The following is a 57671-nucleotide window of genomic DNA, read 5'->3' as shown; positions in this document are numbered from 1 at the left end:
TTCGCGCGGTTCATCAGTGAGCGCGACCGTCCAGGGTTCGTCCAGGCACTCGATGGCTTGATCCGAAGTGCCGCAGGCCATGGGGCGATCCAACTCGATGGCCGCAGCCACCGGATCAATGCGCCGTTGTTTCGACATCTGCGCGAGGTTCGCGTGGACACTATGCTGGACGATGCAGCGCTTCTGGCTGTCCCTAGCGCGCAGGCGGCCAAGGCCGAACGCGAGCAGCGAATGTCCGAATACGCAAACGCAGGCCTGAACGTACTGGGGCTGGCTAGCCTGTTCGTGCCAGCCCTGGGCCTGCCCCTGTTGGGCATCGCGGCCCTGCAGATCGCCGATGCGGTCTTCGAAGGCTATGAGGATTGGCAATTGGGTGACCGGGAAGGGGCCTTGAAGCATGTGTGGGGTGTGGCCGAAAACGTAGCCGCAGGCATTACCCTGGCTGGCGCTGGACAGGTTGCGGCCAGGCTGATCGAGCGTTCTGCCCAGGTGGACAGGCTGGTTCCGGTGCTGACGGCTGGCGAGCAGGTCCGGCTGATCGACCCCAGCCTGCCGGGCTACGCAGTGCCTGATCAGGACGTGGCGGTCGGTGAACGCACCCAGGTGGCGGGCACGACGAGGGTGCGTACCCTGCAGGCGACTTATCAGGTACGTGAGGAGCACGGCGGTTTTCGCATCCAGCACCCTCGCAGGTCGTCTGCGTACTCGCCCTGGCTCGATGATAACGGTGAGGGCGGCTGGCGCCATCAGTTGGAAACGCCACGGGACTGGCAGGATCCGCACTACCTGATGCAGCGGTTGGGCAGTGAATGGGCCACACTCGACCGGCAGACAGCCGAACGGGTCATGCATATTGCCGGTTTCGACGAGGACCGGCTGCGCGAGTTGCACCTGGAGCATGCGCCTGCACCTGCGCGTTTGTGGGATGCCTTGCAGCGCTACCAGTTGCACGAGCGCCAGCCTGGCCTGATCGGCGAGGCGTTCGAGCAGCACCTCGCCGCGATGCAGGCCGCACCGACGCCAGCTGCCCAATTGTTGCGTAGGGATTTTCCGGGCTTGTCGGCGCGCGCCGCGCAGGAAATCGTCGAGCACGCCGGCACGCAGCAGATCGAAACCCTGGTCAACAGCGGCCGTGTTCCGTTGCCGCTGGCCACCCAGGCGCGTTGGGCGCTGCGCGACAGCCGCCTGGATCGGGCTTGTGTCGGTTTCTACCAGGCGGACGCGATCAACCCTGACAGCGAACGCTTGGCACTGGGTTTGATTGACCATTGGTCAGCCTGGCCGGACACGCTGCGCATCGAAATTCGCCTGGGCGGCGTCGCTGGAGAGCTTCGAGCGCGCAGCGCTGCCCAGGATGCCACGCAGGTGGGCTACATCATCAAACGTGGACAGGGCTACCAGGCGGTGGATGGCCATGGCACCGGGTTGCCTTCGGCGCAGGTGGACGACAGCTTATTCAAAGCGTTGTGGCTGCAGTTGGTCGATGCCCAGAAACATGACTTGGGGGAGGCGGGCCGCTCGCCCGAGTCCTTGAGCCAGGCCCTTGCCCTGAGGGCCTCTGACCAACGCGAGCGGGCCGCTCACCTGCTGGGCATGGCGCCGAGTGCTCTGGGAGTGCGTCCGCCGGTACGCCTGGGTGATGGCCGGCTGGGCTATCCGCTCAGTGGCGGGGAGATTGGCTGGCTGCCAAGGGGCGAGGCAGTCAATGCCGGCGCTGCCCAGGCGCGCCAGTCGATTCGTGCCGGCGTATGGCACCTGTTTCCGCACCGCTCTGCCGCGGACATCCACTGGCTGATTTTCCAGTTGGCGCGAAGGCCCGGGCAGTCGATCTGGGTTGCCTTCAGCGAACTGGCCAGGCAGGTGGATAGGCTGGAGTCGAGCCTCAGGGCCTGGCGAGGCGTGTACCTGGACCCTGCGTACCGCAGTCGGCAACAAGCGGGGCAGTTGATTCGCGAGGCTTGGGAACCGGAGTTTTTCGGGCCGCATGGTGTCAGCGAACTGGTGGTGCGCAACCTGCCCATGGGCACCTGGCCAGAGCTGCCAGCGGACCTCGCGTTCAAGCACATACACCGGTTGAGCTTGGTCAATGTGGCCCTGAAGTCGCTGGATGACGCATTTCTGAGTCGCTTCCCCAACCTGCGCCAGTTGCAACTGGGCGGCAACAAACTGGTCGGCGTGCCCCGGCTTGATGGCATGAGGCATCTGAACACGCTCGATTTGCAGTTCAACAAACTGACGGCCATCGACGGTGTGGGGCAACTTACCGGCCTGGCCGAGTTGATCGCCAACGACAACGAGCTGGTTGCATTACCGGAGTTGGGGGGCCTGCAGCGGTTGACGCGGCTGGATCTACAGCGCAACCGCTTGGCTGATGTCGAGGGTTTGCAACAGATGACCCTGTTGACTCGTCTGGACCTCAGCGACAACCGACTGATCCGGTTGCCTGATTCGATTCACAGACTCGTGCGCGTGCAGTACCTGAGCCTCAGTGGAAACCGATTCGAAAGTCTGCCTGCCGGGATCGAGCAGATGACAGGGCTGCTCGAGCTGGACCTTTCTTATAACCAGCTTGCCGGGCTGCCAAAAGGGCTGGGAGAGCTGAGCCGACTCAGGCAGTTGAATGTAGGCGACAACCGCTTGATCCGTGTGCCTGGGGACCTCGCCAAGCTAAGCCAGCTGAGCGTTCTGGACCTGCGTGACAACCAGCTGACCGCCATTCCCGAGGGTTTGGAGCGCTTGAGGAAACTGCAGGAGTTGTACCTGACAGGCAACCAGATCGTCATAGATGGGCCGGGTGCCCAGCGCCTGGAAGCGTTCAGTGCACTGCGAACCCTGCACCTGGGGGGCAACCCGATCGGCACTGTTCCCGCGCTGCGCAACCTGGATCACCTTAGCCACCTGTCGTTGCGCGCCACTGGCCTGACCGAGCTGCCGCTCGCTTTCCTCGAACGTCATCCTGACCTGTATGTCGACCTTGCCGAGAACCTGATCGTCGATCTGAGTCAGCAGGCGCTGCAGTGGATTCGAAATCACCCGACCCGACTGAATCTTTTTCGTAATCCGCTGGATGTTGAAGCCATGGCCCGGTTGCAAGCCGTCCAGTTGCAACTCGATACGCTCAGTCGACAAGGCCGCAGCCACGCTTGAAGAAGCGGCCTGCGGAAATGCAACAGCCCGCCAAGGAGGCGGGCCGTTGTGGCAAACACGGTCGAATCAGCGGCGGCGGAACAGCGGCAGCGGTTCGTCGGTGGCGGCCTGGTAGGTGACCGAGAAGTCCTTCAGGCTTTGCAACGCATCTTCCGGGTCTTTGTCGGCGCGGATGGCGAAGGCATCGAAGCCGCAGCGGGCCATGAAGAACAGCTGGTCGCGCAGCACGTCGCCTATGGCGCGCAGTTCGCCCTTGAACTTGTAGCGGTCTCGCAGCAGGCGCGCATTGGAGTAGCTGCGCCCGTCGGTGAAGGCCGGGAAATTCAGGGCGATGACCTGGAACTGGTCGACGTCGTCGCCAATCTCCTCGGCTTCTTCGTCGCTGTCCAGCCACACACCCAGGCCACCGTCGCGGGCCTTGAGCACGTGGGCATGGTCTCGCCACAGCTGCAGGGGGACGATGTAGTCGTCGCAGTTGGTCAGCTCGTCGAGGGTGGTTTCCTTGGGCAGCAGGTGCCAGGTTTCGTCGACGAGTTGGTTGTTCTTAATGATTCGCTGCATAGACGCGTTCCTTGAAGGGGTCGATGCCGATACGCTGGTAAGTGTCGATGAAGCGCTCTTCTTCGGTACGCTGTTCCACGTACACGGCAATCAGCTTCTCGATCACATCGGCCATGTCTTCCTGGGCGAAGGACGGGCCGAGGATCTTGCCCAGGCTCGCGCCGCGCGCGGCGTTGCCGCCCAGGGAAACCTGGTAGAACTCCTCACCCTTCTTGTCCACGCCGAGGATGCCGATATGGCCCACGTGGTGGTGGCCGCAGGCGTTCATGCAGCCGGAAATGTTCAGGTCGATTTCCCCGATGTCGAACAGGTAGTCCAGGTCGTCGAAGCGGCGCTGGATGGACTCGGCGATCGGGATCGACTTGGCGTTGGCCAGCGAGCAGAAGTCACCACCCGGGCAGCAGATGATGTCGGTCAGCAGGCCGATGTTCGGCGTAGCGAAGCCGTTCTCGCGCAGCTCCATCCACAGCGTGTGCAGCTGACGCTGCTCGACGTCGGCAAGGATGATGTTCTGCTCGTGGGAAGTACGCAGGAAACCGAAGCTGTAGCGCTCGGCAAGGTCCGCCACGGCGTCCAGCTGCTTGTCGGTCAGGTCGCCTGGTGCTACACCGGTCGGCTTGAGCGACAGGGTCACGGCCACGTAGCCGGGCTTCTTGTGGGCGCGGGTGTTGCGCGAGCGCCAGCGGGCGAAGCCTGGGTGCTCCTGGTCCAGTGCGCTGTAGTCGACGTTTTCCAGCGCCTTGTAGTCAGGGTCGACGAAGTGGCGCGACACACGGTCGACTTCCGCTTGGGTCAGGGTGGTGCTGCCGCCACGCAGGTGGACCATTTCGGCCTCGACCTTCTCGGCGAACACCTCAGGGGTCAGTGCCTTGACCAGGATCTTGATGCGCGCCTTGTACTTGTTGTCACGGCGACCGTAACGGTTGTACACGCGCAGGATCGCGTCCAGGTAGCTGATCAAGTCCTGCCATGGCAGGAATTCGTTGATGAACGAACCGACCACCGGGGTACGGCCCAGGCCACCGCCGACCAGCACGCGGAAGCCCAGCTCGCCGGCTTCGTTGCGCACCGGCTCCAGGCCGATATCGTGGACTTCGATGGCCGCGCGGTCTTCCTGCGAGCCGTTGACCGCAATCTTGAACTTGCGCGGCAGGTAGGCGAATTCCGGGTGGAAGGTGGTCCACTGGCGGATGATTTCGCACCAGGGGCGAGGGTCGACGACTTCGTCGGCAGCCACACCGGCGAATTGGTCGGTGGTGGTGTTGCGCAGGCAGTTGCCGCTGGTCTGGATCGCGTGCATCTGCACGGTGGCCAGCTCGGCCAGGATGTCTGGAACATCTTCCAGCGCAGGCCAGTTGAACTGCACGTTCTGCCGGGTGCTGATGTGCGCATAGCCCTTGTCGTAGTCGCGGGCGATCTTGGCCAGCAAGCGGACCTGGGTCGAGTTCAGCTGGCCGTACGGCACGGCGACGCGCAGCATCGGGGCAAAACGTTGGATATAAAGGCCGTTCTGCAGGCGCAGAGGGCGGAATTCTTCTTCGCTCAGCTCACCGGCCAGGTAGCGGCGGGTCTGATCACGGAACTGCTTGACGCGGTCCTCGATGATCCGCTGATCGTACTCGTCGTATACGTACATAAAAGTCCTGTCTCAGGCTGCATGCAGCTATTCGCGCGCACGGCCGCGCACTCCGGTTTCGGAGCCGGGGAACGATATCAGGTTGTAGTTATGCGCTAAAGTGATGTTTTTGCATATGAAAAGAACTAAACGGACTATGTGAGACTGACTGGCATTTGTTCGCCCGTGCGCCGACATGTTTATACTCGCGACTTTGTTTCGACGGGTGTAACCGCATGCTCAAGGCGTTGTGCCAAAGCCTGTGCCTGAGCCTGCCGCTGGTAGCCAGTGCGCAGGCTGCTTCGGTGGTATTTCTCAACCCAGGCCTGTCCAGCGAAGCGTTCTGGACCAGCTATTCGCGTTTCATGCAGGCGGCGGCCGACGACCTGGGCATGACCCTTCGGGTGGAGTACAGCGAGCGCAGTGCCGAGCGTGCGCTGGTTCAGGCCCGGACGATTCTCCAGGGGCCGCAACGACCCGACTACCTGGTGCTGGTCAACGAGCAGTACGTGGCGCCGGAAATCATCCGGCTGTCCCAGGGCACCGGGGTCAAGTTGTTCCTGGTCAACAATGGCCTGACCGCCAGCCAGGCCCAGAGTATCAAGGCGCAGCCGGAGAAATACGCACAGCTGTTGGGTACCCTAACCGCCAATGACGAACAGGCCGGTTACCAGATGCTGCACCAGATGGTCGCTTTGCTGCCCCGTAGCAACGAGCCCGTGGACCTGGTGGCATTCGCCGGGGTCAAGAGCACGCCAGCCTCGCAATTGCGCGAGCAGGGCATGCGCCGGGCGTTGGCGGACTTTCCCCAGGTGCGATTGCGTCAGGTCGTGTACGGTGGCTGGAACCGTCAGCGTGCCTTCGAACAGGCCCAGGTGCTGCTTGAGCGATATCCGGACATCAAGCTGGTCTGGTCAGCCAATGACGAAATGGCTTTTGGCGCCATGCAGGCGTTCGAAGCGGCTGGGCGCAAGCCGGGCCGGGACGTGGTGTTCAGCGCGATCAACAGCTCCCCCGAGGCACTGCGGGCACGAATCGATGGACGCCTGGGGGTATTGATGGGCGGGCACTTCACCTTGGGCGGCTGGGCCATGGTGATGCTGCATGATGATGCCCAAGGGGTGTCGATGGATCGTGATGGCCTGCATGAGTACCGGGCGCCGGCGCTGCAATCGATCGACGAGAACAAGGCCCGGCGTTGGCTGAAGCTGCTGGATCGGGACGACTACGGGATCGATTTCCAGCGTTACAGCGCCGAAGGGCGCCCGGCCGGTTTCCAGTATCCGTTTCTTGCGTCACCCGTCGACTATTGAAAAACCCTGCTTGAGAGAAGGGCATCGCTCGTCTTAACTGCTGGTTGTGAAGTGCATTCCCATAACCACTACAAGAGGCAATGCAATGGGAAACTCAACCAAGGTCCGCAAAGCTGACAGCAGCGTCGATGCCTGGGCGATCCTCTGCCTGATCGTCCTGGTGGTGGTCACTGCCGTATATTGGGTCAGCCACCAGTAGCCTTAGTCTTCAGACCGTGACTCAACCTGAGCCGCCCGTGGAAGGGATTTCCGCGGGCGGATTGCGTTTTAGCGGGCGGTGAGGTGCACGGCCAGTTGCACGAGGCCGATCAGCACCAGGATGAACACCAGCGTGAACAACGTGCCCAGCACGATGAAGTGGCTGGCTTTGCCGTGAGTGAAGTCGCGTGCCCGGTTCTTGCCGCTCTGCACGCCGAACGCTGCGGCCAGGATGCTGTGCAGCATCTGCCAGAAGGTGGGCGGCTTGCCTTGGCTGGAATCGTCCATGGGGGCTCCTGATCAATGCAGAGGCATACAAGGACAGTGTAGGTGATAGGTACTGGCCTCATCGCTGGCAAGTCGGCTCCTGCAGGCTCTGCGCCATCGTTGCAGGCGCCGGCGTGCCGGCGATGAACTGTCAGCTGTCGTAACCGAGGTTAGGTGCCAGCCAACGCTCACTTACGGTTACTTCCTGGCCCTTGCGCGCGCTGTAGCTGTCGATCTGGTCCTTGTCGACCTTGCCCACGGCAAAGTACTGCGCCTGCGGGTGGGCGAAATACCAGCCGCTGACCGCTGCCGCCGGGAACATCGCGAAGTGCTCGGTGAGGAATACGCCACTTGGGCCGGTTTCGCCGATGGCGCTGCCGTCGAGCAGGCGGAACAGCGTGGCCTTCTCGGTGTGATCCGGGCACGCGGGGTAGCCTGGGGCAGGGCGGATGCCGCTGTACTGCTCCTTGATCAGCGCTTCGTTGTCCAGGTGCTCGTCCTTGGCATAACCCCAGTGCTCTTTACGCACCTGCTCGTGCAGCCATTCGGCGCAGGCCTCGGCCAGGCGGTCGGCCAGGGCTTTGACCATGATCGAGCTGTAGTCGTCGCCCTTGTCCTGGTAGGCCTTGGCCACTTCCTCGGCACCGATGCCAGCGGTGGTGATGAAGCCGCCCATGTAGTCAGTGACGCCGCTGTCCTTTGGTGCGACGAAGTCGGCCAGGGAGAAGTTCGGCTTACCGTCCGGCTTGATGGTCTGCTGGCGCAGGTGGTGCAGGGTGGCCAGCGTCTGGCCGTTCTCGCCGTACACTTCGATGTCGTCGTCGGCCACCTGGTTGGCTGGCCAGAAACCGAAGACGGCACGGGCGCTGATCAGCTTTTCGTCGATCAGCTTGTCGAGCATCTCGCGGGCATCCTTGTACAGCGCGGTGGCGGCTTCCCCGACCACCTCGTCGGTGAGGATGCGCGGGAACTTGCCGGCCAGGTCCCAGGAGATGAAGAACGGGGTCCAGTCGATGTACTCGGCCAAGGTGCGCAGGTCGATGTCTTCCAGCACCTTGACGCCGGTGAAGGACGGGACGACCGGTTGGTAGCCGGCCCAGTCGTACTTCGGTTTGGCGGCCACTGCCTGGGCGTAGCTCAGGCGCTCGGTGCGGGCGCTGCGGTTGGCGGTGCGCTCGCGCACTTCTTCATAGTCCTGGCGAGTTTTCTCGACGAAGCCTGGCTTGAGCTCCTTGGACAGCAGCTGGGTGGCGACACCCACGGCGCGGGAGGCGTCGGTGACATAGACCACCGCATCGTTGCTGTACTTGGGTTCGATCTTCACCGCTGTGTGGGCCTTGGAGGTGGTGGCGCCACCGATCATCAGCGGCAGGTGGAAATCCTGGCGCTGCATTTCACGGGCGACGTGGACCATCTCGTCCAGCGACGGGGTGATCAGGCCGGATAGACCGATGATGTCGCAGTTCTGTTCACGGGCGGTCTGCAGGATCTTCTCCGCCGGCACCATCACGCCCAGGTCGACGATGTCGTAGCCGTTGCAGCCCAGCACCACGCCGACGATATTCTTGCCGATGTCGTGCACGTCGCCTTTGACCGTGGCCATCAGGATCTTGCCCTTGGCCTCTGGCTTGTCGCCTTTTTCCGCCTCGATGAAGGGGATCAGGTGGGCTACCGCCTGTTTCATCACGCGGGCTGACTTCACCACCTGGGGCAGGAACATCTTGCCAGCACCGAACAGGTCGCCGACCACGTTCATGCCGCTCATCAGCGGGCCTTCGATGACCTCGATAGGACGCGCGCACTGTTGACGGCACTCTTCGGTGTCTTCGACGATGAAGGCTGTGATGCCTTTGACCAGCGCGTGCTCCAGGCGTTTTTCCACCGGCAGCGAGCGCCACTCTTCGTTTTCCACTTCCTTGGCCGCGCCACCGCCCTTGTAGTCATCGGCAATGGCCAGCAATGCATCGGTGCCGTGCGGGGTGCGGTTGAGTACCACGTCCTCGACCTTCTCGCGCAGGACAGGCGGGATCTCGTCGTAGATCTCCAGCTGGCCAGCGTTGACGATACCCATGGTCAGGCCGTTCTGAATGGCGTGGTAGAGGAACACCGAGTGGATCGCCTCGCGCACCGGGTTGTTGCCGCGGAACGAGAACGATACGTTGGACACACCACCGCTCGACAGCGCGAAAGGCAGGTGGTCACGGATGTAGGCACAGGCCTCGATGAAGTCGACGGCGTAGTTGTTGTGCTCTTCGATGCCAGTGGCCACGGCGAAGATGTTGGGGTCGAAGATGATGTCTTCCGGTGGGAAGCCTACCTCGTTGACCAGGATGTCGTAGCTGCGCTGGCAGATCTCCTTCTTGCGTGCGGCAGTGTCGGCCTGGCCGACTTCGTCGAAGGCCATCACCACCACGGCGGCGCCATAGCGCTTGCACAGGCGTGCGTGGTGCTTGAACTGCTCGACGCCTTCCTTCATGGAGATCGAGTTGACGATGCCCTTGCCCTGGATGCACTTGAGGCCCGCTTCGATCACTTCCCATTTGGAGGAGTCGATCATGATCGGCACGCGGGAGATATCCGGCTCGCCAGCGATCAGGTTGAGGAAGCGGACCATGGCAGCCTGGGAGTCGAGCATCCCTTCGTCCATGTTGATGTCGATCACCTGGGCGCCGGCTTCTACCTGCTGCAGGGCGACTTCCAGCGCTTCGGTGTAGTTCTCTTCGCGGATCAGCCGGGCGAATTTGGCGGAACCGGTGATGTTGGTCCGCTCGCCGACGTTGACGAACAGCGACTGACGATCGATGGTGAACGGTTCCAGGCCCGACAGGCGGCAAGCCTTGGGTATATCGGGAATGGCCCGCGGCTTGTACTTGGCCACAGCTTCGGCGATGGCCTGGATATGCGGCGGGGTGGTGCCGCAGCAACCGCCAATGATGTTGAGGAAACCGCTGGCAGCGAACTCCTCGACCACGGCAGCCATTTCCGCCGGGGTTTCGTCGTATTCGCCGAACGCGTTGGGCAGGCCGGCATTGGGGTGCGCCGAAACATGGGTGTCGGCCTTGGTCGCCAGTTCTTCCAGGTACGGACGCAAGTCCTTGGCGCCCAGGGCGCAGTTCAGGCCGACGGAAATCGGCTTGGCGTGTCGCACCGAGTTCCAGAAGGCTTCGGTGGTCTGGCCGGACAAGGTTCGGCCGGAGGCATCGGTGATGGTGCCGGAGATCATGATCGGCAGTTCGACGCCGTCTTCTTCGAACACTTGCTGCACGGCAAAGATCGCGGCCTTGGCGTTGAGGGTGTCGAAGATGGTTTCGATCAGCAGCAGGTCGGCGCCGCCTTCGATCAAGCCACGGGTGGCCTCGATGTAGTTTTCCACCAGCTCGTCGAAGGTGACGTTGCGGTAGCCGGGGTCGTTGACGTCCGGGGAGATCGAGCAGGTACGGCTGGTAGGGCCGAGCACGCCGGCGACGAAACGCGGTTTGTCCGGGGTTTCCAGGGTCTTGGCGTCGGCCACCTGGCGGGCGATGCGGGCGCCTTCGACGTTCAGCTCGTACACCAGCGACTCCATGCCGTAGTCGGCCTGGGAGATTTGCGTGGCGTTGAACGTGTTGGTTTCAAGGATGTCGGCGCCAGCGTCCAGGTAGGCCTTCTCGATGGCGGCGATCACATCGGGGCGGCTGAGCAGCAGCAGATCGTTGTTTCCCTTGACGTCACTTGGCCAATCGGCAAAGCGCGTGCCACGATAGTCGTGTTCCTCGAGGCGGTAACTTTGGATCATAGTACCCATGCCACCGTCGAGGATCAGGATGCGCTCTTTGAGTGCGTTCTGGAGTGCTTGGAGACGAGCGCTGCGGTCGGACATAGGAACTACCTGGTCGGGCAAAAATCAGAAGGTGCCGAATCATAACAAAGCTGCGCGGTTTTTAGGCGCGCTGCCCATTTGCATGAATTCTGTTCATGTTGGGTCGATGAGCATCCAAGGACGACCAGGCTAACGTGATGGCTTTCTGTAACCAGGATTTCGCGCACATGGTGCATCGCTGTTTTATTGCCCTGGCTTGTGGCTTCGCGCTGCTCGTCAGTGGCGTGGCCTTTGGGCAGGGCCCCCAGTCGAGTCCGGGCATCTCCTACACCCGGGATATTCAACCGATCTTCACCGAGAAATGCGTGGCCTGCCATGCGTGCAACGACGCCGCGTGCCAGCTCAAGCTGGAAAGCCCCGAAGGTGCAGTGCGCGGTGCCTCCAAGGTGCCGGTGTACCAGGGCGACCGGAGCAAGGCGGTGCCCACCACACGGCTGTTCTACGACGCCCATAGCGAGGCCGAATGGCGTAAGAAGGGCTTTTATTCGGTGCTCGACAACCAGGGCAGCCAGGCCGCACTGATGGCTCGAATGCTCGAACTCGGTCACAAGACCCCGCTCACGCCCAATGCCAAATTGCCCGACGAGATCGTGCTTGGGCTCAACCGCAACAACATGTGCCCGTTGCCCCATGAGTTCGACGCTTATGCCGGCGCGCATCCCAAGGAAGGCATGCCGCTGGCCGTCACCGGTCTGACCGACCAGGAGTACCAGACCATGCGCGCCTGGCTGGCCGCCGGTGCGCCAGTCGAATACCAGCCGATCCAGCCCAGCCCGGTCGAAGCCAGGCAGATCGCCGAGTGGGAAGAACTGCTCAACCGTCCCGGTTCCACCGAAGCATTGGTGGGTCGTTGGCTGTACGAGCACCTGTTCCTCGCGCATATTTATTTCGTCGGCGGCGAACAAGGCCACTTCTTCCAATGGGTACGTTCGCGCACGCCGAGCGGCCAGCCGGTCGACCTGATCGCCACTCGCCGCCCCAACGACCCGCCGGGCACCGACTTCTACTACCGCCTGGTGCCGGTGCAGGGCGTGATCGTGCACAAGACCCACATCACGTACCCCATGGGTCCGCAGAAGCTCAAGCGGGTCAAGCAGTTGTTCTACGCGGGCGACTGGCATGCCACCGCGCTGCCGGGTTACGGCCCACGTCACCGGGCCAACCCGTTCGAGACCTTCGAGGCGATTCCGGCGGTGGCGCGCTATCAGTTCATGCTGGATAACGCCGAGTACTTCGTGCGGACCTTCATCCGCGGCCCAGTTTGCCGTGGGCAAATCGCCACCGACGTGATCCGCGACAACTTCTGGGCGCTGTTCCAGGAGCCAGCGCATGACCGCTACATCACCGATGCCAAGTACCGCAGCGAAGCCACGCCGCTGTTGGCGATGCCTGGGCAGATCGATGACGTGGGCAGCGTGCTCACCCTGTGGCACGCCTACCGGGACAAGCGCAATGAATATGAAAAGCTGCGCCGCGAGGCCTACGCCGAGATGGCGCCGCCGAGTTGGTCGACCCTGTGGGCGGGCAACGACAATGCCTTGCTGACCATCTTCCGCCACTTTGACAGTGCTTCGGTGACCAAGGGGTTGATCGGCGATGTGCCGCTGACCACCTGGCTGTTCGACTACCCGTTGTTCGAGCGCACTTATTATCAGTTGGCGGTCAACTTCGATGTGTTTGGCAACGTCTCGCACCAGTTGCAGACGCGCTTGTACTTCGACTTGATCCGCAACGGCGCCGAGGTCAACTTCCTGCGCCTGATGCCGGCCGATCAGCGTGGCAAGGTGCTCAGCAACTGGTACCAGAACAGCGGCAAGGTGAAGATGTGGATGGACTACGAGGACATCGACACCGACACCCCAAGCGGGCTGAAACTCGACCCTCGCGACCCGACGCGCGACTTTGGCCTGAAACTGCTGCAGCGCACCGGCAGCCTCAACGCAGCGCCAGACCCGATCAACCGCTGCAAGGGCGCTTATTGTTCACGGCCGGAGATGGATGCCGAGTTCCGCGATGTAGAGCAGTCGCTCAGCCGACTGGTGTCGCGTCCGGCGGCGGGGCTGAAGGTGATCAACCAACTGCCCGAGGCGACCATGCTGCGCATCGAAGGCGAGGGCGGCCGCCGTCAGGTCTACAGCCTGTTGCGCAACAGGGCCCACAGCAATGTGGCCTTCTTGCTGGGCGAGGCGTACCGCTACCAGCCAGGTCTGGATACCCTGACCCTGTACCCGGGGGTGCTCAGTAGCTACCCGAACTTCATCTTCAACATCCCGGCGTCGAACGTGCCGGAGTTCGTCGAGGACATGGAGGCGGCACGCGACGACCCGGCCAAGTTCGAACGCATCGTCATGCGCTGGGGCGTGCGGCGTAGCCATCCGCGGTTCTGGTTCTACTTCCATGACCTGAACACCTTCATCGAACAGACCGATCCGGTCGAGGCGGGCGTACTGGACATGAACCGCTACGAGAACCTCTGATCGGCCGGACTGACCTTTGCGGACTCACTGCGGTCCCAAAGGTCGGGTGGCCAGGGGCTGGTTTGCAGCCCCATCGCCGACAAGCCGGCTCCTGCAGGTGCTGTGGGAGCCGGGCGGGCGAGGCCTCAATGCACCGGCTGATCGCAGGTATTTCATGCTGTATTCGCTTCAGGCACTGCGGGCGCTCGCCGCCTGGGTGGTGGTCTGCCACCACTTCATGCAAATTTTCTTCGACTTCCATGCCACCGGCCCTGTCGGCCGCCTGCTCAGCGAGCGAGGCGCCGTGGGGGTCGACATCTTCTTCGTGATCAGCGGCCTGGTGATCTACCTCTCAACCCGAGACAAAGCCATCACCCCTGGGCAGTTCCTGCTCAACCGACTGCTGCGCATCGTCCCGGCGTACTGGTTCTACACGGCGCTGATGGCCACGCTGCTACTCGTCGCCAGCCAATGGATGCCCCACCAGGTGTTCCAATGGCAACACTTGCTGTTGTCGCTGTTGTTCATTCCGGCCGAAAACCCGGGAGGTTATGGGCTGTATCCGACCCTGAACGTTGGCTGGACGCTGAATTACGAAATGTTCTTCTACGCGTTGTTCGGCCTCGCGTTTATGGCCCGCCAGCGTCACCACCTGTTGCTGGTGGCCGCCGCGCTGCTGGTGGTGAGTGAGTTGCTGGGCCGATTGGGTGTCGTCAGCCGTTTCTACAACAACGACATCATCTACGAGTTCCTGCTCGGTATTGGCCTGGGTGTGCTGTACCGCCGCGGACTCATTCGCGAGGGGCGATGGCTGCCGCTGGTAGTACTGGCGGTGGCGGGGTATGCGCTGTTTCACCTGGACGCTTCCCAGCGCCTGCTGCACTGGGGGCTGCCGAGCGCGCTGGTGGTGCTGGCATTCGTTGCGTTAGAGCCCTGGTTCAAAGGCAATCGACTGCTCAAGATGCTGGGCGACTGCTCCTATTCGGTGTACCTGATCCATGTGCTGGTGCTTTACGGCGGCTGGTTCGTCAGCCAGCGGCTGAAGCTGAACCCTTACCTGGTCTTCGCCTTCTGCGTGCCGTCCATTGGACTAATGTCTTGGTTCAGCTACCAGTGGCTTGAGCGAGGCCTGTACCGACGGATGCACGCCTGGCTGGCGGCGCCACGGGAGCAAAGCCAGGCATATGCGCTTTCCCGAGTCAATTACTAGGACTTTGTTCGAAGGCCAGGTTGGCGTACACTTGGCCGCAAGTCTGTGAGGAACTTCCATGAGCGCTATAACCATTACCGACGCCGCCCATGATTACCTGGCCGATCTGCTGTCCAAGCAGAACACGCCTGGCATCGGCATCCGCATTTTCATCACCCAGCCGGGCACCCAGTACGCCGAGACCTGCATCGCCTACTGCAAGCCGGGCGAAGAGAAGCCTGACGACACCGCGCTGGGGCTCAAGAGCTTCACCGCGTACATCGATTCGGTCAGCGAACCGTTCCTCGAGGACGCGCTGGTCGACTACGCCACCGATCGCATGGGTGGCCAACTGACCATCAAGGCGCCGAATGCCAAGGTGCCGATGGTCAACGAAGACAGCCCGATCAACGAACGCATCAACTACTACCTGCAGACCGAGATCAACCCGGGGCTGGCCAGCCACGGTGGTCAGGTCAGCCTGGTGGACGTGGTCGACGACGGTATCGCCGTGCTGCAGTTCGGCGGCGGTTGCCAGGGTTGCGGCCAGGCGGACGTCACCCTCAAGGACGGCATCGAGCGTACCCTGCTCGAGCGCATTCCTGAGCTCAAGGGTGTACGTGACGTGACCGACCACAGCCAGAAAGAAAACGCGTACTACTGAGACGTCTCGGGCGATTCAGGTTGGCGCTGCCAGAACCTTGATCCCTAGCAACAAACTGTTACGGATTCAACCCCTGCGACAACAGGCCGCAGCCCGTATTTAAAGGGCTGCAGGCCTGCACCTCCAACGTCGGGTAGATGCCCTGGGGGTGTCATGCCAGAATGCCCCGGTTTTTCGGCCGGCCTGTCCCTAGGGCCGGCACCTTCCCTGTAAAGGATGGTTCCATGAATGATCTGTTTACCCGGCGCGCGGTCGTCGCCGGGATGGGCGTTCTCGGGCTCGGCCTGCTGGCAGGCTGCAGCCCGGCCCGGGGGCTCGAGTTCAAGTACGGCAAGAACATGAGCAACGAAATCCTCGGGCGCAAGTTCCGCCTCAAGGATACCCGTGGCAACGACGTCACCTTGTCGAGCTTCTACGGCAGCATGCCGATGATCTTCTTCGGCTTTACCCAGTGCCCGGCGGTCTGTCCGACTACGCTGGCGCGCGCCGCACAAATCCGCAAGCTGCTCAAAGGCCGCGATCGCGACCTGTTCCAGGTGGTGCTGATTACCCTGGATCCGGAGCGCGACACGCCGGAAGTGCTCGATGCCTACGTCAAGGCGTTCGACCCGTCGTTCACCGCGCTTACCGGCACCCCCGAGGAAATCGCCGCGGTAGCGAAGGAATTCAAGGTGTTCTACGAGAAGGTCCCGGCCGGGGATACCTATACCGTCTCCCACTCGTCCACCAGCTATGTCTACGATACGCGCGGCACGCTGCGCCTGAGCCTGGGCCATTCCCTGACCGCCCGGGAATGCGCCGAAGACCTGGTTACCCTGATGGAGATTTGCTAATGGCTATTTCACTGCAACCGTTCAAGCGCGGCCTGGCCACGCTGGCATTGATGGGCCTCGCCTTGCCGGCTCTGGCTCAGACCACGGTGAGTGATGCGTGGGTACGCGCCAGTGTGCCGCACCAGCAGTCCACCGGTGCCTTCATGACCCTGACCGCCAGCAGCGACAGCAAGTTGGTGGGCGTGGCATCCAAGTTGGCCAAGACCGTTCAGGTGCACGAGATGACCATGAACGGCGACGTGATGGGCATGCGTGAGGTGAAAACCGTCGAGTTGCCAGCCGGCAAAGCCGTGACGCTGGATCCGAATGGCCTGCACGTGATGCTGATGGGGCTGAGCAATCAGGTGAAGGAGGGTGAGAAAGTGCCGCTGACCCTGACCATCGAAGATGCCAAAGGCGCCAGGGAAACCTTGGACGTGCAGGCTGAAGTGCGGGCGCTCACAGCCGAGGTGGGCGCAGGGCATGACCACATGCACATGAACCACTGACACACTTGAAACAGGGCCGCACAGCGGCCCTGATCTTTTCAGCTGCGAAACTTGGGCAGCGGCCTGTCGAGCGTCAGCGAGGTCAGGGTCTTGCGTACCTGGGCCTCGTCAGCCTCCAGGGCCTTGAGGCTCGCGCGGATCTTGCCGGCGGCGGGCACATCGCCCTGCCGGTCGATCCAGTCGGCAATCTCCTTGCAGGCGCTGCTCAGGCAGGCTTGGCGCTGGTTCATCAGCGACAGCAGGGTGGTGAGCTCTCTTTCGGACATGGCAGGATCCTCCGTTCAGCTCTGTCAGTGTAGCAGAGGCTTGACGGGGCTCTGCTGCCTGTGCGTGAGGCGCCGAACCGGCAGAAAACGGCGGCGGTGGCGGCCGGTAACAACTCGTTACGTATAAACAACATGTTTAAATTTGATGCCATTGCTCCTTGTGGGGACGAGGAGTGTGCGCATTTTAGTAAGCGCCATTGAAGTGCTCTATCCCACCGTGGGTGAATATTGGGTAGTGCGCTTATCAAGCATGTAAGCAGTGTAGGAATATTCTGCTTGCTTGGTCAGTGCATGTCGTTGGTCGTGTTCTTGTTACAACTTGGTTGTTGAGTGTGGCCCCAAAGAAGTCTTAGGTTGGAGTTGCCCTGCAGATACACGGGCGACCTCAATAATCTGAAAGGAGTTCACATATGAAATCTGCAATCGAACTGTTCAAGACCGATGTGGCTGGCGTTGACACGAAAGGTGTTTGCATGTGGTAAGTAAGGGGGCGGCTTCGTGCCGCCCCTTCATTTTCCTGAAGGAGCACGCTTTATGAACGATCGTGGATACCACACCATCTGGGATATAACCGGTGCCAATGCGCAGTTGCTGAGCAATGATAAAGCATTGCATTGCTTCTTTTTATCTGCTCTGCAGGCATCCGGGTTTACCGTGATAAGCGATATGATTCACAAGTTTTCCTCAGGCGGGGAGGGAGTTACCGGGCTTTTTCTTTTGTCCGAGTCTCACCTTTCTTACCATACTTATCCTGAGCGCGGCTACATTAGTATTGACGTGTATACGTGTGGGAAGAGTAATCAATCGATCAATGAAGGGATTTCAGAATTTTTTGGTACGGATGTACAAATCAATCGAAGAACGTTGTTGCGTGGAAGTGCAGTGAACGATCCAGGGGGGGTTAGGCATGCAGTTGCTCGATAGAGGAATGTTAAAGTTTGACTATCAGTTCCCGCTCTACAATTTTTTCTTTCCAACGCAAGCACTCAATGTTTACCAGCCGGGACGAAATCAGTTTGCTGAGATGATGGTCACTGCGAATAAGAGTGCGCGTTCACGGGCGTTGTACTTCCACATCCCCTTCTGTGAGTCCATTTGTTCGTTTTGCCCGTTTACCCGAGGGCTGTACAAGCGAGCCGAGGACATCGACCGATATACGCAGGCTCTGATCGGCGAAATAGAGTACAAGGCACAAGTAATGGACTTGAAGGCGGTCCCGGTCAGAGCCATATTTTTTGGTGGTGGAACACCATCACTGCTATCGCCGCGAAACATTTACGACATTGGCGAGGCGCTGCATCGTCATTTCGATATGCGCGATGTACAGGAGTTCTCATTCGAGTTCAATGTCACCAGTGTCACCGAAGAGCGTATTCGCGCACTCGCTGCCATTGGTATCACTCATGCACGATTTGGCCTGCAAACGACTGATCGTGAATGGCGGCACCTGTTCAATCTCGACCCGGACATTGGCAAGATCGAGCGTGCTGCCGAACTGCTGCGCGGCCATTTTGGGCATGTGCTCTGCGACATCCTGTATGGCATGAACGGAAGCCATGAGCAGCAGACACTTGCCGACATTGATAAAGCGGTTGAGATGGGCGTCAGTAATGTGGATATCTACCCTATTAATAACGCTGCCACATCCGTCAAACTACATAAGCAGATCAAGGCTCGCTTCGCGGACGTAATGCCTGCGATGCGCAAGCTCAACATGAAATTTATGCTCGATGAGCATCTGCGCCAGTATGGTTATGTTCCCTATAATGGCCATGGCTATGTGCACAGGCCCGGCGCCGATAGCTTGCTATTCGCTAACGATTACTCATTTGTCTACCACGAACATGTCTACGGCTATGCCGACCATGACCTGCTGGGCTTTGGCGTGGGCGCCATCTCGTCGGTGGCGGGGCACGTCATTACCAACATTTCATTGCGCGAAAAATATACCCAACGCATGGCGGTAGGGGAGCACGTGTGCCAGGTGAGTGGGCATGATTCGCTGCTGGATGTGGTCAAGCCGCTGGTCGTTCGCCTGGCGTATCACGGCGTGGTCGACAAACGCCAGGTTGAAATGTGCCGTGTGCCGGAGGCGCTGATACATCGGCTTGATGCTTTGATCCAGGCAGGCCTGGTCCTGGAGGACACAAACCATTATCGGCTGACGCGGCTTGGCTGGCTTTGGTACAGCAACATCATGTTTTACCTGATGCCGGCAGGTGAGCAGGACATTCTAAAGAAGCTGGTATTCGAGCGGCTTGATGTACCAGGGCGCGACATCACCGAGCGTGAATTGATTTATGCAGCTGGCTAAGGAGCACCGGATATGCAGGCGTTGACTGTTAATTACGGAACGCGTTCGCTGGCGTTGGGGTACTGCTTTTCCAAATGCGGTGAGTTTGCCTTCGAAGCTGCATTTGCCGTGGCAATCGTGTCCATGGCCGATGCCGACCTGCTTTTGATCGGCATTGCCTATTTCTTCCGCTACTTGCCGAGTGTGGTATTTTCGCCCCTGGGCGGCTGGCTGGCAGATAACGGCGACAAGAAACGAACGCTGTTGGCGGTCGAGGTGAGCAAAGGTGTTTTGGCTCTTGCCTTCTTTTCCTTGTTCAGTCTGCACACGTCTGTATTGCCGGTGCTGGTTGGGTTGGCGATGGTCATGACGGCACTGGAATGCCTTTATGCGCCGACCTTTCGAGCATACTTTCCCGATCTTGTCGAAAAGCATCTGTTGGCCTCGGTGAACAGTGGGGTTCAGGTGATCGAAGATGTCGCCTCGATTGTCGGTCCGCTGGTTTTTTCGGCATGTGTGCTGCTGCTGACGCGCGAAGCGACTTTCCTGTTTTTTGTGCTGTGCCTAGTGTTGTCGGCCATTTCCATCACCGCCCTCAGACCTGGCAGGCGAGGCAAGCATCAGGTGTTTGATGGGCGTGCCATAATTCGCGATGCCGCACGCAATGTGAGCAAGCTCAGGAGCAACAACGCCCCATTATTTGCCGTTATTGGCTGCACCACGCTCTGTGCACTTTTTGCAACGTCGGTCATTCGCTTCATCCTTCCGGCTGCGGTGCTGGAACATTTTGCCTCCGAAGCGGCGGTTGGTTACGTAATTTCGTTGCTTGCTGCAGGTACTGTGCTGGGGGGTGTGCTTTACACACGTTTGAACCCGCGCACTACCACTCGGACGGTATTGCGGTATTGGCTGCTGTATGGCGCATTGTTTTTGGCTGCCGCAATCGCACTGCAAGTCAACAGCTGGATATTCCTGCTGGCCCTATTTCTGGTCGGCTTCATTGGAGCATTTGTCGATATCGCTATCGTGACCAATATCCAGTGCTTGTCGGGTGAGCAGGAAGTTGGCAGGAATTTCTCTCTCTACTATTTCACGGCCGTCATGGGTGATGCCGTTTCAGGGCTGGTTGCCAGTTTGGTGTTTGTACTTGCAGGGCCGGCGACCTTCATCTGGATGACGCTGATGTTGTTTATTGCTCCAGTGCGCTGGAACCTGAAAGGAAAAAACCATGACACCGACAATCGTCTATAGCGTGGCGCTCGATGTAGACATGTGGGAGGGCGTGCAAACCATACCTTTGGATTCGTCGGTAAATCTTGCACTCGCTTCGGCTTTGTATATGACACCTGAGGACGCGCTGCAAGCGACCGTGCGTGAAGCGGTGGAGCGTTGGCGTTTACCACTGTTCATTAGTTCGAACGCTGCGAGTGGTCCGGCAGAGGGGGGGGACGAGCGGCAGCTGAAATTGCCATTATCTGAGCATGACAAGGCCAGGCTGATAGCTGCTGCACTCGCCTTTGAACAGCAGGTTTTACCACCCTTCACCCGTGCGCTTGCATCATTTGTCGACAAACGCCGACCCACGTTTGCCTGCCCTGGTCACCAAGGGGGAGCCTGTTTACAGCAGCACCCGGCCGGTGCCCGTTTCCGGCAATTGCTGGGGCCGGAAGTGTTTCATGTGGATATCCCCCATGCAGCACCGGAGCTGGGTGACGTGCTCGGTCATGAAGGCCCGGTACAAGAGGCCGAACAACTGGCGGCAAGGGTTTTTGGTGCCGACGATACTTGGTTCGTGCTCAATGGCACGTCTACTGCGAACAAGGTGGTTGCCAGCGCTCTGCTGGCGGCAGGCGACTTGGTGTTGATGGATCGAAACAACCACAAGTCGGTGTTTCTCGGTGCCTTGATCCAGTGCGGTGCATTGCCGGTGTACTTGGACAATGTACGAGATGAGCGGGGGGTGCTGGGCGGCTACCGATTGGGTGCCCTGGATGAGGGGCACTTGCGCAGCCGGGTGGGTCAGATCTGTGAGCGGCGGTCGCACGAACCCAGGCCTTTTCGTCTGGCGATAATCCAGCAGGCGACCTGCGATGGAGTTGTGGTCGACGCAGCGGCAATGTTGGCGCGCATTGGCCATCTTTGTGAATACGTACTGTTCGACGGCGCCTGGGCTGGGTATGAGCCTTTCATTCCGGCATTGGCCACACTGTCGCCGCTGAACGTGCAGTTGATCGATACCTCCCCCGGTATTGTCGTGACCCAGTCGGTGCACAAGCAGATGTCCGGGCTCTCCCAGGCGTCGCAGATTCACAAGAAAGACCGGCATATCGGCCATCTGCCAAGTTACTGCCCGCGGCCAGTGTTCAATGCCGCCTTCATGCAACACGCCTCGACCAGCCCTTCCTACCCTTTGTTCATGTCGCTGGAGGTAAATGCCGCCATGCTTGCCGACGGCGAAGGCGAGCGGCATTGGCGGCAGGCGTTGGCCGCTGCGCAGACATTGCGGGACCAAGTGGCACGCCGCTGCCGGTTCATCCGGCCACTGATGCCGCCTGTTTCCGAAACCCCGCTCGAATACCAGGCGCAGGGCGCGTTACCTATCGAGCCTGGTCTGCACTACATCGACCCATGCAAAGCCATTTTCACTACTCGAGGACAGCTCGACATCCCGGCATGCCTGGTCACCCAGTACCTGCGAGATTGCGGCTTTACCCCGGAAAAAACGGATTTCTACACCTTCACCCTGCTAATGACGCCATCCAGCAACAATGCCGCCTTGAATGGGTTGGTGCATGTTCTGGAGTTTTTCGAAGTGCACTTGCTCGAGGGGGCTGCGGTGCTGCAACTGCTGCCTTCGCTGCGTTTAGCTCCAGCGCCTTATCAGGGGCTATCCCTTGCTATGCTCGGTGAGCGCATCAATACGCTCTATCGCGCACATCAGGTAGAACAGAGGCAAAGTGAGATCTTCAGTGCCATTGGTGCGGCACAGGTGGATTGCCCCCCGTATCAGGCCAACCAGCGGTTTGTGCGTGGCGAAGCCCGCCTTCAGAGCATTGGAGAGGTTACGGGCAGGGTTGCGGCCGAGGGGGTTATTCCATACCCGCCAGGGATCATGTGTATCGCCCCCGGCGAGCGCTGGACTGCGGCTTTGGTTGGCTACCTGCAGGCAGTCGAGGCGTTGTCTGTGCAATACCCCGAATTTGCCCCGCATATTCAGGGTGTGCACAAGGTTCGTAATACCGATGGATCGGTCTCGCTGGGGGTATTCGTGCTTGACTGAAAACGCTCAATCGCATGACAGCGCGGGGCAGCAACCGAACGGTCACGGGCGCAAATTCATTCACATCGACATGGACTCATACTTCGTTGCCGTCGAGCTGCTGGATGCCCCATGGTTGTGTGAACGACCTGTCGCTGTCGGCGGAAAGGCGACTGACCGGGGTGTGATCAGTACATCCAACTACATCGCCAGGCGATTTGGCGTCAGGAGCGGCATGGCAACCGCAACAGCGCAACGCTTATGTCCGGGGTTGGTCCTGTTGCCTGTGCGCTTCGAGCGTTACGAGGCAGTGACTCGCAGGCTGGACATCATTTTCCGGCGTTATACCTCGAGCGTCGAGTTTCTCTCGCTGGATGAGGCAACGCTGGATGTGACAGGGCAGACGCACTGCAGCGGATCGGCGACTTACATGGCAAGCCGGATCCGGGCGACCATTGAACAAGAGCTGCAGTTGACAGCTTCTGCGGGTATCGCTCCTTTGAAGTACCTGGCGAAAATGGCTTCGGAGGTGAACAAGCCTGACGGCCAGTTCGTTATCGCGCCGGATCAGGTGCAGGCCTTTCTTGCGAGCCTGGACATTCGCAAGATTCCAGGGGTGGGTCCCAAGACCTGGGCGGTATTGCAAGCATTGGGGTGTACAAAATGTGCTGATGTCACAGACGAGATGATATCGGCCCTGCTGCGTCACCTTGGCGCTCACGGTTTCTATGTGTGGGAGCGTTGCCGGGGCCGGGAAGGTTACGAAGGCAAGCCCAGTGGTATGCAGTCGTTCGGTGTTGAGCATACGTTGCCCAGCGATTGTGATGATTTTGCTTGCTGTATCCGAGAGCTGGATGAACTACTGGCGAGTTTAGCGACCCGCTTGCAAGCGCTAGGCAACGCACCGCCTATTATCAAGAATCAAGTCAAACTCAAGTTTTCCGATTTTTCTGTTGCCACTGCCGAAGCGCCCGCCCTGGCGTTACAACCGCAGGTCATGCGGGGGCTGTGTCGAATGCTTTGGGAAAGCAAGCGGCAGGGGCGAGCCGTGCGCCTGGTTGGTGTTGCCGTCAGGATTCGACGGGACCTGCTGCATCCATTGCAACTTGAGTTGGCATTGTGAGCGATCGGGCAGGCATGTTTGAGCTGATGCACGCCTGCCGGTAGGCCCCAGGGGGCACTCCATAGGCCTGCTTGAACTGCCGGCTCAGATGACTCTGGTCGGCATAACCCAGGTCGAACGCTACCTCCGAGGCTGCCCAGCCACGCTTGAGCATTTCCCGTGCCCGGGCCAGGCGGCGCTGCTTCAGCCAGGCATGTGGCGGCAGGCCGGTGGCCTGGCGGAATACCCGGGCAAAATGGAACGGCGACAGGTTGACCGCCGCCGCCAGCGCTTCAAGCGAGGGCGGGTCGGCCAGCTGGCTTTCCAGCAGTTCGCGGGCGCGGGCCACTGCCAGCGGTTCCTGGCCGGGCGCCGCAGGTTCGGCGCATTGCCCGTGGCGCTGCACCAGGGCCAGTACCGCCTGGCGCCAGGCGGTTTGCTGCTCGAGGGCACTGGCGCCGGATTCGGACAGCTGGTGCAGTTGGCTGAACGCCAAGGCCAGGGCCGGGTCCTGAATCACACTTTCCTTGAAATGCGGCATGCCATGGCGGCCAAGCTCTAGCTCGTCCAGCACGCCGGTGACCCGCTCGTGCTCCGGATAGAAACCGCGATAGCGCCAACCGGCTTCATGGGCGGTGGCCCCGGTGTGCAGCTCATCGGGATTGATCAGTACCATGCTGCCGACCGGTGCCAGATGCTCGCTGCCTCGATGCCAGAAGCGCTGGGCCCCGGACTCGATCACGGTAAATACGTAGCCCTCATGCACGTGCGGGGCAAAGCGTTGCTGGAAATACCGCGCATGCAGCATCTCCACATCGCCCAGGGCAGGCGCTTGCCAGAGGTGGGTCTGTTCGCGCAGGGGTCTGCTCATGCCAGCCAGCTACGCAGAAGAAAGAAGATCAACATGCTCACCAGCATGCTCAACAATACGCTGCGCGTCCAGAGCACCAGTGCGATGGCCACCAGCGAGCCAAGCAGGTAAGGATTGAGCGGGCTCAGGTCCAGTTGGTGGTCGGGCAGGAAGATGATCGGCCCGCAGATGGCCGTGAGCATGCCGGGCACGGCGAAGCCCAGGAACTGCCGGGCATTGGAGCTCAGGCGCAGGGGCAGGCGAGGTTCCAGGAAGGCATAGCGGTTGAGGAATACCACCGCGCCCATGGTGAATATCAGCAACCAGATCATGCGCGGCCTCCGGAAAACTTCTGACAAATAAAGCCCGCCGCCATGCCTAGCAGGCCTGCAGCCACCAGCGCAGTTTCCCACTGCCAGTAGCTGAACAGCACCGAGCAGAACAGCGATACCGCCACACACACGACCGTCGCCAGGCTGCGTACAAGCGGCGCAATCAGGGCGACGAAGGTGGCGACGATGGAGAAGTCCAGACCCAGTTGATCCAGGTGCGGGATGTTCTGGCCGAGGATGATCCCGGCCAGGGTGAACAGGTTCCACGCTATATAGAAGGTCAGGCCCACACCCAGTGCGTACCAGCGGTTGAACTGCTGCTGGTCGTAATGGCTGGTCAGCGCGAAGAACTCGTCGGTGAGCAGAAAGCCCAGACCCAGCCGCCAGCGCAGCGGCTGACTCGACAGCACCGGGCGCATGGACAGGCCATAGAGCAAGTGCTGAGAAGTCAGCAGCAGGGTGGTGAGCAGGATCGACGCCAGGTTGGCGCCGCCCTTGAGCATGCCAATGGCCACCAGTTGTGCCGCGCCCGCGAAGACGATGGCCGAAAGCCCCTGGCCTTCCCAGGCGCTGAGGTTGGCTTCGATGGCCATGGAGCCTGCCAGCAACCCCCACGGGGCCACGGCCAGGGACAGCGGGAGAATGGCGATGGCGCCGTGGAGAAAGGCTTGACGGGCAATGGGAAGGCTGCTGGGCATGGCGATGACGACACGTCGATTAGGCAGGCCAGCATGCCAGAGCGAGGGAGCCGATGGCTTGAACGATCTTGCTCTGTCAGCGGTGGCTGGCCAAACGCTGCTGGGCGGTGGCGCAGCCATTGATCTCGATAGCCTTTTGCAACAGGTCTTGACGCTGCTGCGGATCCAGGTCGCTCAACAGCCGGTAGACCTCGGCCTGGTAGTCGCGCTGACGCCCCCATTGCATCTGCAGGCCCTGTGGTTGGCTGCGATTGCAGGCCAGGCGCAAGGCCGGTTGCGGGTAGTAGGGTGCGTAAAGCGTGGCCATGCTGGGAATGGCTTCCAGCTCCTGGCGGTAGGTCGGGCTGGTGTTGTACGGCGCGCACAAGCTGGCAATGGCCGAGGCAGGAGGGGCGAACCCTTGTTTGAGACTGTCCTCCAGCAATGGGCAGGCGGCATCCGGAATCTGTGCTGCCGGCAAGTAGGTCATGTAGTACAGGGCCAGTCGGTACTGCGCCACCGGGTGGCCCAATTCCACGGACTTCTTCAGCAATGCCACGGCCGTCGGCAACGTGCGGGCCATGGCCTCGCCCTGGCGGGTCAACTCAGGGTCGCTGCCCAGGGCGGTGCGCAGGGGGCTAGGGTTGTCTTCCTGGGTATCGGCCTGTTCGAGCAGTGGCAGGGCCTGGCGATAGAGCAGGTCGGCATGGGGATCGATGCGCACATCGAGCGCTTGCGCGGCCAGCGGTAACAGGGCGAACAACAGCGCAGGCAGGGGACGGACGCGACTCACAGGCTGCCCTCGCACGACGAACAGCGGTCATGGCCAGCGGGCAGGGTCTGATGCAGGACAACGAGGTTCATGGCCGGTACAGGGTGCCTCAGGCATAACGGAACGACGACGTATTCTAGCCATGCCCAGGCGCTTGCCGGAAGGCCCAAGGGCAACTGTCAGACGAGCTTGATCGGTGTGACCTTGCGCGGAGCGTGTTTTTCCTGGGCCAGGCCAAGTTTGGCGGTGATCACCTTGGCTACTGCATTGTTGCCCAGGTCGTTGAGGTGCAGGCGATCGACGAACAGCTCGGCGGCGAATACAGGTGAGCTGCTGAGCATGCTGTTCATGTCATAGCAGGGAACCGGGTCGGCCTGGCGCTTGATACGGCGGAAGTAGGCCATGTGCAGTTGGCTGTCGAATGCATCCTCCAACAACTTGTCGAAGTTCGCCGGTCGACGCTCCAGGGCTGCCAGCATTGCTTGCTCGCCAGCGGGTACCGTGTCCCGGCACCAGGGCAGCAGTGGCTGGAGAATGAAGGTGAGCGTGGCGTGGCTGTCGGCTAGCATGCGCTCCCATTGGCGCAGGGTGCGGCCGATGGTGTCGGCGGCGCGGGCCATGCGTTTTTCTGGCGAGGAGAGTGTCCAGTTGATCGGGGTAGATGGTCTGCGCGGCGCCAGGGCTTGCCCCAGGCGGCGCCACAAGGACTGGTTGGTCGGCGAGGCCGGGGGCTGAACCCCTTCCTTGAAACTGTCGAGAAATGCCTGCTGGGCCTTGGCATGCTGTGGGTCGAGCAGGCCGTCGAGGACTTCGCTCAAGCCTTCGTGGGCCAAGGTGTTCAGGCCACTTAGAACCACCACGTGGCCGATCTGCCCGAAGCGGTGCTGATGGGTGAGGAACAGCAGCAGTTCCTGGCTGGCGTTGAGTCCGCAACTGGCCAGATTCAGCCATACCTCTCCGGTGAGCATCGACAGGTGCGAGGCCACGGTGTGCTCGTCGGAGCTGGCTCCAATGCCCAATACGGCGGAGCCACCGACCAGCAGGTTGACACGTCCTGCCGGGCCACGTTCGGCCGCCGAGAAGCGCTTGCCAGCGAAATGGCTGTAGCGAAAGCCCAGTGCATCGGTGTTGATGGTGCCCGAGCGATAGCCGCGCTCGTGCACCTGCAAGGTGTGCGGCGCTCGCTGGTTACCCATCAACAGGAAATGCTGATAGTCCTGCTGCAGGGAAGAGGGCATGTCCGGCGCGTCGTTGGCTGTGTCGGTCGTCGTCATGGGCATTCCTCTTTCTGGGGCGACGGGGTTGGCTCGCCTGTGTCAGGAGGCCAGCTCCTTGAGGTTGTACAGCAGGCCACCGGTGGCAATCAGAAGCAGGGCGACGCCCGAGGCCAAGCTGATGAGGCGGTTGCTACGCTGCGAGGCGATCTTGCCAATGGCGAAGATGTAGAGACTGAGCACCGCGAAGTCGATGAACACCCAGAGCAGCGACAGTACCACCATGCTCTTGCCGAACGATTCGGTGATCTGGATGAACTGGGGAAAGAAGGCGATGAAGAAGATGATGTCCTTGGGATTGGAAATGCCGACCATGAACCCTTGCCACAAGCCTCCGCGTCCAGCCTTGGATGCCTCGCCGGATGCCTCGGCAGCCGGTGCTTGCAGCGCGTCTTTCAGGGTGCCCACGGCGATATGACCGATGAACAGGCACCCCAGCAGGCTCATGGCGCTGAGCCAGGTCTTGTCGATGGCGGCGCTGGTCAGAATGACCCAAGCTGCCGCGCCGATCAGTACCAGCGATGCCCAGTTGGTGCCGACAGCGGTAAAGATGGCCTTGCGCGAGCCTGAGGCCGCGGCAGTGTTGACGATCAGTGCCACCACCGGGCCTGGGGTGGCGATCAGCAGCAGGACGGTCAGGGCGTAGGTCAGCGTCAGTGCGGTATTCACGGTCAGTTCTCGATCAATGATTCAGAGGTTGCCAGGGCGTGGAAGGGGCAGCGTGGTGGGTTCAGCGAGCCTTGCTCCTGAAGCTGGTATTGCTTCCACTCGTAGTTGTCGTCCTGGCCGAAGAAGCCGAGGGTGTCTGGTACGACGCCATCGTTGTAATGGTGCACGCGTTCGCGGATGCGGGCGCGGATGCGCTTGCCGCTCTCAGTACTGGCGTTGGCGACTTCGTCGAAGTTTTCCCGCGGGTTGATGACGAAGGTGATGTGCGCGCCGAGGTTGCGGCTTTTCATCTGCTGGTGGCCGGGAAAGTTCATGTTGATGAACAGCGGCATGCCGGCGTAGCAAAACGACCAACCGCTGTCGTCAGGGTCGGTCGGGATGGCCTGGGGCCAGGGGTGAGGGTCGCGCGCGTGAACGCCACGCAAGACTTTCCAGGCCAAGGCCTGTTGTTCGGCAAGGGTCATTTCGCTGGCCGTTTCGAGAAACACCACCAGGGGGCTGCCGATGCGTTGCTTGACCGGCACGTGCTTGATGTTCACGACATAGTCGGCAAGCCCCTTGGCCATGTCGTCAGCCAGGTATTCGGCGCGTGCGAAGAGGATGTGGCAGGTTTCGGCAGCCACTGCCTTGCGCCCGAACAGGCAAGGAAATTCGGGGTTGGCAAGGACGCCTTTGAAGTGTTGTATGGTCGTGTAGGTCCAGTGTTGCGAATTCCGGACATGTTCAGAGGCCGCGTCTAGCGCATCCAGGCGATAGCAGTTTCCATAACCTGTAAACATGATTTCCCCAGGCGTTTAAGATAAGTGGACGTTCCAGTCATATGCAGGCAGTTTGTTTGTTTATCTTTGTTATTTACCTGCATTTTCTGAGACGGCCCTCAGGTTGTAAAACGCGTGGAACTATGACCTACTATTAGTCTCACTCATGCTTCGGAAGACCCCATGTCGGAACGGATTCAGGCTTTGCACGCGCTGCGTGCGTTCGAGGTGGCTTCTCGATACGGGTCGTTCACCCGGGCGGCGGAGGAACTGGCCTTGACCCAAGGGGCGGTCAGTCACCACATCAAGACCCTGGAAGCGATGTTCGGCTGCGACCTGTTCGAGCGCCGAGGTCCCAAGTTGCGCCTGACCGAGCACGGGCGGTTGTTGGCCCAGGAGCTCAAGGTTGGCTTCAAGATCATCGAGAATGCATGTGCGTTATTGCGTCAGGACCGCTATGGCCTGCGTTTGAAAGCGCCATCGACTTTGACGGTGCGTTGGCTGCTGAGGGCGCTGGATGCGTTCAAGAAGGTCGATGACAGTTGCAGCGTGCAATTGTCGAGCGTGTGGATGGACATCGACACGGTGGATTTCTATTCCGAGCCCTACGATTGCGCGATTTTGCTGGCCAGTGGGCGTTTTCCGGCCGATGTCGAGAGTTTCAAGTTGTTCGATGAGTGGCTGATCCCGGTGTGTCACCCAGATTACCTGGATAACCCGCAGCCGGACCTGGGGGATCTGCGTCACTGTGAATTCCTTCATCCGTCACCGGATAGGCGAGACTGGCGGCGCTGGTTGGCGCGTATGGATGCGTTGGATATCAGCATCGACCATGGTCAGGTGTTCGATACGCTCGACCAGGGGATTTCCGCGGCGCAGCAAGGGTTGGGGATTTCGGTGGTGGACCTGGTGTTGGCCAGTGCTGACTTGGCGGCGGGGCGGTTGGTGACGCCGTTCAAGCATGCGGTGGCGACGGGGGATGGTTATTACATGACCTGGCTCAAGGCGAGTCCCAAGGCCCGGCAGATGGGCAAGCTGCGTGAGTTCCTGCTGGGGCAGGTGCCAGCGTTGGCCTACAAGGATATCAATTACCTATACGGGTGATTTCTCGGTGTCGCTCTTGCTCTTCTTTGCTTCTCGTGTGCGCAAGTTCAGGTTCAGCCGATTGCCACGACAGGAGGCCGGGAGACCGGAGGCAGCGGTTGGAGCCTCGCGCGGTTTGAATGCCGCGCCTACGTTGGTGACCTGACGTCTGGCGTGTTGGTTTCTGGATGCGTGAGCATCCATTTGCCAAGGCGACGCGTCATCACTTTTAAACTTCCTGAAGTCGCAACCGGGTGTGTTTGAACGGGTGCGCACTCGCGAATTCTGCCGTTGTCGAACCTCCCATCGGCGACTGGAGGTAGAATCACCTCTTGAATCGAACAGCCATTCTGAGGACAACGCAGTGAATGTGCAGCAGGGCTTCGTCCTGACCCGACACTGGCATGACACCCCCCAAGGCACCTGCGTGGAATTCTGGCTGGCTACCGACCAAGGCCCCCGCCAGGTACGCCTGGCCCCTCAGGCGTCAATCGCCTTCATCGCCAGCGAAGACGCCGACCGCACCCGCGCACTGCTGGCCAATGAAACGGCTGTCGAACTCAAACCGCTGGACCTGCGAACCTTCGAGCAGCAACCGGTGATGGGCCTGTACACCCGCCAGCACCGCCAGCTGATGCAACTGGAACAACGCCTGCGCAGCGCCGGGATCGAGGTCCATGAGGCCGACATACGCCCCCCCGAGCGCTACCTGATGGAGCGCTTCATCACCGCTCCCGTGCAGTTCACCGGCAAACCCGACGCTCAAGGGGTCCTGTGCGACGCCCAGCTCAAACCCTCGCCGGACTACCGCCCAAACCTGCGCTTGGTCTCGCTGGACATCGAAACCAGCGAGCGCGGCGAGCTCTACAGCATCGCACTGGAAGGCTGTGGCCAGCGACAGGTCTACATGCTCGGCCCAGCCAATGGCGATGTTCAAGACCTGGACTTCGACCTGCACTACTGCGACAGCCGCACCGAACTGCTGACCTGCCTCAACCAGTGGTTGTCCACCCACGACCCCGACGCCATCATCGGCTGGAATCTGGTGCAGTTCGACCTGCGGCTGTTGCACGAACATGCCAAGCAACTGGACGTGCCACTGGCGTTGGGCCGCAATGGCGCTGTCCTGAGCTTGCGCGCCCAGGCCAGCCGGGGCCATGTGTTTGCCGATGCCCCCGGTCGCCTGCTGATCGACGGAATCGAGGCGCTGCGTTCGGTAACCTGGAGTTTCCCTTCGTTCAGCCTGGAGAACGTCGCCCAGACTCTGCTAGGGGAGGGCAAGGCCATCGAGACCCCTTACCAGCGCATGGACGAAATCAACCGCATGTTCGCCCAGGACAAGCCATCGCTGGCGCGCTACAACCTCAAGGATTGCGAACTGGTCACCCGCATCTTCGCCCATACGCGGCTGCTGGAATTCCTGCTGGAGCGCTCGTCCGTCACCGGTTTGGCGGTGGATCGCAGTGGCGGGTCGGTGGCCGCGTTCTGTCATCTGTACATTCCGCACATGCATCGCCTGGGCTTCGTCGCCCCCAACTTGGGCAGTCGCCCGGACGAAGCCAGCCCCGGTGGCTTCGTCATGGACTCGCGCCCTGGCCTGTACGACTCGGTGCTGGTACTGGACTACAAAAGCCTGTACCCCTCGATCATCCGTACCTTCCTCATCGACCCGGTGGGACTGGTCGAGGGCTTGCGCCAGCCGGACGAGGAACACTCGGTGGAAGGCTTTCGGGGCGCGCGCTTTTCGCGCAGCCAGCATTGTTTGCCGGCTATCGTGGCGCGGGTGTGGCAGGGCAGGGAGGCGGCCAAGCGTGAAGGCAATGCACCGCTGTCCCAGGCGCTGAAAATCATCATGAATGCGTTCTACGGCGTGCTCGGCTCCAATGGTTGCCGCTTCTTCGACCCACGCCTGGCATCGTCAATCACCCTGCGCGGCCATCAGATCATGCGCCAGACCCGCGCGTTGATCGAGGCGCGAGGTTATGACGTGATCTACGGCGACACCGACTCCACCTTCGTCTGGCTCAAAGGGGCCCATGGCGAGGAGGCTGCGGCCCGAATCGGTCGCGCGCTGGTGGCTGAGGTCAATCAGTGGTGGCGCCATCACCTGAGTGAGACCATGGGCCTTGAGAGTGCCCTTGAGCTGCAGTTCGAAACGCATTACCGGCGCTTCCTCATGCCCACCATTCGTGGTGCCGACGAGGGCAGCAAGAAGCGCTACGCCGGCCTGGTCCAGCGCACCGATGGCAGTGACGATGTGGTGTACAAGGGACTGGAGTCGGTACGCACGGACTGGTCGCCCTTGGCCCAGCAATTCCAGCAGGCGCTGTATGGGCGCATCTTCCGCGGCGAGCCTTATCGCGAGTATGTCCGGGAGTTCGTGCGAAGCACCCTGGCAGGCGAGCAGGACGCATTGCTGGTTTACCGCAAACGCCTGCGTCGGCCACTGACCGATTATCAGCGCAACGTGCCACCCCATGTGCGCGCCGCACGCATGGCCGACGACTACAACAGCCGCCTGGGGCGCGCGCGGCAATACCAGAATGGCGGATGGATCAGCTATGTGATCACCACCGCAGGCCCGGAACCGCTTGAAAACCTGCAGTCGCCCATCGACTACGACCATTACCTCAGTCGCCAGCTTCAACCCGTGGCAGACGCCATCCTGCCCTTTGTCGGCGATGACTTCTCGGCGTTGACCGATCGTCAGCTACTGCTGTTCTGAGGCGGGTATTACCTATCTAGCGCCCTGAAACACCCTTGCTGCCTAGGCTGGCGGTCTTTGTCGACCACGAGGCCGCGAGCATGGGCACGAAACCATCGCCACACACACAAACCGCCACGCAAGACAATGTGACGGTCGAAGCCCAGCGTTTCGAAACCTATCGAAAGGCGAGCAGGGCCTACCAGGACGGAATCATTGGCAGGCGGTTGCCTGGATGGCTGCGCGATGCGCCGGTCGCACAGTTACCCGAGATCGGCAAGGCATTGGCCCAGAGCCTTGCCTGCCGGCAGCAACTGAACAGACTGCTGACGCGCCTGCAGGATATCGACGGTTTCGTCGAGTCGGCCTTGGCAACCGCATTGCAGGACCGTTACGGCATCACCGCTAACCTGCGCCGCATGCGGTTTCTGGAGGGGCGCCGCGAACCTGTCATCAACGAGCAACCGGTAGGCGCGCACCTGACGAAAGTGGTGTACGAAGAAAAGCCGTTGCTCGAGGTCGCACTGCGTAACTTCACCGCCGAACAGGCGCTGGCAGGCGGCCAGCCGGTGGGCAACCGTCTGCTGATGCCGCGCCAGGGTTCGGTGAAGCCGCCCACGGCCATCGAGTTCGCGGCCCTGTGCCGTGAGCTCGATCTGGGTGAGGCCTACCAACGCCACCTGGACTCGATCCTTTCGCCCGGCGACCGCGACGAGCGCGTGGAGGCCTTGCTGCGTGACGCCAGCCGCTTCAGCATGCTGGTCGACGCCTACAAGGCCAGACAGGAGCAACAGCTGGACGACAGCGAGCTCAGGTTGCTGGTGGCCATGTGCATCGACGGCAAGTTGCTGCGCCTGGCGGGCGATCTGGTGGTTGCCAGGCGTTTGAGCCTGCTGGGGTGCGAGCTGGAGCAGATCGTCGTGCTGCAAGCCATCGACCAGGGGCCGCTGCTGGACACGACCCGGCGTCTGCTGATGCATGTCCCGGGTGATCCGGTGGCAGCCTGGAGTGCCTTCGCAAGCATGGATGAGCTTGCGCGCGCGCTTGGCAATCGGCTGCGTGAGCCGTCCTACCAGCGATTCTTCACCCGCTTCGTGCGCCGCCGTGACAGCCAGGCATTCTTCTCCACGATCATTCCCGATTACGCCGATTTGCCCGCATGGGCGACGCTGGACCTCAAGCCGCGCTTACGCGCCTACCCGGCACCCTTGTTCAATAGCCTCGCCCATGCCCGCGTCCGCCAGATCAAGGACGATGCCGCCGTCATCGCCATGCCGGTCGCCGAACTCGATCGTGAAGTCCAAAGGGCCCATGACGAACGCCTGGCAGCACAGGGCTGGACACTGCTCAACGTGGCAGGTCTGTTCGTTCCTGTCATCGGTGCCGCCTTGCTGGCAGTGGCCGTGTGGGAACTGCTGGACGAGGTTTATCACGGTATCGAAGCGTGGCGTGATGGCGACCACCAGGAGGCGCTCGACCACTTGACCAACGTAGCCATCGACCTTGCGGCCATTGGTGCCGTGGCTGTCGGGGGAGTGGTCGTACGGCGGTTGTGGACGCGCTCTTCGCTGGTCGATGCCATGGTGCCCGCGCAATTGGAAAACGGCAGTACCAAGCTCTGGCAGCAGGACCTGATGCCCTACCGCAGCACATCGCCTGGCGCGGCGGCAACCCGGGATGCGCAGGGCATCTGGCGCTTGGGCGATCACGCCTGGATCGAGATGGACGGGCATCATTATCCGGTGGTCGAGCAAGGTGGCGAAGGGCAGTGGCAGTTGCGTCCGCATAACGGGCATGGCCCGGCCCTGCGAAGCAATGGTGCCGGCGCCTGGCGACTTTGGAGCGAGCAGCCGGCAGACTGGCGCGACACCCATCGGATGTTCCGCCGGCTGGGTGAGCCGCTCAATCAACTGAACGACGAACAAATCGATCAGGTACTGCTGTTCCAAGGTATGGATGGTGACCATGTACGGGCCCTGCATGTCTATGGCCTGGCGCCTGAGCCTGGAATGCTCGACAGTGCACAGCGCATCGGCCTTGACCAGCGTATTCGACGAGCGATCAACCGTTTGCGTGGTGGTGAGGTGGTCGACGATCCGATGGTGCTGGACCAGGCCCGCGGGCTGACAGGCGCCCAAAGCCTGTCCGACCAAGCGTTGGCTGAGCTTGCCTGGACTCAGCGACGGCTGTTGCTGGGACGTTTGTACGAGGCCCAGCAGCCCGTAGAAAGCCCGGGCAGCGCCACGCTGCGCCGGGTCTTCACGGGGCTGTACCCGCGAGCCGCGCAAGCGCTTGTCGAGGCAGCCAACGTACAGGACCGCCGAACCCTGCTGGAGCACGGCCGGGTGCCATTGCGTCTGGCTGAGGCGGCGCGGCGCTGTGTGCTGGGCATTCGTACCGCGCGGGTGTTCGAGGCATTCAACATCGATACACCGCAAAACGCAGACCTGGCGCGCGTCGCGCTGGGGATGCTCAAGCACCTGCCAGGTGGCGAGCAGGGTATCCGCTGGCGCTTGTTCGAGGGTTATTTTCAGGGGCCATTGCTAGCCTCGACCGAGCTAGGGCAGCAAGCGTTCGACCTGGTGCACACCAACGGCGCCTTCCAACTGCGCGACACCCACGGCGTGCTGTTGGGTGAGCCAGGGGAGCTGTTCGACGTCATGGCCAGGGCCTATGGCGCGAGTCAGCGTGAAGCCATGGCAATCGCCGAACCTTTCGCGCACAACCTTCGGGTGATCCTGGGACTTGAAGCGGCGCAGCGAAGAGCCGAGGTCAAGCGCTTGCTCAGTCCGTTGCGCCCGGGTGCGACCCGCTTGCCCTTGCGCTTGGCCGACGGTCGCCTCGGCTACCCCCTGGGCGGGTGCAGTTCGGGCGAATTGCGAGGTGCCGATCGTTCGCTCAGTGCAATGTTGCGTGAGCTGTACCCCACGTTCACCGATGAGCAGGTGGAGGCCTGGATCACTCATGTGCAGCGGTCCGGACGCCGGGTCGAGACGGTATTGAGCACGCTGCAGCAGCAGCTGACCGTCTTGCGCAACACCCTGAGCGCCTGGGTGGGCGAGGTCGAGGGTGATGTCTGGGAGGATCGGGACAGTTTTCGTACGACGATGATCGACTGCTGGCGTCGAACGGTTTCGGTTGGCGAGTCGCAACTCAATACCGACCAGGACTACCGCATCATGACCTACAACTCCAGGCTCGGTGAGCTGCCGCCTATACCGGCGCAGGTCAGCTTTGCCCATGTTTCCGAAATGTCATTGCTGCGCATGGATCTGGAGGACCTGCCTTCGAGCTTTCTATTGGCTTTCCCTCGCTTGCAGGTCCTGGACCTGGGCGGCAACTACCTGACCCGCCTGCCGCAGTCGTTGTTGCAGATGCAACACCTGCGTCATCTCACGTTTACCAACAACGAGATCGTCCTCGATATGGCGCAATCCGCCATGCTGGCCAGCTGTGGCAACCTGGAGTACGTCGATCTGTCCTACAACCCGCTGGGGCGCGCGTTCACCTTGGCTGGGTTGACCCGACTTCGCTGGTTGAATTTGCGCAGCACGGCCATCAGGCAGTTTCCCAGCGGCCTGCTCAACCATGAGCTGGTCTACGTGGATCTGCGTGAGAATCGCATCAGGCATATACCCGAGCGCTTCTACCAGGCCTCGCTCCGTACCCGGCGCAGTATCAGGTTGGCCGGTAACCCGCTGGGCGAGGCAGAAATGATGCGTCTGCATGCTTCGCTCATGGATATTTCCGAACCCGTGGACGAAGCCTTGCGCAATGAACAGCTCGCTCACGCACGTCAAGTGTGGGGGGATGCCATCGGCCCACGGTTACGCGGCCTGCTGATGGCGGCCTGGGAAACCGTCGATCAGGGCGCCGTGTCGGAGCGGTTGTTCCGGGTGCTGCAGCAGTTGGTGCATTCAGCCGATTTCCACATCGATGCCCCGTCCCTCGCAAACCGGGTGCTGGCCCTTCTGCAGGCGATGGCGATGGATGCCTCGCTGCGTGACGAACTGTTCGTCGTGGCCAATGACGAGTGGGGTTGCCAGGACGGCGCCACTTGGTGCCTGAGCAACCTGGAGCTGAATGTGCTGACCTGGCGTGCTCGGACCCGGGTCGGGGGAAACCCAGAGCGCAGTCTGCTCGCGCTGGGCAGGCGTTTATGGCGTCAGGATGCCGTTGATCGGTATGCCGCGCAGGAGATCCGCTTACGGCAACAACGGGGTGGCAATCCAGATGAGAGCGAGGTCGGGCTGGCTTATCGGGTTGGTCTTCGCGACCGGCTGGGTTTGCCGATTACGGTGGGTAGCATGAGCTTTCGCCTGTTGTCAGGCGTCGATGAAGCAGCCTTGGCAGAGGCTGAAACCAGGATTCTCGCCTGGGAGCAGAACGTAGACGACGTCGCACGCTCGCTGGTGGATCGTGCCTTCTGGCGAGAGCATTTGGAGCGCACCTATCCTGATCGCTTCGCGTCGGTCGACGAGCCATTCAGGCAACGGCTTGAAACGGTGCTCGACGATGACACGCTGACTGATGAACAGCGGCGTGATCAGTCGGATGCGACCCTTGAGGAGCAGCGTGCCGCCCGGCGCGCCTTGATGCTCGACATCACACTCAGGGCCATGGAAATCGGCCCGGAAGACCCCGGGATCGACGTCTGACCGCGGCCCGGCGCAAACCATTGAGCCCCTGCGCGCCCGTGGCTTTGGACTATGCTCAGTCAGGGTATCGGCACTTTCTGAAGGGCTCGACGTCCGAGTCTGACGCAGGGCTGGAAACTGTCAGTTACTTTTCCTTGGCCACTGGGCGTTGGAACTGGTTTAGGCTCCGGATCGGATTTTTCTCCGTGATCTGTAGTCATTGGTTTATCGAAACATTAAGGAGATGCGCATGCTCGTCCGGTCACTGACCCTCGCCACCTTGCTCGCCGTCACAGGCCCTGTGTTCGCCGCCGACAGCGACGCGCCACTGGCCAAGGAACTGGGCAAGGCACGGCCCTTGGTGATCATTGCCCCGAGTTCAGCCGACCCGACCTTGCGGGGGCTGAACGAGGCACTGAAGGACCCCGCGACCCAGGCTGCCTTCAAGGAACGCGGCCTGGTGCTATACAGCGTCGCCAACATGATGGGCAAGCGCGAGGACAAGAACCTCGAGCAACAGACCACCATGGCCCTGATCCGCGAGCTCAAGCTTGGGGCAAGCAAGGGGACCAAGGTCATTCTGGTGGGCAAGGATGGCGAGCGTCATATGCTCAGGGACGACGACACCGGCGAGAAGATCGACCCACAGGTGATCCTCAAGGCCGTCGACGACCTGCCGGCCAGCGAGAAAACCATCACTGCGCCGGAACCGGTAGCGGCTGCAGCTGCACCCGAGCCCAAGGCCAAGGACAGCAAGCCGGCGAAACCGGCCAAGCCGGCGGCGCCCCCCAAGCCGCTGGAAGACTGACCACCCTGCACGGACCTCGACTGCCGCCAGCTGACGGGGTCTGAATGTATCGCTGTGTATCTGTCACGGCAACAGACGCATTCTCATACCAAACGCAGATTGTGGTGATACACCTGCGACACATCCAAGCGGCTTAATGGCTCCACTTCCCAACCACAAGTGGAGCAACACCATGACTCATGCACGCAATACTCTCGGACTGCTCGGCGCTGCACTGATCGGTAGCATGGCCTTTGGCAGCACTGCGTTCGCGGCCGAACCGCTGGCCCAGGGTTATCAACTGGCTTCAGCCAAGGTCCCAGGCGAAGGCAAGTGCGGCGAAGGCAAGTGTGGTGGCAGTGCCAAGGCTACTCACGGTGAAGGTAAATGCGGCGAAGGCAAGTGTGGCGCCAGCACCAAGGCCGGGGCAGAGGGCAAATGCGGGGAGGGTAAATGTGGCGATGCCTCCTTCGCTCGAACCGATACCGACCACGACGGCAAGGTCTCGCGCCAGGAGTTTCTGGTGGTGGCAAAGGACCGTGCCGCCGACTTCGACAAGATCGACCGCAACCACGATGGTTTCATCTCCGAGCAGGAAGCCTACGATCATCTGAAGTCGATCTACCAGGCCAACGGCAAGGCCATGCCTGACGGGCTATTCAGCCACCTGGCCGGCAAGTCCTGACCCTCACCCTTGCGTTACCCACGACGCTCCCTGCCGGGCAGGCGGGCGTCGTGCCTTATGGAGTGACCGCCATGAATCACAACCCAATGCGTGCCGGCCTGGGCCTGCGTCGCGGATTGCTGCGCGAACTGCTGGTAATGGAAGACGGCGCGGTCGACTTCCTGGAATGCGCGCCGGAAAACTGGATCGGTGTCGGGGGGGCCTATGGCCAGGGGCTGGCACGGTTGGCCGAGCGCTTTCCGATCACCTGCCATGGTCTGTCCCTGTCCCTGGGCGGAAGCCTGCCGCTTGACCGTGCTTTTCTCGACCAGACCCGCCAGTTTCTCGACCGCTACCACGTCGGGTTGTACAGCGAGCACTTGAGCTACTGCAGCGACGATGGCCATCTGTACGACCTGATGCCGATACCGTTCACCGACGAGGCCGTGCACCACGTGGCCGCGCGAATTGGTCAGGTTCAGGACCACCTGCAACGGCGTATCGCCGTGGAGAACATCAGCTATTACGCCGCGCCCTACCAAGCCATGAGCGAGCTGGAGTTCATCAATGCGGTGCTCGATGAAGCCGATTGCGACCTGTTGCTCGACGTCAACAACGTGTTCGTCAATGCCTGTAACCACGGTTACGACGCAGCGGGCTTCCTCAATGGCTTGCCGGTGGCACGAGTAACCGGCATGCATGTGGCCGGGCACTATGACGAGGCGGATGACCTCAAGGTCGATACCCATGGGGCGCCCGTGAAAGAGGCTGTCTGGTCGCTGTTTCACGCTGCCTGTCGGCGCTTCGGTACGCAACCGACGCTGCTGGAACGGGATTTCAACTACCCGCCGCTGGCCGAGCTGCTGGCGGAAACCGCGCGGGTACGCGCCGTGCAACAGGCAGCACAGGAGGACCGTGATGAACGAGACGCTGCGTGACCAGCAATGGCGCCTGGCCCGGCATCTTCGTGACCCGAAGGTGCATGCGCCACCACCGGGCATCGAGGCGAGGCGGCTCAAGGTGTACCGCGATCTGTTCTACGGTTCCATCGAGGGCTTGCTGGCGGGGAGTTTCCCGGTAATGAGGGAGACATTGGGCGATGCCGCCTGGCATGCGCGGGTGCATCACTTCTATGCCAACTACCGCTGCCAGACGCCCTTGTTCACCGAAATTGCCGAAGCCTTCATCGACTACCTGCAAGGCATCGAACTCGACGCACCCTGGCAGCTGGAGCTGGCCCATTACGAGTGGGTCGAAGCGCAGTTGTACCTCAGCGATGCACAGGACCCGCCGCATGACGCCAGGGGTGATCTGCTCGAAGGTGAGCCGCTGTTGTCCTGCACGGCCAGGGTGTTGGCCTATCAATGGCCGGTAGAGCAGATCGGCCCGCCGTTTCAGCCCCAGCAAGCGCCCGCCGCGCCAACCTTGCTGCTGGTCTACCGCGATGCTGACCTGCAGGTGCGCTTCGCCCGGCTGACAGCCATGGCCTATCAACTGCTGGCCGTGGTTTCAGGCACTGGCCGCGCGCGCCTTCAGGCCTTGGGTGATGTAGACCTGCAAGGCCTGGCGTTGCTCACTTCACTGCGCGAGCAAGGTGTGATCGTAGGCACTCGTTGATCTTCAGACGGGGGCGTGCTGGCCGGTCATTCCGGGCAAGGGCGAGTTTCTCCAGCCGCGCCCCGAGTCGACCCAGAAGTTCACCGACAGTGAGGTGGAGCGAGACTCCACCTGGTGGAACCAACCCTCCGGCAAGAACAGCAAGTCCCCCGCCTGCAGCACCACCTCCATGAAATGAACCGCCTGGCAGCCCGGGAAACGCTGCGGATCCGGCGCCTTTGGGTCCACATCGCAACCCTCCAGTCCCCCGTCGGGCGATGTTGCCCAGCAGCCGAGCGCATCGCGATGATGGGGAGCGGCCAGGATGAACGACTTCTCCCCCCACACCTGAGCGAACAAGTTGTCGCTGTCATCGCGATGCAAGGGTGTCAGCGTGCCCTTCGGGCCGATCCAGATCCTTGGTGGTATGAACTGCGCCGCGTTGAAGTAGCGCGGATAGCGAATGTGTTCGAGCAACTGCGCAGGCAGAATGTTGTTGCCCATGTATGCCGGCGGCTGACCGTGTCTGCTTGGCGGGGCGGGTGCATCCAGGCTGGCGATGAATTCGGCCATCGAGGTCGAGCGGAAGTCGCGTTCGGTGGAGAAGGTTTTCTTCACGTAGTCGCCATGGCGGGTGATGCCTTGCAGATTGGCGAACAGCTCCAGCGAAGCCTGGCGACCGGTGGTGAACAAAGGCCAGTCCTGCAAAGCATCGCTGATCACCACAGGAATGCCATGCAGCATGTAACGTTCACGGAACGCCTCGACCGACAGGCTGCTGTGCGCACGACGCTCCACGCTGAGCAAGGGCGGCTGGCTGGCTGAAAGGGCATCGCTCAGGCGGGGACGTGGAGGGTAACGGCGGTTGGCCTCGACCCTGGGGGCGCTGGCGCCATTGAGCGCCATGTCGATGGCCTGAGGCAGCAAAGTGGCAAGGCCAAGATTGCCGTCGATCTTGAGGCGGCCAGTGGCGAACAGTTCCTCGACATTGGCCTGGCCGCCCATGATGCCCATGAAGTCGGGCGTGGCCACTTCGATGGTGACATCCGGGGCAGCATGACGGCCACTGCCGCCTCGGCCGCCGGCCTCGAACCAGCACGCGTGAGTGGCATCGAAGATGAACTGGAAGGTGCCGGTCAGGCCGACACTCCCAGCGTTGGCGAACAGCTTGCCCAGAAGGATCTGCAGGTCCACGGCGCGTTCTCTTGGTCATTGATCTGAACAGAAAACGAGCGACGCGCCGGGAAATTTATCGGGACCGGGCGTGGCACTCAAGCGTGGCGAAGAAAGCGCTGGCTCAGCCACTGATCCAGGCTCAACCGTCCGGCGCCCTTGAGCAGCAGCGGTAGCAGTGCGACCAGGTAGATCAGCGGTAACTTGTAGTTGCCAAAGCCCTGGTCGGTAATGGCATAGCCCTGGGCCAGTTCAGCCAGGCTCGACCAGTGCGCCGGCCAGTGCACGGCGGCGATGGCGACCACCGTCACCACCATCAAGCCTGCCGAGGCCAGCCGCGTACCCAGGCCCAACAGCAGCAATAGTGGCAGGATCAGCTCGGCCCACATCGACAGCTGCCAGTTCAACTGCGCCGGCAGATGATTGAAGGGGAAGGGGAAGCTTGCCTGCAGGTCGCCGAACCAGTTGCTGCCGTTGAATTTTTCCAGGCCGGACTCGAAGAACTCCCAGGCCAGGAACAGCCGCAGCGGCAGGTCGGCGCTCCAGGTACCGAAACGGTCGAAAAGGGTCAGGGCGCGGGTCAGGGTCGTCATGGTCAGGGCTCATCTCAGGAAAGGGCGGTGGTGGTGCGGCGTTGGCGCTGGGCCAGCTTGGCGGTGAGCTTGAAGGCAAGGGCGGCGAACATGATGGCGAATGCCACCGGGTACCAGCCGCCCAGGGGGACGCGCTTGTAGAACGAGAAGCAGAACACACCCGCCAGTACCCACATTCCGGTGCTGTGCAAGGTTTTCCAGGCACGCCCGCCCAACAGGCGCATCGGCGCTTTGAACGAGGTCAGGGTGAGCAGCAGCAGGAACAGGTAGCCCACGCTGCCAGGAAGGCTGGAGGTTACCGTGCGACCGGCCCAGAACAACTCGGGGAACTGCTGGGCATAGCGGTAGATCAACAGGCCATGCACGGTGTGCGAGAAAGCGAACGCCAGGCCCAGGAACCGTCGTTCGCGTATCAGCCAGCGGCTGCCACTACCGGGGAGGAAGGTCACCAGCGTCGACGCCAGGAAGGCCAGCAGGAACAACGCGAACGAACTGCGCGCAGTGGCGCGTATCGCGCTGCGCAGCCCATCCGAGCCAATGGGGTGGCTGGCAAGTACCACGGCGGTCATGGCCAAAGTCAGGCCGGCAAGGGCGGCGAACAGCTTCCAGCCGCTGGGCAGGGTGAGGGATTTCATCGAGGGCGCTCCCGGTTGTGGTGGTATGCCGAGAGTGTGAAGGCGGGGGGTATCTGCAGTGTGTCGGTGAAGGGGCGTTTGTGTATCGGACTGTAGCGATCTGGATCGTGGGCAAAGTCATGGGCCAGCGCGGGCGCTGGCCAGACTCACTTCAGTTCGATTTGGGCACACAGCCCGCCAGAGGCGCGATTGCTCAGGGTCAGCTGGCCACCCATGGCCTGGGTCAGCTGCTGGGCGATCGCCAGGCCCAGCCCGGTGCCGCCCGTGCTGCGGTTGCGCGAGCCTTCCACCCGGTAGAAGGGCTTGAGCACGTCATCCAGCTCATCAGCAGGAATGCCGGGGCCGTCATCGAGCACGCGGATCAGCGTACTGCCGCCCTCGCGGGACACTTCCAGCTCTGCAGCGCCAGCGAACTTGAGGGCGTTGTCGATCAGGTTCACCAGCACCCGGCGCAGGGCATGGGGACGGGTCTCCAGCAGGCTATCGGTGGTGCCATGCCGGGCGACCTGGGCGCCGCTGTCCTGATAGTCGAACACCACGCTGTCGAGGAAGGCGTCGAGGTTGATCCGGCAAGGCGCTTCGGTGCTGCTGTCCATGCTGCGGGCGTAGGCGACGCCCTCACGCACCAGATGCTCCATGGCGTTGAGGTCGCTCCACAGCTTGTCCTTATCGGCGCCATCGTCCATGACCTCGACCCGCAGCTTCATGCGGGTAATGGGGGTTTGCAGGTCATGGGAGATCGCGGCCAGCAGTTGCATGCGCTCCTTCAAGTAAGCGGCGATTCGCGCCTGCAGCGCGTTGAACGCAGCCGCGGCGTAGCGAACTTCTCGCGGGCCGCTTTCGTCCAGTTGCACGCCAGGTTTGTCCGGGTCGAGGTTGTCCACGGCCTGGGCCAGGCGGGTCAGTGGGCCGATGGCCAGGCGCACGGCCATCCAGGTGCACAGCAACAGGACAAGCAACTGGATCAGCAGCACCGTTGGCAGCCAGGTAGCCATGGGCACCGGTGCCGGCGTGACATCGATGGTCAAGGGCGCGCCATCCGCCAGGCGTAAATGGACCTGGAAGTGCGCATTCGGGCCAGGGATATCCTGGAAGGTCAGGCGGTAGTCATGGCCGATGGCTTTTACGATCGAATCGGCGGCCATCGGCGGGTTCTCGGTTGGCATCGCTTCGCCCGACTCCCCCGGGTCGAGCCGGTAGCGGTAGGTGCGCCGCTCCAGGCGAGGCAGCCAGCTGGCGCGCTCGGCCGCAGGCAGGCGGTCGAGGATGGCTACCGAGGTGGCGACGTCTTGTTCCAGATTGCTGAGCATCATCGAGCGGCTGCTGACGAACCGCTCATAGGCCTGCAGGCTGAACGACAGCCCATAGGCCAGTACCAATCCGGTGAAGAAGATCAGGGCCAGGCGCGAGGCCAGGGTGCGGGGCCATTTCATGAGGGTGACTCGAGCAGCTGCACGGGCAGTGAAAAGACGTAGCCTTCGCTGCGTACGGTCTTGATGCAGCTGGGCTCCCGAGCGTCGTCGCCCAGGCGCTGGCGCAAGCGACTGACCAGCAGGTCGATGGAGCGGTCGAAGATGTCCGCCTCGCGGCCCTGGGTAAGGTTGAGCAACTGCTCGCGGCTCAGCACCCGTTGCGGATGGTCGAGGAACACCCGTAGCAAGCGGTACTCGGCGCCGCTGAGCGCCACCAGGGTGCCTTCGCTGTCGAGCAAGTGACGTGCGGTGGTGTCAAGGCGCCACTGGCCGAAGCCGAGCAGGCGGCTGCTTTCGCTGATGGTCAGGTTGGGCGGCAGCATGCGGGTCCGACGCAGCACCGCGTTGATGCGAGCGAGCAGTTCGCGGGCGGAGAAGGGCTTGGTCAGGTAGTCGTCTGCGCCCATCTCCAGGCCGATGATGCGGTCGGTCTCGTCGTTGCGGGCGGTCAGCATCAGCACCGGGGTATTGCGGTGCTTGCCGGCACGCAGTTCGCGGCACAACAGCAGGCCGTCGTCACCGGGCATCATGATGTCGAGCACGATCAGGTCGACGCTGTTGGCTTCGAGGAAGGCGCGCATCTGCCGGCCATCGGCAACGATGCTGGTGCGCAGGCCGCTCTTTTTCAGGTAGTTGCCGACCAGCTCGCGGATTTCGCGGTCATCGTCGACGACCAGGATGTGATCGACGTGTTCCATCTAAAGCGTTCCTGTTCAGAAGGGTTGGGCGCAGTGTACCGAGCCTTTGCGTACTTGCCTGCGGCGCTTTGTATTGCAGTGTATCTGTACCAGATACAGCAACTGGCTTAAGGTACTGAATTTAAAGGAGATTAACTGGTCTCCAGAAATCTTCCCCCAATATATCCCCAAAACTAAAATACAAAACCAGGCGAAATCGATCCCTGCAGAGCCCCGGCTATCGAGGTACATATCGGTCATTTTGGCAATATGGTGTCCGAGTCGCCGCTGGGCATCCCGGCCTTCTTGTTCAGGGAGCCGTGCAGCCAACGACCCCTGTTCATGGAATGGCGGTGGGCTGTTCCCCAGTACCAAACCCAGCTTCGCTACCGCCCGGTCTCGAGCTGCCGCGAACTCTTTGCTGATGGTGTCTGGCATGATCGTTGCGCCCGCTTTGACGCGAGCGACTGTTCGGTGATGGTGCGCCAGTTGCTTTGCAACCACCCTGTCACGACAACGTCGTATCACCTCAACTAGGCTCAGGCCTATGCACCCCAGCGTGATGCTGATCCTGAGCCTGGCTCCTGTCTTCGACTTAACTACCTGCAGGAAACCCTCCACCTCGTCTTTGAACCTGAAAGAGAGAATGTCTTGCCGGTGCTGGCCAGTGAGAAGGGCTAGGCTCTGGACGAAAAGCCTTGAAACTCGGTGATGCTGCGTTGAAAACAGCCTTGCCTGACCTTCGTCTCAAGACTTTTCATAAAGAACCTAGCCATGGCCTCCATGAAAATGTCCTTTTGCTGAGAGCGGTGATTAACCACCCGGACAACGGATGCGGCTGTTGATGGCTTCCACTTCAAATACATAGAGTTCAGCTGGTAGCCCTGCCTGTGCGATTGGGGGGGATAGCTAATAGGAACGCCCTATTAAAATCCATCTCGATAATGTTTTTATCAATTTTCTTTAGATTATCTAATTTGGTTATGACATGTTTTGTAAATCAATTCTACTTGCGAGCTTAAAAGCCTCGATAAAATATTGGCTCGTGACGCCGGGCCCCTCTGACGGTTAACAGCCGCCATGTCGGAGTCATAGTTGTTAAACTACGACTGTCGAGGAGGGGCCTATGTCTGCCCTCAGTGCTTATCTCTCTCAAGATGTTTTTGGTACTGATCTATGGCTCTGGCTGTCTTTCTTTGCCGTTGTCTTGACCCTGTTGGCTCTTGATCTAGGAGTTCTTCATCGCGGCAATCGTGAGATTGGGGTCAAAGAAAGCCTAATGCTCTCTGCAGGCTATATTGGCATGGGGCTGCTGTTCGCAATTTGGGTTTATTTCCAGAAGGGAAGCGATGCCAGTATGGACTATGTGACAGGTTTCTTGATTGAGAAATCCTTGTCCATGGATAACGTTTTTGTGATCGCGCTAATATTTAGCTTTCTAGCGATACCACGGCAGTACCAACACAGGGTCCTATTCTGGGGGATCATGGGGGTGATCGTACTGAGAGCTATCATGATCGGCCTTGGTGCGGCGCTCATCGCGAAATTCAGTTGGGTGCTCTACTTGTTTGGTGCTTTCCTAGTATTTACGGGTATAAAAATGCTGTTTGCGCGTGTCGATCATGCCCCGGATCTAGAAAATAACCGTTTTGTCAAGTATTTGCGCAGTCATCTCCGCGTTACCAAGGAGCTGCACGGGCAAAGTTTTCTGGTGAGCTTGCCAGACGCAAGAGGTAAAAATGTTTTATGGGTGACGCCGCTTTTCCTTGCGCTTGTTCTTATCGAGTGCGCCGACTTGGTGTTTGCTGTTGATAGTGTGCCTGCTATATTTGCCATTACCCAAGATCCTTTCATAGTCTATACATCTAATATTTTTGCCATTCTCGGTTTGCGAGCCCTTTATTTTGCGCTGGCAGCCATGATAAGTCGTTTTGTTTATCTGAAGTATGCGTTGGCACTGGTGCTCGTATTCATTGGCGCAAAAATTTTCCTTCATGATATAGTTGGTAAAGTTCCGGCAGAGCTATCTTTAAGCGTGACAATAGGTCTTCTGCTGGGTGGGGTTGTGGTTTCGCTTTGGAAAACTAAATTGCCCAAAGAGGCTGATTAAGTTTCCATTGAAAGTGTGCAAGAGTACCCTCCGACCCCTTTGCTTGGGTGGATCATTGAGCGAGAGAGTTTGCGCAATGACCATGCTGGATTCGCCGGACAGTGCCGAGGAAAGTCCTATAATGCGCTGGTCAGATGATCGGAGCGGTACCGTGGATAAGCACAGCTTTATAGGGATGGTCGAGGCTGGCGAGCAGCTGATTCAAAAGTCCTTTGATGCCATGCGCAATTACCACCACGCCCAAGACCATGGCGCTCATCCAGAAGAGGTGGAGCGCCATTGGCTGCTGGCGGAGCCCACTGGTTGAGTCGATTTCTGGCCACCTGCTCCGTGTCCATAGCGAAGGCTCCCGGGAAGGATTTGCCCCCACGGCACTAGGTTAGCGATTGCCGGATCAGCACTGTAACTAGTGTGCGATAGCCACCCGCGCCGCCAGGGTACTCTGCGACCTGCTCGCACGGGCTGAGTGATCGGGAGAACTGTCGACAGCTGATGACCGTGCCCGAATAGCTGGCGAACAGTGTGACCGTGAATATGACCGTCTTTCGAAGGTCTCCGCCTAGATACGCTAGGGCCGAGCAGGAATGGCCGCTATCGACCCTTTGCAGCCGTTCGAGATGTCTGCGAAACCAGGGGCGATTCATTTATCGATAATGAGCTCGAGCGAGTCTTTGGAGAATTGGACAAGCTCATGCTCCAGGCCTCGTTTGCTGAACTTGATTTTTACTTGGGTGTACCCTTCCTCATTGGTGTACATCCAATTCGCATGAACATCCTTGTTGCGAAGGCTCCCGCACTCCCGAAGAACTGATAAGAGCGATAAGAGCGATGAGAGCCACGTAGGCTGATCGTCTCTTTCCGAGGCGGCGTCTAACGGCTGGGTCGACCGTTGGTCTTGTGGCGAGAAGTGTCTGCCGTGCCTCGGCCGACATGGCCGAGGCACGATGCAAGAGTTACTCGTGGTGCGGCTCCCCCAGGAACGTCAGCGAACTGAACAGACTCTGCTGGGCTACCGGTCCGCCTTCAGCCAGTGGCAGGGTGGCCTGCGCCGCGACGATGTTGAGGCCTTCGTTGCGTACGGTGATGTGTGCCTTGCCTTGCTTGTCGGTGGTGGCGCTGACCTGGTGAGGCGAGCCTCGGTAATCCCCTTGCAGCGGTATATTCGCAGCCGGTTTGCCATCGAGCAGCACCTGAACTTCCAGCGTCTTGCCTGGCCCAACTTGCAGCGGGTCACTGAGCGGGACGATCGCCAAACGCAGCATGTCCAGTTTCGGTAGGCGAGCACCGCTTTGGTAAATGGCCAGGCTGTACTTGAAGCTGTGGGTGGAGGCGATCGCATCCTTGACCTGGGTACGGTCCTGATTGACCCATTGCTTGTCCGGGCGCTGCGACCAAGGCCCGTTGTCCAACAGCACGGCAAGTGCCGCAGGTGGGGTGAGCGGTTGCAGGACCGCATGATCCGCCAGGCGTTCGACAGTGACCGGGACCATCTTCCCGGCTGCGTCGAATGCCCAGGCGCGCTTGATCTTCTCCGCCTTATAGGCGTTGTCCTCGGCACCGTGGCCGTACACGGCCTCGATGTTGCCGCGTCGCTGCTCGGTCCACAGGCCGTGGGCACTGGCGTTGGCGCTGATCACCATGGCCACCAAGGCGGCCACTTTCAACGATGGATGCATGATGGTTCCTCAGCTCAAAGATTCAGGGTCAGGCTCACACTGAAGTTGCGCGGCTCCCCGGGCAGCACCCAGGAGCTGTTGTACGATCGTTCGTAATACTTGCGGTCGAACAGGTTGTTGAGGTTCAGGCCGACGGTGACTTGTTCGCTGGCCTTGTAGTGCGCCAGAAGGTCGACCGTGCTGTAGGCCTCCAGGGTGAAGTCGCTGCCGGCCTGGCCTGAGCGTTCGCCGACGTAGTTCACCGCTGCGCCCACATCCGAGCCGCGCAGGGCGCCCTCCTGGAATTCATACACGCCCATCAGGCTGCCGCTGTTGCGGGCGATGCCCAGCAAGTCGCTGCCCTTGGGCAGGGCCGCGTCGCCTTTGGTGACTTCGGCGTCGATATAGGCGTAGGCACCGATCACCCGCAGCGCGTCGGTGAGCTGGCCGCTGAACTGCAGGTCCAGGCCTTGGCTGCGCGCCTCGCCGGCCGCCACGCTCTCGCCAAGGGCGTCGGTGGTGATGACGTTCTCCTTGTCGATGTGGAACAGGGCGATGGTCGCGCCCAGGCGGCTGTCGAGCAGGTCCAGCTTGACCCCTGTCTCGTAACCCAGGCCCTTTTCAGGTTTGTACACCTGGCCCTGAGTGCCGATGGTATTGGGTTTGAACGAGGTGGAGGCGTTGGCGAATACACCCACCTGCGGGGTCAGTTGGTACAGGACTCCGATGCGCGGTGTGGCGACCTCCTTTTCCTGGCTGTTGCTGACGCCAGTGGCGCGGTTTTGCGAAGTCTGCTCGAACCGCTCCAGACGCACGCCCAGCAGCCCGCGAAGGCGCTCGGTGAACGCGATCTGGTCTTGCAGGTTGAGTGCGTAGCTTTCGGTGTGCTCGAAGAAGTCGTTGGGCCGGATGATGGCTGGCTTCGGCTTGCCGTAGACCGGGTTGTAGATGTCCAGCCCATACCCTGCGGAGGTGGCACTTTGTGGGTACTTCTGGCTGTTGCGGTAGTTTTCGTACTCCAGCCCGACCAAGGTCTGATGTTGCCAGCCGCCCAGCTCGAACTGGCCGTGCAGCTCGGCCTGGGTGATGTTGTCGTTCCATTCGAAGTCGCGTTCGCGATAGAAACGCGTGATGGTGGTGCCGACCAGGGCCTGGGGTTCGGAGCTGTTGCCCTTGAGCGTCCCCTGGGTATAGTGGTTGGCCAGGCGCAGCTTCCAGTTGTCGTTGAGAACGTGTTCCAGTGCGACGTCGAGGGTCTGATTGTCGTTGCGGATCTCGCCGTCATTCGGCTCGCCAAGGAAGGTCGAGCGCTTGACCGAGCCCATTTCGCCATTGACCGCCGGAATGCCGCGGTCGAACACCGACTCAGTGCGGGAAAACTCGGTGTCGATCATCAGCCGGGTGTCGGGCGACAGTTGCCAGCTCAGGGAGGGGCTGACGATACGGCGTTCGCTGCCGACATAATCACGGAAGCTGTCGTTGTCCTCGACCGCGAGGTTGATCCGGCCCAGCAGATTGCCTTCGCTGTCCAGCGGCGAGTTGGCATCCAGGGCAGTGCGGTAGCGGTCCCAGCTGCCTGCGCTGAGGGTAAGGGTGCTGAAGGCTTCAGCCTGAGGGCGCTTGGTGACGATGTTGACCAGCCCGCCAGGGTCGCCACGGCCGTAGAGGCTGGCAGCAGGGCCTTTGAGCACTTCGATGCGCTCGATGTTGGAGGTGTCGGGCGCGCTGTAGCTGCCGCGATTGATGGCGAAACCGTTCTTGTACAGCTCGCCGGTGGTGAAACCGCGCACGCTGTAGTTGAGGAAGGTCAGGCCGCCGAAGTTGTTCTGCCGCGACACCCCACCGGCAAAGTCCAAAGCGCGGTCGATGCGGGTGGTGTTGAGGTCCTTGATTACCTGCGCAGGCACCACGTCGATGCTCTGCGGCGTGTCGCGAATGTCGGTATCGGTTCGGGTCGCCGTGGCCGAGCGGTTGGCACGATAGCCTTGCACCGGCCCGTCGACGCGCTCTTCGAGGTAGGCATCGGTGATCGAGGTTTCGTTCAGCAACAAGGGTTCCGCCGCTGAAATCGGCTGGCCGAACAAGCCTAAGGTCAGGCCGGCCAGAAGGGGGGCGCGAGGGTTCACGTAAAGTCTCCATCTATCACGCTAAAACGTTGCATTTTTGCCCATCCTGACCTGGGTACTTACCTGCCCATCCGTGAGTTGATTGGCCTGTGTTGTCTGAACCAAGCGACACAGGCCGCACTGTTTACGCAGACGCCCGATGCGAGCGGCCTAGCTCGCGTCAGACCTGACTGAATCTTGATGAAGAAAATTTCATCAAACGGCTACGCATGGTATAGGATGTAATAACGTAACACTACTATCGTGCGCAAAAATTTTTGGAGATGTAACTTAAAGGTGTTGTGTAGGGAACTTGGGAACCACCCCATCTACCGTCCTGTGCTGTTACACGACACATCGGCGAACGTGTTCAAAAGGCTGTGAATGGACATCCCTAGGTGTCTACGAAACTACGGGCGATTCAGGTCTGGCCGATTTCAGCCGGTTGCCTACGGTCGGTTTGACTCCTTCCTTTGGCGGCCAGTCGTTTGCTCTCCCACTTTTAAGACGTAGACGAGGGTCTGCTTTGGGTCGGTTAGCGACCGTCCACCGTATCGAGTTCACCCTTGTTCTCCCCTAACGCGGAGGACAACCCATGAAAACCGCTGCTATCTACACCCATCGCCCATGGAACAAGGGAAAGCTAGTCGGGCAGAAAGCTCCGCTCCGACTCAGAGATATCTGGGCCATCCGGGTAAGGCTCCAGATCGCGGAGAAATCTAGGGATCTGGCGTTGTTCAACTTGGCAATCGACAGCAAGCTGCGAGCCTGCGACTTAACCAAGCTTCGTGTACGGGACGTAGCCCATGGAGAGCATGTGTCGTCACGAGCGATCGTGATGCAGCAGAAAACTCACCATCCCGTGCAATTTGAGATCACCGAGCAAACCCGTATGGCTTTGGAAGCCTGGATGCATCAGGCTCATCTCCGTAGCGAGGACTGCCTGTTTCCGAGCCGGCTACATGGTTCAGATCATCTCTCCACCAGGCAATACGCTCGAATAGTGAAAGCCTGGGTGACAGCCATTGGCCTTGATCCGACGCTGTACGGCACCCACACGCTGCGGCGAACGAAGGCCTCATTGATCTATCGTAGAACCAAGAATCTGAGGGCAGTCCAACTCTTGCTTGGCCATACGAAGCTTGAAAGCACCGTCAGATATCTGGGGATTGAAGTCGACGATGCCTTGGAGATGGCAGAGCAGACGGAGGTCTGATCATCCAAAGCGACGGTCGAGGGCAGACCGTCGCTAACCGACCCCAAGCGGACATCAGTGATGCCTATGGCCCTAGGCTCTGTCTGAAAAAAGCCGTCGCATACACCGCATGACACAAGCCAGCGAGACCATTGCGGCATAACTTTTTGCGAGCTTGTCGAAGCGCGTGACGATTCGGCGGTTCTCTTTTAGCCAGCCGAACATGCGTTCGATGATGTTGCGCTGTCGATATTTTGGGCGGTCAAACAGTCTTGGCAAGCCGGGTTTGGGCTTGCGTTTCATTGAGCGCAGCGGAATGACCGGCTGCATCCGATATCGATCGCAGTAACGGCGCAAGGCCTCGGCGTCGTAGCCTTTGTCAGACAGCAACCATTTGCATCGTTTGCGTGGACGACCACGCTGGTTTGTCGGGATGCTGACATCATCAAGTAACGGCTGGGCATAGCTGATGTCGCTGGCTTGGCCGCCAGAGAGAAGGAAGCGCAACGGTATCCCGTTGGCATCGCAGAGCATATGAATTTGGGTTGTCAGTCCGCCGCGACTGCGGCCTAGAGCGTGATCGGTAGGCTCGTCAGGCCCCCTTTTTTCCGCGCTCCAGATGAAGCACGGGTTGCTCGAACAGCGGTCGAATCGATCATCCAGGTGTGGGGATCGATCCAGCCTTTGTCATTGAGTCTGAGGTGCAATCGTCTGAGCATCTGATCGAATGTTCCGCGGTTTCGCCAGACCCGGAAGCGGTGATAGACCGTCGCCCAAGACCCGAAGCGCTCGGGCATATCTCGCCAGGCTGCTCCTGAGCACAGCACCCAGAGCACACCATCGAGCATCAAGCGATCACTGCTGCGGGGCCTGCCCCTGACGTGGGCTGCCGTAAAGAGATCGGCGACCACTGCCCACGCCTCATCCGAGAGTTCATAACGCTTTGCCATCACAGAATTCCTTTCCGCAGATGGCCGGCGACTGTACAGAACCCCGGCTGTTCCGGGGGCCACATTTCAGTTTCTTGGGATTTCAGACAGAGCCTAATGCGCGATATCCCAGACGCTACAAATTGCGACGTCAGTAGGCCGAGCGTAGGGAGGTGACGGGCATGGATGCCCTTCAAGCGCTGCGCCCCAGGAGGGGCCGTTCAGCGCGGTCCTCCCGGGAGCAAGCCCGTAGCGAGGGAACCCCGAAGCGAAGCGTAGGGGCCGGATGATAGGAGCCAGCGGTTTTTGCCTACTTTTGCCCAAGAGCAAAAGTAGGTCGCCGTAAAGGCGAAAAGGTGAATGAGCGCCTCCATGGCGAATGGATATTCACGCTATCTGAATGCCGCCCTTAAATCTGTGCTTTGAAGTTTGAAGTTTGAAGTTTGAAGTTTGAAGTTTGAAGTTTTGGTTTCTGGATGCGTGAGCATATCCATTTGCCAAGGTGACGCTCAATCACCTTTCCGCTCTTACAGCGGGTCACTTTTTGGCAGACGCCCCAAAAAGTAACCAAAAAAGTCTGGCTCCTATCATCCGGCCCCTGCGCTGCGCTCCGGGGTTCCCTCGCTCCGGGCTTGCTCCGGGAGGACCGCGCTGAACGGCCCCTCCTGGGCCGCAGCGCTTGACGGGCATCCATGCCCGTCACCTCCCTGCGCAAGCCCTGCGCTCGGCCTCCTGAAGTCGCATTAGGTGGCGCCTGAACTACCGCGCGCTAGAAGCAAGAGCAAAGCGAAGCAAAAGAAAGTCCGCCTCGAATTTATAGTTTTAATGTTGAATGTGCGGCTGGTTTAGCTGTTGTTGTTCGGATTTGGTATTTCATGCTCCGCTTTTGCTTTTAATGCGCGATATCCCAGACGCTGCAAATTGCGACGTCAGTAGGCCGAGCGTAGGGCTTGCGTAGGGAGGTGACGGGCATGGATGCCCGTCAAGCGCTGCGGCCCAGGAGGGGCCGTTCAGCGCGGTCCTCCCGGGAGCAAGCCCGTAGGCTCTGTACGAAAAGCCTTGATACTCGGTGATGCTGCGTTGAAAACAGCCTCGGAATGCTCATTTACAACCCGTAAACTCCGCTTCCTCGGCTGTTTTCGCCTTGCCTGACCTTCGTCTCAAGACGTTTCACACAGAGCCTAGGCATCGAAGTCGATGACGCATTGGAGATGGCAGAGCAGACGAGGGTCTTTCTCAAAATGCATACGTGACGTCCTGATGCCATTGTATCCGTTTGTACATGATTGGCGCCCATCTCGGGTGCTGGATTATTCCTTAACATCATGTATTTAAAGGGTTTTATCTGATTTTTCAATGCGTCACTGTACCGGACTCAGATACAGGAAGAGGCATATAGCAACGTGCAACGACACATCCAGGATACCTGGCAGCGGTGAAATGGCTCTCGACCGGGGAGCAACACTCCCCACACCTGAACGTTGCACAGGAGAGATGCCATGAACTTCAAGACCTTCGCCAGCGCCAGCCTGTTCGCCGTGCTGAGCCTCGGCACTATCGCCGCCCAGGCCGCCACGGCACCGATGAGCGATGCCGGTGTCATGCAGTACCGCTACGGCGACACGCTCGATATCAAGAAAGTGCTGTCGGTACAGGACGACCAGGGCAATGCCTGCGGCCTGGTGAACACCCGCATGGACTACCTCGATTCGAAAGGTCAGCAGCAGAGCGTGCAGTACCGTACGTACGCTACCGGCGGTTGCCATGAGAATTGATCGGCGCCACTGGCTGAAGATAGGCGGTGTGGCCCTGGCCTTGGTAGGCCTGGGCCTAGCCGCGAAGCCCTGGACCCATGACGATCTTGGGGCCATGCCGTCGCTGGCCGGTGCCAACCAGTGGCTCAACTCGCCACCGCTGGACGCCTCGGCGCTCAAGGGCAAGGTGGTGCTGGTGGATTTCTGGACCTGGGACTGCATCAACTGCCAGCGCAGCTTGCCGCATGTGAACGAATGGGCGCGCCAGTACGCCGACCAGGGGCTGGTCGTGGTGGGCGTACATACCCCGGAATACGACTACGAGCATGATGTGGGGACGCTCAAGTCGAAGGTTGCCAGCCTTGGTATCGAGTATCCGGTTGCGGTGGATAACGACTACAAGGTCTGGAATGCCTGGGGCAATCAGTTCTGGCCCGCCCATTATTTCGTCGATCGCAAGGGGCAGGTGCGGCATGTGCACTTTGGCGAGGGTGATTATGACGGTCAGGCGCGGGTGATCAGGGCGTTGCTGGATGAGAAAGGCTGATGGCAATGTGTCGGCTTTCATCGCCGGCAGCCGGCACCTACCGGGTTGGCGCGGGTGCCGGCTTGCCGACGATGAAGGGGGCGGCCGATTCAGCTGAAGCTGGCGAAATGCGCTTGCATCCGTCCCGCATCGGCCTGGCGCCCGGTGAACAGCTCAAAGGCCTTCACCGCCTGGAACACGGCCATGTTGCTGCCATCGAGCGTACGGCAGCCCAGCGCCCGTGCTGCGCGCAGCAGTTCGGTCTCCAGCGGGAAGTAAATGATTTCCGCCACCCACAGCCGCTCATGCAGTAGCTCTACAGGCAGTGGGGTGCCCGGCAACTTGGCCATGCCCACGGGCGTGGTATTCACCAGGCCATCGGCCTCGGCCAGCGCGCTAGCCAAGTCAGTACCTACCACCGCACGGCCCGCGCCGAAGTGCGCGTTGAGGTTGTCCACCAGCGCTTGTGCGCGGGCAGCATCGACCTCGAACAGCACCAGTCGCTCGACCCCTTCACCCAGCAGGGCATGGGCCACCGCCGATCCTGCACCACCGGCACCCATCTGCACCACCTGGCGTCGTGAGACGTCGGGCAACCCACGGCGCAGACCTTCGGCGAAGCCCAGGCAGTCGGTGTTGTGTCCCACCCGCTTGCCGTCCTTGAGCACCACGGTATTGACCGCGCCGATGCCGCGCGCTTCATCCGACAGCTCATCGAGCAGTGGCAGAATCGCCTGCTTGAACGGGTAGGTGATATTGAGGCCGGTGAAGCCTGTGAGTTGCGCCGCCTCAAGCAATTGCGCCAGCGCACTGTCCTGGACGTCCAGCTGGTCGGCGTCGATCAGGCGATACAGGTAACGCAGGGCTTGGGCATCACCTTCGTGCTCGTGCAGGGCAGGGGTGCGCGACAGTTGAATACCACGGCCGATCAGTCCGGCAAGGATGGCTTGCTGATTCATGCTGCCTGCTCCTGCAACAGTTCCGCGAAGTGACTCAGGGCCAGGCGATAGCCCTGGCTGCCAAGGCCACAGATCACACCGACGGCGATGGACGAGACGAATGAAATATGGCGGAACGGTTCGCGCTTGTGGACATTCGACAGGTGCACCTCGATTACCGGCAATTCGCTGGCGACCAAGGCGTCGCGGATAGCCACCGAGGTGTGGGTCCAGGCGCCTGGATTGATCAGAATGCCGTTGCAGCGGCCACGGGCGGCATGAATCCAGTCGATCAGCTCACCTTCATGGTTGGTTTGGCGAAACTCCAGGTCCAGGCCCAGTTCCTGGGCGCTGTCAGCACAACCCTGGGCGAGGTCGGCGAGGGTTTCACGACCGTATTGGGCAGGTTCACGGGTGCCCAGCATGTTCAGGTTGGGGCCGTTGAGTACCAGGATGAGGGGCTTCATAGCAGCATCACTTTGTTGTTTTTGGATGTGCTTATGTTTGTACCAGGTGGTTAATTACGTCAATTCGAAGCGCTGCCTCGCGTGGAAAAGTGTGCGATTATCGAACCCCAAACGCGCGATGCCCTGATCGGGCGATCATTCTGGCAGCCCGGCGAGCCTCAGGCCCTCGGCAAACAGTGCCAAGTCCTCGTCGCGATGAATTGGCATCCACTGGCGCAACGCCGAAACCCGCAACCCAGGGTCCTGTTCGCGTAAGCGCAGCATGGCTTTGTACGCGCTGTCCATGCGCCCGCTCAGCGCATGGCTGGCGGCCAGCAGGGCCACCGCCGCAAGCAGGCTGGGCAGATTCCCCAGTGCCTTCTCCGCCCACTCCACCGCCTCGTCAAAGCGCCCAGCAAAGAAATGCGCCAACGACATGCCCACCTCCATGCGGAACATTTCGGGGTCCAGCGGGCTCAGCCGTGCCGCGTGGTTGAGGTTGTCGATGGCGGTCTGCGTCTCACCCCGCAGTACCCGCAGCATCCCGCCCAGGAACCAGGCAGGCGCCAGGTTGGGATTGAGCAGGCGCGCCCGATCGAGCAGGGCGATGCCACCGTCCAGGTCACCTGCCAGGTGCCCGAGGGCATGCCCACCGCGGGTGAGCGCCACGGCATCGTCGCGGCCAAGCTCCACGGCCAGGCGCGCCAGGCGCGCACCCTCGGCGATTTCCTGGGTACGATCACCCATCCAGCCGTTGAGCTTGCGCCAGAAGTAGCACCAGGCTGCCATGCCATAGGCCGAGGCGAAATCAGGGTCCCGTTCGATGGCCTGGTAGAACAAGGGCAGCGCCTGGTCGACGGCCTCGCGGGTGCCGTTGTGCAGCTTCGCCGTGCCGCGAAGGTAGTAATCGTAGGCGCACAGGCTGTCGGTCGGCTTGCGTTTGGCACGCTCGATCTCGGCCCGTTCCAGCTGTGGGGCGATGGCGCCCACCACGCTTTCAGCCATCTGGTCCTGCAGCTCGAACAGGTCGTCTAGCCGTCCCTCGAAACGCTCGGCCCACAGGTGCTCGCCGGTGGTGGCGTCGATCAGCTGGCCCGTGATGCGCAGCCGTTTGTCAGCCTTGCGCACGCTGCCTTCGAGGACGTAGCGC

General features: G+C 60.8%; 47 protein-coding genes and 1 pseudogene (2 of these 48 running past the window's edge). 24 read left to right on the top strand and 24 right to left on the bottom strand.

Going from position 1 to position 57671, the window contains the following annotated elements; all coding sequences use genetic code 11:
• Positions 1-3147, top strand: partial view of a leucine-rich repeat domain-containing protein gene (locus IF103_RS14325; protein WP_202675428.1) — the 3' portion only. It extends 897 nt beyond the left edge of the window; the window shows 3147 of its 4044 coding nt (coding positions 898-4044); the start codon falls outside the window, past its left edge; the stop codon is at positions 3145-3147.
• Positions 3148-3213: 66 nt separating this feature from the next.
• On the opposite strand, the gene IF103_RS14320 is transcribed toward IF103_RS14325, so the two are convergent.
• Positions 3214-3708 carry a DUF934 domain-containing protein gene (locus IF103_RS14320; protein WP_023381071.1) on the bottom strand — a complete coding sequence of 165 codons (495 nt, stop codon included), beginning with the start codon at positions 3706-3708 and terminating at the stop codon, positions 3214-3216.
• On the bottom strand, positions 3692-5344 hold the full coding sequence (locus tag IF103_RS14315) for a nitrite/sulfite reductase (RefSeq protein WP_023381070.1): 1653 nt from the start codon (positions 5342-5344) through the stop codon (positions 3692-3694). Before IF103_RS14315 ends, IF103_RS14320 begins: the two co-directional genes overlap by 17 nt.
• A gap of 215 nt (positions 5345-5559) precedes the next feature.
• Between IF103_RS14315 and IF103_RS14310 the strand changes: the two genes are divergently transcribed.
• A complete protein-coding gene (locus IF103_RS14310; protein ID WP_023381069.1) occupies positions 5560-6636 on the top strand; it encodes an ABC transporter substrate-binding protein in 1077 nt (358 codons plus the stop codon).
• A 267-nt stretch (positions 6637-6903) separates the two neighbouring features.
• Here IF103_RS14310 and IF103_RS14305 read toward each other — a convergent pair whose 3' ends face one another.
• Entirely contained in the window at positions 6904-7122 is a 219-nt protein-coding gene (locus IF103_RS14305; protein WP_023381068.1) for a DUF2970 domain-containing protein, read from the bottom strand.
• A gap of 130 nt (positions 7123-7252) precedes the next feature.
• Positions 7253-10960 (bottom strand): methionine synthase, encoded by a 3708-nt coding sequence (gene metH / locus IF103_RS14300; RefSeq protein WP_104883571.1) that lies wholly within the window; start codon positions 10958-10960, stop codon positions 7253-7255.
• A 167-nt stretch (positions 10961-11127) separates the two neighbouring features.
• On the opposite strand from metH, the gene IF103_RS14295 reads away from it, so the two are divergent.
• The 5 genes from IF103_RS14295 (at position 11128) to IF103_RS14275 (ending at position 16590) form a co-directional block, all read left to right on the top strand.
• A complete protein-coding gene (locus IF103_RS14295) occupies positions 11128-13437 on the top strand; it encodes a fatty acid cis/trans isomerase (RefSeq protein ID WP_027907065.1) in 2310 nt (769 codons plus the stop codon).
• 154 nt (positions 13438-13591) lie between these two features.
• Positions 13592-14626, top strand: coding sequence for an acyltransferase family protein (locus IF103_RS14290; protein WP_202675427.1), 1035 nt, complete (start codon positions 13592-13594; stop codon positions 14624-14626).
• A gap of 58 nt (positions 14627-14684) precedes the next feature.
• Positions 14685-15269: a Fe-S biogenesis protein NfuA gene (gene nfuA / locus IF103_RS14285; RefSeq protein ID WP_027907063.1), complete on the top strand. Its 585-nt coding sequence runs from the start codon at positions 14685-14687 to the stop codon at positions 15267-15269.
• Positions 15270-15493: 224 nt separating this feature from the next.
• Positions 15494-16102, top strand: coding sequence for an SCO family protein (locus tag IF103_RS14280; protein WP_202675426.1), 609 nt, complete (start codon positions 15494-15496; stop codon positions 16100-16102).
• A 5-nt stretch (positions 16103-16107) separates the two neighbouring features.
• Positions 16108-16590 (top strand): copper chaperone PCu(A)C, encoded by a 483-nt coding sequence (locus tag IF103_RS14275; RefSeq protein WP_104884064.1) that lies wholly within the window; start codon positions 16108-16110, stop codon positions 16588-16590.
• Positions 16591-16628: 38 nt separating this feature from the next.
• Here IF103_RS14275 and IF103_RS14270 read toward each other — a convergent pair whose 3' ends face one another.
• Positions 16629-16856, bottom strand: coding sequence for a hypothetical protein (locus IF103_RS14270; RefSeq protein WP_003260451.1), 228 nt, complete (start codon positions 16854-16856; stop codon positions 16629-16631).
• A 534-nt stretch (positions 16857-17390) separates the two neighbouring features.
• On the opposite strand from IF103_RS14270, the gene speD reads away from it, so the two are divergent.
• The 5 genes from speD to dinB are packed head-to-tail and all read left to right on the top strand — an operon-like array spanning position 17391 to position 23531.
• The gene (speD, locus tag IF103_RS14265) at positions 17391-17780 is read left to right on the top strand and encodes an adenosylmethionine decarboxylase (RefSeq protein WP_202675425.1); all 390 of its coding nucleotides are present in this window, start codon (positions 17391-17393) and stop codon (positions 17778-17780) included.
• A complete protein-coding gene (locus tag IF103_RS14260) occupies positions 17764-19170 on the top strand; it encodes a coproporphyrinogen-III oxidase family protein (RefSeq protein ID WP_104883574.1) in 1407 nt (468 codons plus the stop codon). The genes speD and IF103_RS14260 overlap by 17 nt, the downstream gene beginning before the upstream one ends.
• A 12-nt stretch (positions 19171-19182) precedes the next feature.
• Positions 19183-20400, top strand: a complete 1218-nt coding sequence (locus IF103_RS14255; protein WP_104883575.1) for an MFS transporter — start codon at positions 19183-19185, stop codon at positions 20398-20400.
• Positions 20378-22429, top strand: coding sequence for an Orn/Lys/Arg family decarboxylase (locus tag IF103_RS14250; RefSeq protein WP_202675424.1), 2052 nt, complete (start codon positions 20378-20380; stop codon positions 22427-22429). Before IF103_RS14255 ends, IF103_RS14250 begins: the two co-directional genes overlap by 23 nt.
• The gene (dinB, locus tag IF103_RS14245; RefSeq protein WP_252189404.1) at positions 22422-23531 is read left to right on the top strand and encodes a DNA polymerase IV; all 1110 of its coding nucleotides are present in this window, start codon (positions 22422-22424) and stop codon (positions 23529-23531) included. The genes IF103_RS14250 and dinB overlap by 8 nt, the downstream gene beginning before the upstream one ends.
• Here the strand turns inward: dinB and IF103_RS14240 are convergent.
• The 7 genes from IF103_RS14240 to IF103_RS14210 all read right to left on the bottom strand — a co-directional run bounded on the left by IF103_RS14240 (position 23479) and on the right by IF103_RS14210 (position 28863).
• The gene (locus IF103_RS14240) at positions 23479-24381 is read right to left on the bottom strand and encodes an AraC family transcriptional regulator (protein WP_202675422.1); all 903 of its coding nucleotides are present in this window, start codon (positions 24379-24381) and stop codon (positions 23479-23481) included. The genes dinB and IF103_RS14240 overlap by 53 nt on opposite strands.
• On the bottom strand, positions 24378-24692 hold the full coding sequence (locus IF103_RS14235) for an AzlD domain-containing protein (RefSeq protein ID WP_023381058.1): 315 nt from the start codon (positions 24690-24692) through the stop codon (positions 24378-24380). The genes IF103_RS14240 and IF103_RS14235 overlap by 4 nt, the downstream gene beginning before the upstream one ends.
• The gene (locus IF103_RS14230) at positions 24689-25390 is read right to left on the bottom strand and encodes an AzlC family ABC transporter permease (RefSeq protein WP_023381057.1); all 702 of its coding nucleotides are present in this window, start codon (positions 25388-25390) and stop codon (positions 24689-24691) included. The genes IF103_RS14235 and IF103_RS14230 overlap by 4 nt, the downstream gene beginning before the upstream one ends.
• Positions 25391-25466: 76 nt before the next feature.
• On the bottom strand, positions 25467-26162 hold the full coding sequence (locus IF103_RS14225; protein WP_202675421.1) for an SEL1-like repeat protein: 696 nt from the start codon (positions 26160-26162) through the stop codon (positions 25467-25469).
• 158 nt (positions 26163-26320) lie between these two features.
• The gene (locus tag IF103_RS14220) at positions 26321-27415 is read right to left on the bottom strand and encodes a hypothetical protein (protein ID WP_023381055.1); all 1095 of its coding nucleotides are present in this window, start codon (positions 27413-27415) and stop codon (positions 26321-26323) included.
• 42 nt (positions 27416-27457) lie between these two features.
• Complete coding sequence (locus IF103_RS14215) at positions 27458-28084, bottom strand: LysE family translocator (RefSeq protein ID WP_104883579.1); 627 nt, start codon at positions 28082-28084, stop codon at positions 27458-27460.
• Positions 28085-28086: 2 nt separating this feature from the next.
• Positions 28087-28863 carry a YqcI/YcgG family protein gene (locus tag IF103_RS14210; protein WP_023381053.1) on the bottom strand — a complete coding sequence of 259 codons (777 nt, stop codon included), beginning with the start codon at positions 28861-28863 and terminating at the stop codon, positions 28087-28089.
• Positions 28864-29025: 162 nt separating this feature from the next.
• On the opposite strand from IF103_RS14210, the gene IF103_RS14205 reads away from it, so the two are divergent.
• From IF103_RS14205 to IF103_RS14175, 7 genes are all read left to right on the top strand, one after another.
• Complete coding sequence (locus IF103_RS14205) at positions 29026-29946, top strand: LysR substrate-binding domain-containing protein (RefSeq protein WP_202675420.1); 921 nt, start codon at positions 29026-29028, stop codon at positions 29944-29946.
• Positions 29947-30289: 343 nt separating this feature from the next.
• Positions 30290-32650: a DNA polymerase II gene (locus IF103_RS14200; protein ID WP_202675419.1), complete on the top strand. Its 2361-nt coding sequence runs from the start codon at positions 30290-30292 to the stop codon at positions 32648-32650.
• A gap of 80 nt (positions 32651-32730) precedes the next feature.
• Positions 32731-37287 carry an NEL-type E3 ubiquitin ligase domain-containing protein gene (locus tag IF103_RS14195; protein ID WP_202675418.1) on the top strand — a complete coding sequence of 1519 codons (4557 nt, stop codon included), beginning with the start codon at positions 32731-32733 and terminating at the stop codon, positions 37285-37287.
• Positions 37288-37516: 229 nt separating this feature from the next.
• The gene (locus IF103_RS14190; RefSeq protein WP_104883581.1) at positions 37517-38074 is read left to right on the top strand and encodes a DUF4174 domain-containing protein; all 558 of its coding nucleotides are present in this window, start codon (positions 37517-37519) and stop codon (positions 38072-38074) included.
• A 172-nt stretch (positions 38075-38246) separates the two neighbouring features.
• A complete protein-coding gene (locus tag IF103_RS14185; RefSeq protein WP_023381048.1) occupies positions 38247-38738 on the top strand; it encodes an HvfA family oxazolone/thioamide-modified RiPP metallophore in 492 nt (163 codons plus the stop codon).
• A 71-nt stretch (positions 38739-38809) separates the two neighbouring features.
• The gene (locus tag IF103_RS14180; RefSeq protein ID WP_023381047.1) at positions 38810-39655 is read left to right on the top strand and encodes an HvfB family MNIO-type RiPP peptide maturase; all 846 of its coding nucleotides are present in this window, start codon (positions 38810-38812) and stop codon (positions 39653-39655) included.
• Entirely contained in the window at positions 39636-40334 is a 699-nt protein-coding gene (locus IF103_RS14175) for an HvfC family RiPP maturation protein (protein WP_023381046.1), read from the top strand. The genes IF103_RS14180 and IF103_RS14175 overlap by 20 nt, the downstream gene beginning before the upstream one ends.
• A 3-nt stretch (positions 40335-40337) precedes the next feature.
• On the opposite strand, the gene IF103_RS14170 is transcribed toward IF103_RS14175, so the two are convergent.
• The 6 genes from IF103_RS14170 to IF103_RS14145 all read right to left on the bottom strand — a co-directional run bounded on the left by IF103_RS14170 (position 40338) and on the right by IF103_RS14145 (position 45301).
• Positions 40338-41507 (bottom strand): cupin-like domain-containing protein, encoded by a 1170-nt coding sequence (locus IF103_RS14170; RefSeq protein ID WP_104883582.1) that lies wholly within the window; start codon positions 41505-41507, stop codon positions 40338-40340.
• A 77-nt stretch (positions 41508-41584) separates the two neighbouring features.
• The gene (locus IF103_RS14165; RefSeq protein WP_023381044.1) at positions 41585-42079 is read right to left on the bottom strand and encodes an HvfX family Cu-binding RiPP maturation protein; all 495 of its coding nucleotides are present in this window, start codon (positions 42077-42079) and stop codon (positions 41585-41587) included.
• A gap of 14 nt (positions 42080-42093) precedes the next feature.
• Positions 42094-42714 carry a ferric reductase-like transmembrane domain-containing protein gene (locus tag IF103_RS14160; RefSeq protein ID WP_023381043.1) on the bottom strand — a complete coding sequence of 207 codons (621 nt, stop codon included), beginning with the start codon at positions 42712-42714 and terminating at the stop codon, positions 42094-42096.
• Between the two features lie 146 nt (positions 42715-42860).
• Positions 42861-44147, bottom strand: a complete 1287-nt coding sequence (locus IF103_RS14155) for a sensor histidine kinase (RefSeq protein ID WP_023381042.1) — start codon at positions 44145-44147, stop codon at positions 42861-42863.
• On the bottom strand, positions 44144-44884 hold the full coding sequence (locus IF103_RS14150) for a response regulator (protein ID WP_023381041.1): 741 nt from the start codon (positions 44882-44884) through the stop codon (positions 44144-44146). Before IF103_RS14150 ends, IF103_RS14155 begins: the two co-directional genes overlap by 4 nt.
• A 15-nt stretch (positions 44885-44899) precedes the next feature.
• Positions 44900-45301 carry a site-specific integrase gene (locus tag IF103_RS14145; protein WP_177429844.1) on the bottom strand — a complete coding sequence of 134 codons (402 nt, stop codon included), beginning with the start codon at positions 45299-45301 and terminating at the stop codon, positions 44900-44902.
• Positions 45302-45989: 688 nt separating this feature from the next.
• Between IF103_RS14145 and IF103_RS14140 the strand changes: the two genes are divergently transcribed.
• Positions 45990-46973: a TerC family protein gene (locus tag IF103_RS14140; protein ID WP_104881600.1), complete on the top strand. Its 984-nt coding sequence runs from the start codon at positions 45990-45992 to the stop codon at positions 46971-46973.
• A gap of 151 nt (positions 46974-47124) precedes the next feature.
• Positions 47125-47351 (top strand): annotated as a pseudogene (locus IF103_RS14135) (hypothetical protein).
• 575 nt (positions 47352-47926) lie between these two features.
• Here IF103_RS14135 and IF103_RS14130 read toward each other — a convergent pair.
• Entirely contained in the window at positions 47927-48649 is a 723-nt protein-coding gene (locus IF103_RS14130; protein WP_023381036.1) for a DUF4198 domain-containing protein, read from the bottom strand.
• 14 nt (positions 48650-48663) lie between these two features.
• Positions 48664-50754: a TonB-dependent siderophore receptor gene (locus IF103_RS14125; protein WP_023381035.1), complete on the bottom strand. Its 2091-nt coding sequence runs from the start codon at positions 50752-50754 to the stop codon at positions 48664-48666.
• Positions 50755-51328: 574 nt separating this feature from the next.
• Here IF103_RS14125 and IF103_RS14120 point away from each other — a divergent pair.
• A complete protein-coding gene (locus tag IF103_RS14120) occupies positions 51329-51949 on the top strand; it encodes a tyrosine-type recombinase/integrase (protein WP_023381034.1) in 621 nt (206 codons plus the stop codon).
• A 72-nt stretch (positions 51950-52021) separates the two neighbouring features.
• On the opposite strand, the gene IF103_RS14115 is transcribed toward IF103_RS14120, so the two are convergent.
• A protein-coding gene (locus IF103_RS14115; protein ID WP_202675417.1) for an IS5 family transposase occupies positions 52022-52878 on the bottom strand; the annotation gives its coding sequence in 2 pieces (ribosomal slippage) (positions 52022-52530 and positions 52530-52878; 858 coding nt in all).
• Between the two features lie 1478 nt (positions 52879-54356).
• Here IF103_RS14115 and IF103_RS14110 point away from each other — a divergent pair.
• Positions 54357-54632: a DUF2790 domain-containing protein gene (locus IF103_RS14110; RefSeq protein WP_027906760.1), complete on the top strand. Its 276-nt coding sequence runs from the start codon at positions 54357-54359 to the stop codon at positions 54630-54632.
• Positions 54622-55158, top strand: a complete 537-nt coding sequence (locus tag IF103_RS14105) for a thioredoxin family protein (protein WP_027906759.1) — start codon at positions 54622-54624, stop codon at positions 55156-55158. Before IF103_RS14110 ends, IF103_RS14105 begins: the two co-directional genes overlap by 11 nt.
• A gap of 89 nt (positions 55159-55247) precedes the next feature.
• Here IF103_RS14105 and IF103_RS14100 read toward each other — a convergent pair whose 3' ends face one another.
• The 3 genes from IF103_RS14100 to IF103_RS14090 all read right to left on the bottom strand — a co-directional run.
• Positions 55248-56096, bottom strand: coding sequence for a shikimate dehydrogenase (locus IF103_RS14100; RefSeq protein WP_023381029.1), 849 nt, complete (start codon positions 56094-56096; stop codon positions 55248-55250).
• Complete coding sequence (aroQ, locus tag IF103_RS14095; RefSeq protein ID WP_023381028.1) at positions 56093-56542, bottom strand: type II 3-dehydroquinate dehydratase; 450 nt, start codon at positions 56540-56542, stop codon at positions 56093-56095. The genes IF103_RS14100 and aroQ overlap by 4 nt, the downstream gene beginning before the upstream one ends.
• A gap of 135 nt (positions 56543-56677) precedes the next feature.
• A protein-coding gene (locus IF103_RS14090; RefSeq protein ID WP_023381027.1) for a winged helix-turn-helix domain-containing tetratricopeptide repeat protein crosses the window boundary here: on the bottom strand, positions 56678-57671 show its 3' portion. Its footprint extends 572 nt past the window's final position; only the last 994 of its 1566 coding nucleotides appear in the window; its start codon lies off the right edge, out of view; its stop codon occupies positions 56678-56680.

Origin of the sequence: Pseudomonas sp. SK2, from assembly GCF_016772395.1 — a bacterium.
GTDB classification, from domain to species: Bacteria; Pseudomonadota; Gammaproteobacteria; order Pseudomonadales; family Pseudomonadaceae; genus Aquipseudomonas; species Aquipseudomonas taiwanensis.
The sequence above is the reverse complement of the archived record's forward strand: the minus strand, read 5'-3'. Positions and strand labels throughout refer to the sequence as shown.

Excerpts from the sequence above, each read along its gene's own strand:
- IF103_RS14320 (WP_023381071.1), bottom strand. The coding sequence starts at position 3,708 with ATGCAGCGAATCATTAAGAACAACCAACTCGTCGACGAAACCTGGCAC.
- IF103_RS14315 (WP_023381070.1), bottom strand. The coding sequence starts at position 5,344 with ATGTACGTATACGACGAGTACGATCAGCGGATCATCGAGGACCGCGTC.
- IF103_RS14310 (WP_023381069.1), top strand. The coding sequence starts at position 5,560 with ATGCTCAAGGCGTTGTGCCAAAGCCTGTGCCTGAGCCTGCCGCTGGTA.
- IF103_RS14305 (WP_023381068.1), bottom strand. The coding sequence starts at position 7,122 with ATGGACGATTCCAGCCAAGGCAAGCCGCCCACCTTCTGGCAGATGCTG.
- metH (WP_104883571.1), bottom strand. The coding sequence starts at position 10,960 with ATGTCCGACCGCAGCGCTCGTCTCCAAGCACTCCAGAACGCACTCAAA.
- IF103_RS14295 (WP_027907065.1), top strand. The coding sequence starts at position 11,128 with ATGGTGCATCGCTGTTTTATTGCCCTGGCTTGTGGCTTCGCGCTGCTC.
- IF103_RS14290 (WP_202675427.1), top strand. The coding sequence starts at position 13,592 with ATGCTGTATTCGCTTCAGGCACTGCGGGCGCTCGCCGCCTGGGTGGTG.
- nfuA (WP_027907063.1), top strand. The coding sequence starts at position 14,685 with ATGAGCGCTATAACCATTACCGACGCCGCCCATGATTACCTGGCCGAT.
- IF103_RS14280 (WP_202675426.1), top strand. The coding sequence starts at position 15,494 with ATGAATGATCTGTTTACCCGGCGCGCGGTCGTCGCCGGGATGGGCGTT.
- IF103_RS14270 (WP_003260451.1), bottom strand. The coding sequence starts at position 16,856 with ATGTCCGAAAGAGAGCTCACCACCCTGCTGTCGCTGATGAACCAGCGC.
- speD (WP_202675425.1), top strand. The coding sequence starts at position 17,391 with ATGAACGATCGTGGATACCACACCATCTGGGATATAACCGGTGCCAAT.
- IF103_RS14260 (WP_104883574.1), top strand. The coding sequence starts at position 17,764 with ATGCAGTTGCTCGATAGAGGAATGTTAAAGTTTGACTATCAGTTCCCG.
- IF103_RS14255 (WP_104883575.1), top strand. The coding sequence starts at position 19,183 with ATGCAGGCGTTGACTGTTAATTACGGAACGCGTTCGCTGGCGTTGGGG.
- IF103_RS14250 (WP_202675424.1), top strand. The coding sequence starts at position 20,378 with ATGACACCGACAATCGTCTATAGCGTGGCGCTCGATGTAGACATGTGG.
- IF103_RS14240 (WP_202675422.1), bottom strand. The coding sequence starts at position 24,381 with ATGAGCAGACCCCTGCGCGAACAGACCCACCTCTGGCAAGCGCCTGCC.
- IF103_RS14235 (WP_023381058.1), bottom strand. The coding sequence starts at position 24,692 with ATGATCTGGTTGCTGATATTCACCATGGGCGCGGTGGTATTCCTCAAC.
- IF103_RS14230 (WP_023381057.1), bottom strand. The coding sequence starts at position 25,390 with ATGCCCAGCAGCCTTCCCATTGCCCGTCAAGCCTTTCTCCACGGCGCC.
- IF103_RS14220 (WP_023381055.1), bottom strand. The coding sequence starts at position 27,415 with ATGACGACGACCGACACAGCCAACGACGCGCCGGACATGCCCTCTTCC.
- IF103_RS14210 (WP_023381053.1), bottom strand. The coding sequence starts at position 28,863 with ATGTTTACAGGTTATGGAAACTGCTATCGCCTGGATGCGCTAGACGCG.
- IF103_RS14205 (WP_202675420.1), top strand. The coding sequence starts at position 29,026 with ATGTCGGAACGGATTCAGGCTTTGCACGCGCTGCGTGCGTTCGAGGTG.
- IF103_RS14195 (WP_202675418.1), top strand. The coding sequence starts at position 32,731 with ATGGGCACGAAACCATCGCCACACACACAAACCGCCACGCAAGACAAT.
- IF103_RS14190 (WP_104883581.1), top strand. The coding sequence starts at position 37,517 with ATGCTCGTCCGGTCACTGACCCTCGCCACCTTGCTCGCCGTCACAGGC.
- IF103_RS14185 (WP_023381048.1), top strand. The coding sequence starts at position 38,247 with ATGACTCATGCACGCAATACTCTCGGACTGCTCGGCGCTGCACTGATC.
- IF103_RS14180 (WP_023381047.1), top strand. The coding sequence starts at position 38,810 with ATGAATCACAACCCAATGCGTGCCGGCCTGGGCCTGCGTCGCGGATTG.
- IF103_RS14175 (WP_023381046.1), top strand. The coding sequence starts at position 39,636 with ATGAACGAGACGCTGCGTGACCAGCAATGGCGCCTGGCCCGGCATCTT.
- IF103_RS14165 (WP_023381044.1), bottom strand. The coding sequence starts at position 42,079 with ATGACGACCCTGACCCGCGCCCTGACCCTTTTCGACCGTTTCGGTACC.
- IF103_RS14160 (WP_023381043.1), bottom strand. The coding sequence starts at position 42,714 with ATGAAATCCCTCACCCTGCCCAGCGGCTGGAAGCTGTTCGCCGCCCTT.
- IF103_RS14155 (WP_023381042.1), bottom strand. The coding sequence starts at position 44,147 with ATGAAATGGCCCCGCACCCTGGCCTCGCGCCTGGCCCTGATCTTCTTC.
- IF103_RS14150 (WP_023381041.1), bottom strand. The coding sequence starts at position 44,884 with ATGGAACACGTCGATCACATCCTGGTCGTCGACGATGACCGCGAAATC.
- IF103_RS14145 (WP_177429844.1), bottom strand. The coding sequence starts at position 45,301 with ATGCCAGACACCATCAGCAAAGAGTTCGCGGCAGCTCGAGACCGGGCG.
- IF103_RS14140 (WP_104881600.1), top strand. The coding sequence starts at position 45,990 with ATGTCTGCCCTCAGTGCTTATCTCTCTCAAGATGTTTTTGGTACTGAT.
- IF103_RS14130 (WP_023381036.1), bottom strand. The coding sequence starts at position 48,649 with ATGCATCCATCGTTGAAAGTGGCCGCCTTGGTGGCCATGGTGATCAGC.
- IF103_RS14120 (WP_023381034.1), top strand. The coding sequence starts at position 51,329 with ATGAAAACCGCTGCTATCTACACCCATCGCCCATGGAACAAGGGAAAG.
- IF103_RS14110 (WP_027906760.1), top strand. The coding sequence starts at position 54,357 with ATGAACTTCAAGACCTTCGCCAGCGCCAGCCTGTTCGCCGTGCTGAGC.
- IF103_RS14105 (WP_027906759.1), top strand. The coding sequence starts at position 54,622 with ATGAGAATTGATCGGCGCCACTGGCTGAAGATAGGCGGTGTGGCCCTG.
- IF103_RS14100 (WP_023381029.1), bottom strand. The coding sequence starts at position 56,096 with ATGAATCAGCAAGCCATCCTTGCCGGACTGATCGGCCGTGGTATTCAA.
- aroQ (WP_023381028.1), bottom strand. The coding sequence starts at position 56,542 with ATGAAGCCCCTCATCCTGGTACTCAACGGCCCCAACCTGAACATGCTG.